Here is a 57,671-nt window from a genome sequence, read left to right as displayed (position 1 = left end):
TATGTAGAAAATTTATCTGCGGAGCTAAAAAAATTAGGCCATGAGATCGAAATAATTACATATGGCCAGCCAAATGCGGTGGAGGGGATGAGAATCCACGGTGTTTCAAGAAAGCCGTGTGTTTATATTAGATATTTCACCTTTTTTATTAATGTCTTGCGACACGGACGAAAGGCGGATCTCATTTATACATTTGATATATTGAGCGCTGGTTTGCCAACCGCAATTGCCAATGTATATTTAAGAAAAAAAATATTTTTGCGTCTCGGTGGAGATTATCTTTGGGAGAAAGCGGCTGAATCCGGCCAAAGGGTTACGCTATCGGAATATTACGGCAGAAACTTATATACGCGTGGCATGGCCTTTCGTCTTATTAAATTGGTTTTAACACGCAGTTCCCATATTATTTTTTCTACCGATTTTCAGAGAAATATTTATTTGAAAGTATTTCCTTTCATTGAGGCCAAGAGCAGCGTTATTTTAAATCCATTCCCTCAGATTTTAAAAGGGCAGTCATTGAGTTACGCTGAACCGGATAAAATATTTTTATTTGCTGGCAGATTGATAAAATTAAAAAATCTGGCTGATTTAATTAAAATTTTTGTCGAGCTTCGTACCGAGGGAAAAAAGATTTTTTTGAGTGTTTATGGCGATGGTCCCGAAAAAGATAATTTAAAACGAATTGTTCGAGAGAGCCGGTCAGATGAATATATAAAAATATTTGACGGCATTCCGCATCAAGGGGTTATTGAAAGGATAAAATTGGCCTATGCCTGCATCCTGCCTTCGTTTTCGGAAATCAGCCCGAATTTTGGCATGGAATGCATGAAACTCGGGAAACCCCTGATTATTACCAGGGATAATGGTATGGAAGAAATTTTTGAAGGTAGATCCACTTTGACTAATCCAATGGATCGCGAAGAAATAAAAAAAGACATTGCTCGTTTGGCCGAGGAATCTGATTATGAAAGAATTTGTCCAGATATAAAAGAAGGTGAATTAAACCGCACGTGGAAAGATACGGCGACCGATACCCTGAATATAATAAAACGATATGTATTGGCTGAAAGATAAAATAAGTAAATCGACTCTGTTCAACAGAGCGCTGTTATTGCTTCCAGATGCCTGGATTCGGAGGGTTAGGCCGCTTAAAGAAATAATTATTGAGGCCTCGAGTTTTTGTAATTTGCGTTGTCCGTTTTGCATTCAGAGAACGTCAACCAAGCCGAGAGGATTTTTAACCTTGAAACAGCTCGAGGAAATAGAAAGTTATTTGCCCAGGAGCATCAAAAAAATTACTTTGCACTTTTCCGGCGAATCATTCGCCAATCCTGAGTTTCCGGCGATGGTGAAGTATCTCAAAGACCACGGTTATATATTGACAGTTAGTACTAATGGGACCATGCCGGTTGAAAGGTATCGCGAGGCGGTCGGCTATGGAATTGATAATTTGATTTTTGCCATGGACGGAGCATCGGCCGAGACGCAGCAGAAATATCGTGTCAATAGCGATTTTAATAAAATAGTTGGAACCCTGCGGCAGATAGCGGGCATCAAAAACCGCAAGACAAGGATTATTATTCAATTCTTGGTAATGAAGTTCAATGAGCGTGAGATGGGAGCGATTGAGGATTTGGGCCGCAAGCTCGGAGTTGACGCCCTGTGGTTTAAAAGCGCTTCTTTCAATATCGGGTCAACGGCCGAACTTCAGGAAAAGCTTCTAGCAAATGCCTTGGAGTTTCTGCCAACGGATTTAAAAAATAGTCGCTATCGCCTGAAGGAGGGTAGACTCGTGAATATAGATAAGCCAAAGACATGCCCCTGGATTTGGCGCAGTGTGATACTTTGGAACGGTGATGTGGGTGTATGCTGCACCGATCTTGAGGGGAGCATCGTGGTTGGTAATGTTTTTGAAGAAAGAAGTTTTAATAAAATTTGGCAGAGCGATAAATACGCAAAAATCAGAAGAGCAGTCATTGAGCAGGAATTGCCGGTATGCAAAAACTGCAGCATTGCCAATAAGCCGATAATTAAAGCAATTAATTTGAAGCTGAAATGAACATTTTGATAATTGGCACCGATGCAAGAATTTTAAAGTCGGGTAGCGAGACACAGGAGAGATTTAAGAGTTACGCCAATTTTATTGGTAATAAATTTTATATTTTGCTGCCGGCTGGTTGTAGCACGAATATACAATTAACCGACAACGTATTCGTACGATCCGTGGGAGTTAATAATAAATTTTTTGGCTGGTTAAAATTGTGGAGGGAAGCAGCCAGCATTATTAAGCGCAGCAATATTAATGTCGTTTCGGTTCAAGACCCGTTTGCCATCGGGTTAATCGGATATTTCGCTAAAAGAAAATTCGGTTTAGGTTTGAATATTCAACTCCATGGCGATTTTTTTAGTAATCCTCATTGGCGCGGAGAAAATTTTTTGAACAATCTACGATGGTATCTTGGCTTGGGAATTATAAAAAAGGCCGATTCTATCAGAGCGGTTAGTCAGAGAATCAAGCGGGACTTAATCAAGAGAGGGATTAATCAAGAAAAGATAACGGTTCTGCCGATTTGCACACCTTGGAAAAGTCTGGAATTAAAGGAGCCGGATTTTAATCTAAAGGAAAAATATTCACAATTTGATTTTATCGCTCTGGTTATGGGGCGATTGGAGAGGGTAAAAAGAATAGACGTTGCCTTAAAAGCATTTTTAATGTTCTTAAAAAAAAGTCCTAAGAGCGGCTTGCTCATTGTTGGCGAGGGGAGTCAGGAAAAAGAATTAAAAAGATTGGTAGGCGAATTGGGCTTGGGTGAATCGGTGATTTTCATTCCCTGGACCCAGGACGTTGTGAGTTTTTTTAAGGGAGCGGATTGTGTTTTATTGACCTCTGAATACGAAGGATGGAGCAGGGTGGCTATTGAATCCCTGGCTTGCAGCTGCGCAGTTATCATGACCGACGTCGGTTGCGCCGGAGAGGTGGTAAAAAACTATGAGAATGGTATCGTGGTCCCGGTAAATAATATAAGTGCGATTTCTGACGCATTGGTCAAAGTAAAGAATAACCCTGAATTAAAAATGAAGTTTAGTCAAAATGCCAAGAACGCGTTAGAGCGACTTCCGGGCAAGGAGGCGACATTAAAACTTTATAACGAAACATGGGACAAGGCGATAAAAAAATAAATCTGCTAATTATTACTCAGAAGGTTGACAGGGACGATAAAGTGCTTGGATTTTTTCATAACTGGATTATGAAGATTAGCCCATCGTTTGATACTGTTAACGTAGTTTGTCTAGAGTCAGGAAAATATAATTTGCCAAACAATGTGCGAGTTATATCCCTGGAAAAGGAAAAAAGGAAGAGTCGGGTTGGCTATATTATCGAATTTTATAAAAATATTATTTTTCTAATTAGGGATTACGACGTTATTTTTGTCCATATGAATCCGGAATATATTGTTATGGCCGGTATATTGTGGAGAATTTTTAATAAAAAAATTTTTCTATGGCACAATCACAAGATTGGTAATATCATAACTAGGTTTGGCGTCTTATTTTCCAATAACGTATTCTACACTTCACCAAATTCGTTTTGCTCGCGGTATAAAAAAGCAAGGATTATGCCCGTTGGGATCGACACAGATATATTTAAAGGTTTCGATCCATCGGCGAAATATGAAAAATCCGTATTGTTTCTGGGGAGAATATCGCCAGTTAAGAAAGTCGAAATGTTTGTTAACGCTTTGTCTGATCTGCATGGCCAAGGAATTGGCTTTACGGCGAGTATCTATGGCGATCCGACCGATTCCGATGCGGAATATTATCAAAGAGTCAGGGGAGCGGGCAAGGAGCTGGAGGGCGCAGGAATGCTTTCTTTTTATCCTGGCGTGCCATATCGTGAGACATCGAACATTTATAACCAACACGCGCTTTATGTTAATTTTACACAGAGCGGGAGCATGGATAAGACAATTTTTGAAGCCATGGCCTGTGAAATGCCGGTGCTGGTATCAAATAGGGCGCTAAAGGATGTTTTGCCTGAGCCGATGGTTTTTGAGGAGGATGACGTGAATGATTTTAAGAATAAATTGATAAATTTATTGACTATGGATGTAGACAGGCGGGTGGCGTTAGGCAAGGGATTGAGAGAAATTATAATCCGCGAGCATAGTTTGGATTTTTTAATTGAGCGTTTGATGGATAATTTTTATCCAGATAAGAATATTTAATAAAGTTATGCGATCTGACGTCTATAAATTAATTTATACAGCTGAAAAAGATAATTGGTGGTATAGGGTGAGGCGAAGAATTGTAGCTGATATAATCAGTAATTTTTTTTCTGACCATAGTGGTGCATTGAAGATGCTCGATGTCGGTTGTGGCACGGGTATGCTGATGAAGGAGCTCAAAAAATTCGGTGTTTGTTATGGCGTTGATAATAGCCCGTTGGCCGTTAATTTTTGTAAACAAAATTTTTTAGAGAATGTCGATTTGGGAGATATTACGAATATTCAATTTCCAGATAATTTTTTTGATGTTGTGATTTGCCTCGATGTATTAGAACACGTGTCTGATGATAATAAAGCTATTAGTGAATTGAAACGTGTAGTAAAAAAAGAAGGAATAATTATTATTTTTGTTCCTGCTTTTAATTTTTTGTGGGGCTGGGCCGATGAGGCGGGACATCATTTTCGCCGTTATACCTACAATCAAATTTTTGTAAAATTACGGAGTTTGGGTTTGCACGTTGTACGTTCTTCGTATTTTAATACCATTTTATTTTTGCCAATATTATTTTTCCGTTTTTTCGAAAAAGCTTTTTTTTCTGTTAAGAAAATCGAATTTGTCGGCAGCGGCGGCCCCTTATCTCGTATATTATTTTGGGTGTTTTCCCTGGAAGCGTTTGTATTGAAGCGTTTTAATTTTCCATTCGGCGTTTCGTTGATGGCGATATGTAGAAAATAATTTTCATAAAATATGTCAGAGCGTAAAAATGTTGGAATCGTCAATTTATGTGTAATATTGATTTTTTTGTTTATTGCCGCTCTGTCGGTTGTTTATAATTTTTCCCTGCCGTTTAGACTCAATGGCGATGAGATTGCCATTATGGCGTCTAACCGGGCTTTAATGGATAGTTCTTATCCAGGAAATGAATTATTGTCCACGATGACGTATCGATACTACGTTTATCCATATATTATTAATGCGTTGAGTTATTTCTTTGATCCATTTACCAGCCGCAATATACTATTATTTTCTATGGTTTTTTTTACTGGTTATTCGGCGTATATTGCGCTTAGAATATTGGGCATACGGCGTTCAATCGCGATCGTTGTAGCTATAGTAGCCCTTGCCCCGCGCTTTTCGGTCGGGAACGAAATATTCGGAGTTCTCACGAATTATGAAGTTTTGGGACGTTCGACGGCGATGCCATTCTTATGGATAATCGGTGCATTAATTATTAAATTTATTTACGACAATAAGAAAATTTGGCCGTTGTTCTTATTGCTCGGTATAGTCTCTTATATTCATCCGGTAAGCATATTATTTTTTACTTTTCTAGCTCTCGTAATATCTTTATTTCTTTTATTTTGGCGCAATAATTTTTTTGGTGTTTTGAAACAGACCGCATCAGCGTCAGCTGCATTTATTCTTGGTTCATCCTTGCTGTTGTATGAAATAATTTTTCGTTTAGATGCAATAAATTCCAAATTTTTATCTAATGTTGAATACTCAAGCTTAGACTTCTTGGAAGCGATAATTTTTAGGACGCCATGGGATTATCCGCCGGAGAGCCTTATGTGGATACGGCATATGATAATTATTCTTGTTTTCTTTGCGCCATTCGTTGCATATGTTTTGTACCTCTTGAAAAAGAGGTTAATCATAAAAGAATCCTTGGATTATCTTATCGCAAAGTGGTCAATTTTATTTATACTGCTCTCAATATTTTTTAGTGTATTTTTTCCAATACTACAAATAGCGATGATCCATTTGGATGGTCCGTTTATTTTTCAGCAAACTAGTCGATTTTTTAAATTTGTTTACTTTGGTATATTTTTATTAGTGGCTGTTTCACTGGAAGAATTATTTAGACGCAATAGATATTTTTTACAAAAAAAAGTTCGAGTAATTTTCTTATCCGCCCTGCTCATTTTGGGCTTTTTGAGCTCCTCCTTTGGCTTCGAATGGTTTCAATTTTTATTAGGTTATGAGAATTATCAGGAGGAATATATACCCAGGGTATTTCAAAATAAGGTGTTTGAAGACCAGGAAAAGATATATAATATAGTTTGCCAGCAACTTAAAAACGGCGGTGTCGGCGACGGGGATACCGTGATTAGTAATGATTTTAATTTGCGTTATTTCTGCAGGGTTAATATAGTTACTTCCTTTGAAGAGGGATCCGCATATTTAATGTCGGGCAAGAATCAATTGGTAGAATGGCGCAGAGTATTTGAAGAACAAAACAATGCCCTACACGGTGACGATATCGTTAAGTTGATAGATTTTGGTCGTAAATATGGGGCAAATTATGCGCTATTGCGTTCGAACTCAGCGTTAGCCGGAGTGGTGAAAGAAGGGGATCAAGGGGATCTTCCCATATCGCAAAATGAATATTTTGTTTTAATTAAATTTTAATGGGAAATATGCATTTATCGATTGTTATACCAGTCTATAATGAGGAAAAAAATTTATTGGAATTGGTCCGAGAGATCGTGTCCGTAATGGAGAGGAATAGTTATGATTATGAAATAATTCTGGTTGACGATGGGTCGAGCGACAATTCTTTGGCCGTGTTAAAATCACTAGCGGGCGATAATAATAAAATTAAGGTTTTAAGTTTTGCGGTAAATCGCGGACAAACCGCCGCGCTTCAAGCCGGGATTGAATATGCGAGCAGTGATATAATCGTGACCATGGATAGTGATTTAGAAAATGACCCGGCCGATATTCCAAGGCTCTTGGAGCGTATTAATAACGGGTATGACGTTGTTTCCGGGTGGCGTCGCGGGCGTTGGCAAAAGAATAAATTAAGTCGTAGACTGCCCTCCCTCATGGCGAACTGGTTGATTTCAAGAATTACTAATGTTAAGTTGCATGACTATGGATGCACATTGAAGGCATATAGAAAAAAAATATTACACGGGTTTTCCCTCTATGGAGAAATGCATCGGTTTATACCGGCTTATGCCGTACGCCAAGGCGCTAATCTGACAGAAGTGGAGGTAAACTATCGTCCAAGAAAAGCCGGTCGGAGCAATTATGGTTTATCTAGAATTTTTAGAGTTTTACTGGATTTGGTAGTTATAAAATTTTTTGAAAAGTATTTGAATAAGCCGATGCATTTTTTTGGAGGGATGGGGTTTATCGCGCTTTTTGTCGGGATTATGGCCGGCCTATCTGCGATTGTGCTTAAAATTTTTGGATTAAGAAGTTTCGTGGAGACTCCATTGCCGATATTGACTGCTTTATTTATCATTGTCGGCATACAGCTTATCGCCATGGGTGTTTTAGCGGAATTGATCATGCGCACTTATTATGAATCGCGAGGGGAGAAACCGTACGTTTTAAAATCTAAAATTAATTTTTAGACATTTTAAATCCAGTTATGAAAAGTACGAACAAATTAAATTTAGGATGCGGTGCGTCAAAAAAGAGCGATTATATCAATGTTGACATCAATCCGTTAGTTTCACCGGATGTTATCCATGACCTGAACAGTTTGCCTTATCCATTTGAATCGAATAGCTTTGATTTGATTGAGGCTTATCATGTTTTGGAGCATCTCGATAAACCGTTCGAGGTGATGAAAGAGATGCACAGAATTTTAAGAGACGGCGGCATTTTAAAATTGAAAGTGCCGCATTTTTCTCGCGGCTTTACGCACGCTCAACATGCACACGGTTTTGATGTTGCTTTCCCCCTTTACTTTAATGAAAAGTATACTTCATCTGGATATATCGGCGTCGAATTTAGGCTGAAAAGAATGGAACTGCGGTGGATGGCTTTTCCGCATTTATTGCAATATTTGGGTTATGGCGAAATTTCCACGCAACTACTGAAAATAGTAGATAAATTTATTAGCGGTTTAGCTAATTTTAACCAGGTTTTTTGCAGCAGAATATGGTGCTTTTGGGTTGGGGGATTTGATGAGATTTCGTTTGAATTCGTTTGTGTAAAATCACACTCCAAGGAGCTGAATGAAGCTATTGCTAGTCCGGATCAGGGTACGGCAGATGCATTTGCCAAATCGTGGAATCATCTGGTCGCTGGTTCAATATATACATTTAAACAGTTCGAGGATTGGATGCATCCACTGACCAAGAATGATTTTTCTGGAAATAAAATATTAGAGCTCGGCTGCGGCAATGGCAGCCTGATGGTGCATTTAGCAAATTGGCAGCCGCGTGAAATGGTTGGGGTTGACTTAGGTGCTTCCGTCGATTCGGCGAGAAAAAATTTAGAAGATATCAAAAATACAAAATATAGGATTATTCAGGATGATATTTTACAATTCAGCGAAGGTGGGTTCGATGTTGTTTATTGTATTGGCGTTCTCCATCATTTAAAGGAGCCGGAGTTGGGTTTTAATTTTGTAATTAAAAATACTATACCCGGCGGTCGTTTTCATTGCTGGGTTTATGCGGAAGAAGGCAATTGGATAATAATAAACGTCATCGATCGACTTCGTCGCATTGTTTGTCATACACCATGGTGGTTAAATAAATATTTTATCGCTGGCCCATTGGCTATTTTATTTTTTCTTTACTCTAAAATAATCAATATACTTAAAAGTATTTCTTTTGTAAAAAAATTACCATTATATCAATATACCGTTTGGATTTCCGAGGAGAACTTTATTTTTTTTCACCACATTGTTTTTGACCAATTGGTAACGCCAACAACTACATATTTATCAAGGGATCTTATCGAACGATGGTTGAGAAGTAATTCAGAAATTGATTTGAATTCAATTTATATTCAGATGAGAAATGGCAATTCATGGAAATTCGGAGGTCGTAAAAAGAAAATTGTTGAAGCGTGACTTTATTAATTTTTTCAAGATGGCTTTGAATATAATAAATATCTTTAGGAGATATCCGATATTTTTCATCATTGGAGTCAGTTCTTTTTTGTTGAATTTATTATTAACTTTCATTTTTACTGAATCACTGCATTTTTGGTACATGTTATCTTTTGTAATCGCAACTTTTATTACCTGGACTTTTAGTTTTATAATGAATTCATTATTTACATTTTCTGGTCATGGAAAATCAGGTTATGTTGCAAGGTACCTTGGTTATCTCGCGATATATGGCGCAATAGGATTAATTACCTTCACTTTGGTCTATTTGCTAACAACTATTTTAGGTTTTTATTACCTTTTATCCGTTGCCCTGGTCGGATTATTAATGTCCTTTTTTACATTTTTAATTAATAAAAGATTCGTTTTTTGCTTTAAAGAGAATTAAGTATCTATGTGCGGAATTATCGGAGAATATTCATCGAAATTTGATAAGGAAATTTTTTTGAAGAGAAGAGATTCAATGCTCCACCGCGGTCCGGATGCGGCAGGTTTTTTTATATCCGAAGATCAGAGGGTCAAATTAGGACACCGGCGTCTTTCTATCATTGATCTTTCTCAAAGGGCGAGCCAACCCATGAGAATTGGCGCCTATGCGATTGTCTACAATGGTGAAGTATATAATTTTAAAAAATTAAAAAAAGATTTGCCCGGTGACTATTTCTCCGATTCCGATACGGAGGTTGTATTAAGGGCCTATATTAAATATGGACCAGAAGCCTTCAAATTATTCGATGGCATGTTCGCCCTGGCAATTTACGATGAAGTTAAAAATCAATTAATTTTGGCCAGAGATCGAATGGGAATAAAACCACTTTACTATAGTTTTCATGACGGGATATTTCAATTCGCCTCTGAGCTGGCATCGCTCCAGATCAACAAAAAAATTAATTTAAGGGCAGTCAGAAGATTTTTTTATCAAAATTACATTTATGGCAATGAGTCCATAATTGAAAACGTTTTTAAATTGCCACCGGCTAGTTTTGCGATTTTTGATTTGCAGAAAGAGCAAATTAATATTCAGGAATATTGGAAACCGACATTTACAAATAATTATCAAGATCTTAATAATTCAATCGATGCCCTACGGTGCGTGCTCGATGAATCAATCGAACAATCCTTGGTCAGCGATGTGCCATTGGGGGTATTCTTATCCTCCGGCGTTGATTCTAGTTTAATCACCGCCATCGCCAAGGAGCATGTAGGAAACCTGAATACATTTACGGTTGGATTTAATTTCGGTGAGAATTCTTATGACGAATCAAAGAACGCCAGTAAAATCGCAAAGATTATTGGCACTAATCATAATTCGATTTATCTAGAGAAGAGGGAGGTCATAAATGCCATTCCGGATATTTTTGATTATTTTCAGGAGCCTTTTGGTGACAGCAGCGCGATTCCCACATATTTCTTGTGCCATTTTGCAAAAGAGCGAGCGACAGTCTGCTTATCCGGCGACGGCGGGGATGAGTTATTTGGGGGTTACCCTATCTATTATTTGCCTAGAATTAGTCAAATTTATCGCCACCTGCCCATAAAAACATTGGTGGAAAAAATGGTTCATTATTTGCCGTCTTCTTACAGAAAAATGAGCTTTGATTATAAGTTAAAAAGGTTTGTTTATGCGGCCAAGTATCCATTTACAAAATCTCATTTTTATTATAGAATAATGCATAATGCGGATATCCTAGTTGAAGATTTTTTTAACAATGTTTGCGACGATTTTGCAGAGTATTTTAAAGTCGTGGAGGGGGAAGATGTGCTGAATCAGCTATTGTATGTTGATCAGAAAACCGTGCTGGAAGGGGAGTATTTAGTCAAGGTCGATCGAATGAGCATGGCTAATTCTTTAGAGGTACGTGTTCCTTTCTTGAACAACGAAGTAATAAAGTTTAGCAATTCCTTGGCGCCGGGATTAAAAATTCGCGGTATCACCACTAAGTATATTTTAAAAAAGCTTCTAGAGAGGTATTTACCGAAAAAGTTAATTTATACAAAGAAGCAGGGATTCAGCTTTCCGATCGCGGATTGGCTGAAGAATGAATTAAAGGATTTCATGATGGATATTTTAGATAAAAAGAATATTGCGGATATAGCATTTTTAAATGGTAAAGCGATTGAAAAAATGGTTGCGGATCATATGGGGAATAAGAAAGATTATAGTAGAGAGTTGTGGGGTTTGATAAGTTTTGTAAAATTTTACCGTAAAAATAAGCTTGAATTATAAATGTATGGGTTCTGAAGAGAGATTCGGATATCAGTGGGGAAAATTTGATTATTTATTGCCAATTTATGAGAAGCAGTTTCCGGTGGATTATAAAAAAATATGGAAATAAGGACCCAAAAAGCTTGTCGTGGTGTATGCGGATCGGATCTGTACAAAGTTTGGGCGCATGGAAAAGATTTTGAATATCACACATCCGATCAGGAATATTGTTACGTAAAGTGTTTAAAGTGCGGTGTGATATACCTAAATCCCAATCCGACCGTCGGAGAAATTGAAAAGATTTATCCAGCAAATTATTTTCCTTATAAATTTGAAGAGGGGTTAAATTTTATTACAAAGATTGCGCGGAATTTTGTGCAAAGATTGAAGGTTCGTCCTTTGCTTGCTAATCTTTCGGATGATGCTAGAATTCTCGACGGTGGGTGCGGCAACGGAGAATTGCTCAGAATTATTAAGAAACACAGGGGTAGCGGATGGAAATTGTATGGCAATGATATTAATTCTGCAACTGGTGATATATTAAATCGGCATGGTATCGAATTCATTGCAGGAAGATTCGAAGAAATGGGGGGTTATTATGATTATTTTGACGCAATCATTTTGAATCAAACGATTGAGCACCTTCATAATCCACGCGAAATTATTTTAAAGGCCAGGAGGATGCTTAAACGGAACGGCTTGCTTATTATCGAAACCCCAAATTACGATTCTCTAGATGCGAGAATTTTTAGAAAGAGATATTGGGGAGGCTATCATATACCACGACATTGGCATATTTTTAATAAAAATATCCTCGTGGGTTTGTTGAATGAGTGCAATTTCGCTGTTATTGGAATTCAATTTTTGCTGAGCCCGACTTTCTGGATTCAGTCATTGCATCATTATTTCGATGACAAACATAAAAAAATTGCCGGTTGGTTTAATATAAATAATTTATTTTTAACACTATTTTTTTCGTTAATTGATTTTGTTCTCGGGGCTCTATATGCCACCTCCAATATTCGAATAATTGCAATAAATAAATAATTATATGAGTGAAATTTCAATTGTTATCCCATGTTATAACGAAGAAGCGACGGTTGCGAATGTTTTGGATGGACTGGCACGAGTTGCCGAAAAGTGTACATCACATACTTTTGAAATAATTGCCATTGATGATAAGAGCGAGGATGGCACTCTGAAAACATTAGAATCACGATCAGATATAAAGATTATTCGCAATCCATATAATTTAGGTTACGGAGCCTCCTTGAAAAGGGGGATTAAAACCGCAGCCGGCAAGTGGATTTTTATTATCGATGCCGATGGCACTTATCCCGTAGAGAAGCTATCGGATTTTTTTCCGTTCATGGATTCTTATGACATGATTGTCGGTGCAAGAGTGACGAAGGTTAACCATACCGAATTTATTAGACGGGTTCCGAAAAAATTTGTAAATTGGTTTGCGGGATGGCTTGTCAATAGAAAAATACCTGACTTGAATTCGGGGATGAGGCTTTTCAAAAAAGATATCTGTTTTGAGTTTTGGGGATTGTATCCCAGCCGATATTCATTTACGTCAACCATTACTATGGCGTTTTTAAAGAATGATTACTTAGTCAAATTCCTGCCAATCGACTATCACAAAAGGGTGGGCGAGTCTGGTATTAGGCCGTGGAATTTTTTTACTTACATAAATTTAATTTTTAAAATTGCCTTCTATTTTCAACCATTAAAATTTTTAATACCGTTTGGAATTGCATTCTTTACAGTCGGTTTCGCCAAGGGTATATATGATCTTGTAGGCGATAATTTTGTTGGTAATTTCAGCATATTCCTCATGTTAAGCGCCGTGCTCATATTTTTCATTTCTCTAATTGCTGATCTTCTATTTAAACAACGTAAATAAAATGTTAAAATTTTTCAATTCTAAACTTTTTTTTACTATCATACTTGTAGTCATAATTTTTTATTATATTTTTACTAATTATGGTAGTAATCTTGGCGATTTGAGCAGCGATCTTTGGTGTTATCAATTATTGATGATACAAAAAAATGATGGAGTATGGACAGACGTGCCGTCGGCTTATAATCAGGAGGAGCTATATGCAGCGTTCCCGGTTTTTTATTATTTCAATCCAGGCTTGAAGTATGATTTAGTGAGCTATCATCTATTTACTATTCTTATAATTGCCATAACCTATCTTGCGAGCGGATTAATTGCTAAAAAAATATTTAAAAGCTGGTCCCTAGCGGCATTGGTGGGACTTTTGTGCGTAGTACCGCGTAATGTATTCTTTACAAGAATTGGCTTGCTCGATCTTGGGAATTTGCGCGGCAATACATTCGCCTTTCCTTTTTATTTTTTGCTTAGCTACTATTGGATAATTTATGGTTTAAAAAATAATAAATATAATATTTTATTGGCAATATCTGCCGGCATTTTGCTTTACTTATATCCGCCCGTCGGAAGCGTAGTTATCGGTTTATTTATCTTGGGCGCTTTGATTTTTTATGCGAAGCAACATAGGGCATATTTCAAGCCGATAATTATTTTTGCTGTCATTTATTTTATAGTAGCTTTGCCATTTTTGATAAACCATTTTACTAATTCGAGTACCGGCATGATTCCGGCCGAGGAGTATTTGAGCGCCGAGGACGTTGCTTTGCATTCTGAAATTGTTCAATATAGGTTTGAAGCGAACGGTTTTCTCGCGACAGTCGACTTGGCCAGAATTAAACGTTCGATGTGGGATAGTTTTACAATGATCTTAATGTTTTTTTTATCGTTTTTTATCATGCGTATCTACGGGTCCTCATTAGATTCGGAGAAACGGGCAGTTCATAAAATCAGCACCATACTGATGATTATAACCATTTTATTCGTTATCGGTGTTGATGTTACTAATTATTTTTTAATGAAAAATGGAGAGCTGCCATTTTTCGTGGAGCACATTCGGCTAATGAGGGTGTTGGGCTTCATTCTAATCATGCAGTTCGCTCTAGTTGTTTATTTGCTTTATTCTAGGATGAATAAAAAATGGCTGTCCGTAGCATTATCTTTGATCGTTGTGGTTACGCCAATTTATTTTTTTGCGCCCGTTATTAGGCCGGTAGTAAGGGCATTGGTGCCCGAAGGCATAAGAATAAAATATAATTTAGCCCCCGTGGTGGATGAATCGAATACAAATAACTTTAACAATCTTTATGAGGCGGCAATTTGGGCAAAAAGCGCGCTTTCCGTTAGTGAGAACCGGATTTTTGTTTTTGATGACTTTCAAAATGAATTTAAATTCAAAGTATTAAGTAGGCAGAATACTAATCTGACTGAAAAAGAAGGTTCTATTTGGGTTACTTCAAATTTCGAAAATGCTAAAAGATGGTATGAGGAGAGACAGGCATATAATCAGATCGTTGAAAAAGCGGCTGACTTCAAAGAGATTGTAAATTTTGCCGTTAGGCTTGATTGTTCATATATTCTTTTGCCGCGCGGTAAATATATGGATTTATACTATAGTTCGAATTCAGCAGACGGACTGGAGGAAGTTTTCAGTAATAAGGATTATAAAATTTTAAAAATTTGAAATCAATGAAATTTTTATTTCTTACCCCGCGATATCATACAAATTTTTTCTACATGATTGAGGCCCTTCAGTCATTTGGACACGAAGTGGCCATGTTTGTTATGTATCGCGGAAAATCAGAATGCTATGATATTCTAGAACCGCGAGTTGTTGGATATTCGAATATTTTTAAGCTATTTAATAGAATATTCAATAAGCGGGGTGGACGCACAATTAAGAATCGGTTCGAGATACGATATAGCTATCCACCCATATTTTCACTATATCATTTGATAAAGGAATATCGGCCGAACGTTGTGCTGATAAAAAATATTGATAGTCTTTATTCAATCCTTGGCGCGCTTCTAAGTCGGTTCCTGGGTGTTAAAAAAATTATTTTTTTAATTCAAATTGAAAAATTTAGAAAAAAAATCAAGAGTTTCTCGATTTGGCTGGTTGGTTTTTTGTGGAAGGCGTCGGTAATTACTCCATTGAGGGGTAACGACGCTTATGCAAGTAAGAATAAGAATCTTTTTTATATTCCATTTGTTCATGAAGCGCTTGACTTCAACAAGGAGTATTTTATTGGCGGATGGGTTAATATTATCTGCGTAGGTAAATTCCAAGAGCGCAAGAATCAGATTTTATTAGTTAAGGCCGTTGAAAAATTAAAAGATAATTTTAATATTAATCTTACATTAGTCGGCGAAAGGGATGAGAATGAATATACAAATGAATTATTAGAGTACATTAAAGTTAATAATTTATCGGAAATTGTGAAGGTGAAATTTGATATTAATTGGAAGGATGTTTATGAAGAATATAAAGTAAATGATGTATTCATTTTACCGAGCTATGGTGAAGCCGCGGCTTTTTCGATAGTTGAAGCAATGAGTTGCAAACTGGCGGTTATTAGTTCGAGCGAAAATGGAACGAAGGAATATATTGAGAATGGCGTGAATGGTTACATCTTTGAAAGTAAAAATTTGGTCGATTTAATAGATAAGATTCGCCTGACTATTTCGGATCAGCACAACTTAATAAAAATGGGAAATGCCGGCTTTGAATTGATAAAGAATCAGTATAACCCCGATCGGTTTTATAATGATTTAATGAAGATTTTAGGATAAATATGAGGATAGGATTTTCGAAAAAACTTATTGCTTGCCTGGTCTGTCAATCTGATAACGCTCGTCTTGAAATTGGTGGCATGGAAAGCGGCAATGACGAGGCAATATTTAATGGTTTTCTAAAATGCGTTCGTTGTGGGAAAGCATATCAAATTAAAAATGGGATTTTGTTTATATTGCCGGAGCAGACGGTCAATGATGAAAAAATAGGTTCTGAGATAGCCGTTAGAGATGCGCAAGCTGGCGGTTATGACGCTAGATTGTCTGCGAGGCATGATAGGGAAATTCCCTCAACGCTTGCGCAAGTCGGCGACGTATCGGGAAAAAAAATAATTGAGTATGGCTGCGGAACAGGTCGTTTTACAGAGGAATTTGTTGATTATAGTTGTTTATTGGGGGTGGATATCTCGTTTAATTCGCTGGAGATACTTTCGTGCAAATTAAAATCCAATAATGTTGGTTTGGTCTGGGCTGACGTAACGTCGTTTAAAACAGCAAAAGGTTTTTTTGATATTGCTTTCTCTGCCCAAGTCTTAGAGCATTTGCCATCCGATGCGTATCGTAATCAGTTTCTCCAAAACATTAATTTCACCCTTGCGCCGGGCAAGCCGTTGATTTTATCGGCGTATCATCTTGATTTAAGGAGGAGATTAAAGAAATTACCAAAAGAGGGAGTTCATCCTTCGGGTATTTATTATTATTATTTTTCCGCGAAAGATATAATAAATTTATTTAACAAAAATTTTTTTATCGACAATGTTAGTTTCATTGACATAGCGCTTCCGTTTGAACAGAGGATGGGTTTTTTAAAAAAAATTTATCCAACGCTTTTTCGCCTCGCTGAACACTTGCCGATAATCAGAGGTTTTTCACATCTTATATTAATAAAGGCGCATAAGCCGGTAATTTCTAGCCGGATTTGCTATGGTTTATTTGACACTAATTTTTTAAAAAAGTGCTGGCGATGGTTTGAGGATCCGCAAGACATTCCAGGCGTTGGAATGATCAATTTTTTTTCCTATCACAATATTGATAAGCCAGATTTTCATAAACGAGCGGGTTTAACCACGGTAATTGATTTAAGACAGAGCATTGAAACGATTTGGAGCAAGATGAGGAAAAATTATATCTGTAAACAGATTCAAAGAGGGGAAAGAAATGGGATTATCGTAAAAAATGACCTAAATCATAAGGAATTTAGAAGAATTTATAGTATTTTTCGCTCAGAAAAAGGTTTGCCCATCGAAAGAGTCAACCATTATCTAGAAAACGGCTTACTTTTTTCCGCTTATTATAAAAACGAAATGATCGCCGGCGGTATTTTTATCAGCGATACTAGGAATATTCGTGCTTGGGCTCTTTCCTCACTGCGTTTTTCCGATAGCCAGCAGTGCGAGATTGTGGGGCAGGCAAATCGGATGATCGTTTGGGAGGCAATTCGATACGCGAAATTAACGGATCATGAAATTTTTGACTTAGGCGGCATAAGTCCGGATTCAAATCAGAGGGGGCTCAGGTCAATCGCTGAATTCAAGGAAGCATTTGGCGGTGAAAGAAAACAATGTTACTATTATTACAAGGTGTATTCAAGCGTTATCAAATATTGGATGCGAATCAGGGGTTTTAAAAATGTATGAAATTAATAATAACCGTTGATGTTGAGGCGGACAACCAGTGGAAAAGATCTGAGGAAATTACACTTGAAAATATTAAATTTCTGCCTCGCTTCCAGGAGCTTTGCCAAAAATATCGCTTTAAACCGACATATTTTATAACTTATGAGGTTGCGGTAGATAGAGAATCGGTAAATATTCTTAAGCCTTTTCAGGATTCCGGGTCAGCGGAAGTTGGGGCTCATTTGCATCCTTGGACAACACCGCCTTGTGTGAAGGACAGGGAATGGGAAATGCTGAAGCATCGTTTTCCTAATGAGCTTGAAGACGAAGAGCTGTACAAAAAATTATCATCTTTAACAAAGGCGATTGCGGAAAATTTTGGCATAAGTCCAAAGACTCATCGAGCCGGACGCTGGGGTTATGATATTCGGATAATGCGATTTTTGAATAAATTGGGCTATATCGCCGACAGCTCGGTAACCCCAAAGATATCATGGAAGAATAATTCTTCCGGCGGCCACGATAGACGGGGACCGGATTTTCGCGGTTCGTCGCTGATGCCCTCGGTAGTGGACGGGGTATTGGAGGTGCCGATGACAGTTGCGTTTACCTCACCTTTCGTTGGAGAGGCCTCATATATTTCTAGGTCATTTGCTTTATTGCCGGATTCGTTATTGAAAAAAGTATTAAATAAATTATTTTTTAAACAGCGGTGGTTGAGGATATTCTCAAACTCAAGTTTTGATGAAATAAGGTCTGTGCTCGAAGCTTTACTCAGACAAAATTTTCCCGTAGCTGTTTTTATGGTGCATTCAAGCGAGCTGATGATCGGCGGAAGCCCTTATGTGAAAAATGAACAGGAATTGGAACATTTTTATGATTTGTTTGAAAAGATGCTGATTTTTTCAAAGAAAAAAAGTATTATTAGTTCCACATTAAAAGAATATGCTAAAGGATTTATTAAAAAGAGCGTTTAAAAATAAAAATTTATCCCTCTGGATCCTGAGGCGATTATTTTATTTGCACGATTGGGCATTGCATAAAATTGTCACGGTCGCTTCATTGCGAGAGGGGGGGATACATCCAAAGCATCGCCTCACTGAATATCACGATTTTTTTCTAAATAATATCGAGCCATCGCACACCGTCCTTGATATTGGCTGCGGTAATGGTATTTTGACCCGCGAGATTGCCAAAAAGGCCAAAAGAGTCGTGGGGATTGATATGAATAAAACCAGTATTGAGTATGCAAAATCGCACTGCGCGTTGCCAAACGTTGAATATATTGTCGCCGATGCGACACAGTATAGTTTTAATGAAAAATTTGATCGCGTCGTAGTATCTAATGTACTGGAGCATATAGATGATAGGACTTCTCTTTTAAAGCAAATAAAAAATATTTGCGATATCGCTTTAATACGCGTGCCGATGATTAATCGGGATTGGTTAGTGCCGTATAAAAAAGAGCTTGGACTTGAATATCGATTGGATCGGAATCATTTTATTGAATATACTTTTAATGACTTTTCCGAAGAGCTGAATTCAGCCGGAATGTCTATATCGGATTACAAAATAAATTGGGGGGAAATATGGGCCGTGGTGCGGTGTAACTGATATGAAAGAATCTGCAACTAAAAATATATTACTTTTGATAAACGGATTGGGTGTCGGCGGCGCCGAAACTTATTTTATAAAACAGGCTAACTATTTATCGGCGCAGGGATTTAATATTTTTTTTGCTACGATTTTTCGCGCCGAACAGACCTTCGTTTCCAAATTACGAATAAAAAATGAAGTAGTGAGTTTTAATTTTAAGTATTTATTTGACGTTAGATCATTTTATCGAACCCTGCTTTTTGTGAAAACTAACAATATAAAATTTGTTTATTCTACCCTAGATGTGGCGAACGTCGTTGCTAGACTTTTGAAAATTTTTAATCCGAGGCTGAGGGTTTTAATTCGAGAATCGGGGATGGCGGATCGAAAGAGTTTGTTTTTAAGGATAATCGATGTTTTTTTAAATTTTTGTTGCTATAGGATAATCGCCGTTTCAGAAGAAGTAATGAACAGCCTAGTCAAGTATCAGCCATTCTATCGAAACCGGATGATTGTTATTAATAATGGAGTCGAAATTGAAATATCCGAAGGAGCATTGGGGGAATTAAGAAAAGGTAAAAAAATTGACCGGGTAACGTTATTGAATGTGGGCTCGATGAAAAATGAGAACAAGGGCCAGGAACAATTAATTTATTTTTTTAAAAAAATGGTGGATCGGGGTCTGCCTATCGCCAGACTTGTTCTCGTCGGCGAGGGTCAATTGCGGCAGCATTTCGAAAAAATTGCGCTTGATTTAGGGCTGGCAGAAAAAGTTATTTTTACCGGTTTATTGGATAGAGAGGAATTAAAAGAACAGTATCTATTGGCCGATATTTTTATTTTATACTCTAAAAATGAGGGTTGTCCAAATGCCGTACTGGAGGCCATGTCATGTGGATTGCCGGTTATTTCAACTGCCGTAGGGGGAATAAATAAGATAGTGCTTGATAATGTGAATGGGTTTATTATTGAGCGTGGCAATGAAGATCAAATCAGTAATGCTATAAAGAAAATGCTGGATAGTGAAACTAGAAATAAAATGGGGATGGCGGCATTTTCCCATGTCCGTGATAATTTTTCCTTATCACAGCAGACGGATAAACTAATTAAATTATTTAAATTTATATGACATTTTCTGAGCTGAGGGATAAATGTTTCTTGGGCAAGCAGGAAAAAATAAAAAAGAGCGGTATTATATACCGCGCAGAACGCTATCTGGCCTTGTATATAACATTTATTTTGTTAAATATTTTTCCAAAAATTTCGCCCAACTTCGTGTCCGTTTTGAATGTGGCGTTATTGATTATCTCCCTTTTTATTAATTTACTGTTATTTGCCGTAGATCCTTTCTGGATATATTTTATCCAGCTTATTTTGATGAGAATATCATCAATGTTGGATAAGGTAGACGGTGGTATTGCCCGATATCGTGAGCATTATACTCAGAGGGGAATATATTACGAGATATTATTTCATTTCTATTATCCGTTTGCCTTGACTTTTTCTACGGGCGTTTTTCTTTATGTTCTTACGCAGAACATGCTGATATTAATTTCGAGCATTGTTTTTTCCATATTGCTCACTAACTATAAAATGCTAGGTAAGTTGAGGCATCATATCAAATATAAAGTTACTCTTGAAAATCATCAGGATGTCCTCAGGGATTATAATAAAAACCTCTTTACGGGTAAAAAGGTTTTTATGAAATTTCTTAACTATTCGGTAAGTATGATCTACGACTTCGTATGGATATGGTATTTATTGATATTATTGGTTTGCTTGTACGATATTAGATATGGAGTATGGATGTATGGTCTATATATCATTTTTTCGATAGTATATTTGCTATTTCAGATCTTGCTGATATATCCCCGCAACAGTCTTTTTTCTAGAGAGATGATTGATAAGTGATTTGCTTGAATGCTTTTTTAAAGTAATAGCCGTAGATTAACATCATGAGCGCATTTGCCGCCATACCCGCGACGAGTACGCCCCAAAGTTGAAAGAATTTTAATCCGACGACCATCAGTATAATTCTTAGTATTGGACTGAGGATTCTTATGGAATAAAGTTCTTTCTTTTTTATTTTTGCGGTCATTGCGGTAGATAAAATTGTTCTTGGGAAAAATATCAACGAGATAAAGTACACTTGGGAATAGAGGACCGAATCCATGTATTTCGGGAGAAATATTTGGAATAGGGTCGGAGCGGCGAAGATGTAGATGATTACCAAGATTGCGATTATGAGCTCCATTTTTAGAATTTTTTTTGGTAAAAATTTTCTTATATCCTCCTCGTTGGACGCGCTAAGTTTGGGGAAAGCGAGGACTTTAATATTTTCGAGGAAACTTTTTGCCTGGCTATGCGGGACAACGGCAAAAGAGTAAATAGCCACCTCTAACGGTCCCATTGCGTTGAATATGAGTATCCTGTCGAGATGTCCGGCGATCGTTTTGATTACATCCATTATGCTCAAATGAATGCCATATTCAACGGTATTATCAGCCTCATTGTTGTTTAGGTATTTTTTTACGTACAAAGAAAATATTAATTGCAGGATCGTATAAGATAAGAAATACGACGTTAAAATTAGCGCTAAACTATCCGTGAAAAATAAAGTTAAGATTATTGACAACGTTGCAATAATATTTGAACTCGCATATAGAATAGTATAGAGTTTAAATCTTTTCTGGCCGTTCAGTACAGACAAATAGAGTTCGGATGATTTATTGAAAGGGATAATGGATGCAATAATAAAGAAACAAAAGGCAATTTCATTATTTTGGCAATAAAAATAATATATTCCGACTATTAAGCAAGCTATAGTGGCAATCAGTGAAAATTTAAACTTTGTCTTAATTGCCTTCAGGTAGGATCCGGAAAAATTATTCGCTATCGATCTTATCAAAGAGGTATTTATTCCCGGAAGAGTAAAGAGCGAAATGATGCCGATTGCGGAAAGAATATATCTATAGGTGCCATAAGATTCTCTTTCCAGCAAATTGGCAAAAGCGATTGCTAAAATTAGAGATGACAGCGAAGTAAGGATTTGCCCGGAAGTAAGCCAAAAGCCGCCCTTAATTAAATAATTAATGTCGGTTTTGAAAAATTTTTCAGCGATTTTTATTAATTTGATTTCCATGGGTCTTTATGAATATTCAATATTTTATCCGAATTAGCCGCCCTTGTCAAAAGATTCAGTCTATGCTACAATAATTTAAATAAATAAAGATCGGTAATATGAATTATAAAAAAGTTTTAGTCACTGGCGGCGCGGGATTTATCGGCCATAATTTGGTAAAAGAATTAATCAGCCGCGGCTACGCCGTGAAGATTATTGATAATTTGTCTACCGGTAAAAAAGAAAATTTGCATCCGGATGCGGAATTTGTGTTTGCCGATATAACTAAACTTGATGAGATAAAGCCGCACTTTACTGGCGTTGAGGGGGTTTTTCACGTCGCGGCTCTTCCGAGGGTGCCGCTTTCAATCGAGAAGCCGCAGGAGACGCACGAAGCAAATGTTGGTGGAACATTGAACGTGTTAATCGCGGCCCGTGATGCGGGTGTCAAGAAGTTAGTTTATTCCGCCTCGTCATCGGCTTATGGCGAGCAGGAGACATTGCCGCTCCACGAAGGACTGCCGGCTCAACCGATGCATCCATATGGCCTTCAGAAATACATTGGTGAGCTGTACGCGAAAATTTTTGCCAATATCTACAAACTACCTACGGTTTCTTTACGTTATTTTAATGTCTATGGCCAGGGCATGGCGGATAAGGGGGCCTATGTGACGGTAATGAGTATTTTTAAGCAGCTCTATGACGCCGGTAAACCCTTGACCATAATCGGCGACGGTGAGCAGACGCGCGATTTTACGCATATAAACGATGTGGTTAACGCCAATATTCTAGCGCTTGAATCCATGAAGGTGGGGAAAGGCGAAGTGATAAATATCGGTGCCGAAGATAACCATTCGGTCAATGAAATCGCGGCCATGTTCGGCGGGGAAAAAGTATTTTTGCCGCCGCGCATTGAGGCCAAGCATACGCGGGCGGACATCCGGCGCGCCAAAGAACTTCTTGGCTGGGAGCCGCAGGTAAAGTTCATCGACGGGATGAAAGATTTGTTTGAACGGTGGGGATTGGAAAATAAATAGTGTAAAAAAATAGGTGTCTGCAAACACCTATTTTTTGTTATTTTTTTATTGCCCCTTCCTGCTTATTACAATCCCGGCGGTCTTTAAAAGTATTTTAAAGTCCAAGAGGAGTGACCGGTTCTTGATATAGTATAAATCGTATTGTAGTTTTTTCAAATTTTCCTCGTAGCTCGCGGCGTATTCATAATTGATTTGCGCCCAACCGGTGAGTCCGGGCCGGGTTAAGTGGCGGAGAGCGTAGAACGGCATCATGCGTTCCAAATCAGCTACAAATTCCGGGCGTTCCGGCCGCGGGCCAATGAAGCTCATGTCGGTCTTGAGGACATTGATAATCTGCGGCAGTTCGTCCAGCCGGGTTTTGCGGAGCAAGCGGCCGACGCGGGTAATGCGTGCATCGTTGCGCTTAGCCCAGAGCGCGCCCTGGAGCTCGGCATCGCGGTACATGGTGCGGTATTTGATGATTTTGAAAATTTTGCCTCGGCGGCCGACGCGGTTCTGGGTGTAAAAAATTGGCCAGCCGCTGTCGATCAGTGTCGCGGCCGCGATAATCGGTAGGGTGGCGAGGAAAAATGCGCCAAAGGCGATTGAGAGGGCGATATCGGCGATGGCCTTTGCCGAGTCGTGGAATTTTTTGTCCATTTCTTTGATATTTTCCAAAAACCAGTATTCTGAAAGCAAATCGGCCGGCAGGCGCTGGGTGACGATTTCATAAAATTTCGGCAAATTCACGACTGCGATTGAATGGGCAAAGATACAGTCGTAGAGTTCTCTTCCGAGACGCGGGTGCTCTTCCGGGGAGAGGCCGAGCACGATGGTGCTGATTTTTTCCTGGTTAATGATTTCGGAAAGCGGGGTGGTGTTTTTATAAAAACTGACGTTGTCGCGGCGGTATTCTTTAATCTCCTGCGGGTCGACAACGGCAACGACCTTCCAGTCGTGATAGGCGCCTCGTGCGAGGTCGGGCATGATGTCTTGAAATTTTTTCTGTGAACCAATAAAGAGCACGCGGTTCGCGAAAATTGAATGTGAAGCCGCGAGGTTGAAAATCGCGCGCCAAAAGTAGGCGAGAATCGCAAAAACTGCGATGTTGATAATAAGGTTGGTTTTTGGCGCAATAGCGACGGCGGGATTGAGGTAGAAGAAGGCGACCGCGATCAGGGCGTTGATTGCCAGAGCCTGGAAGAAGCGTCGGCGGAAATCCACGGTGTTTCGCGCGGTGTTCAGGTTATAAAGGTCGCTTATAAAAAATACCACAATCCAGGCAAGGTAAATTGCGGTGAACGGGACGAGATGGCTCTGCCAGGCTTCAAGATTCAGGCCGTCGCGGTAGCGTAAAAGCAGGGTAAGATAAAGCGAAGAATAGGCGGCCGCGAGGTCGCCGAGCACGAGCAGGGCTTTCTTTACTTTGACAATGGTGTCGGTCATAGGAGATAATATATGTGCTTGTGGGCATATATTAACTAATATTAGATAAAATTTCAAGAGTATGGAAGATAATCTCAAATCTCAAATCTCAAATCTCAAAAATATATCTCAAAAATCAAATCTTTTTCAAACCATCAAACAGCTGTGGCGGTTCACGATCGTGGGGACCGGGGCGACCGGCGTTGATTTTGGGACGTATCTATTGCTCACAAAAATTTTCGGCATACATTATCTTTTGGCGAATTTTGTGAGCATGACGCTCGGCGCGATCGTGGGTTATTGGTTTAACAAGACTTATACTTTCGGCGATACGGATAAGCGCGTGGTCAGGCAGTATGCGGTTTATTGGATTAACGCGCTTGTGGTTTTTTTGATCGGCGAAGGCCTGCTGTTTGTCACGGTGCATTACCTCGGAATCTGGGACGTGGCGGCAAAATTTGTGGTGTATGCCATTCTCTATTTTATTAATTTCTTTTTTCAGAAAATATTCATTTTTAAGAGAACAATAAAACAATAGAACAATGGAACAAAGCGGGCTTTAATCGGCTCGTTTTATTATTATTCTCGCTCCTTGCCAAAAAGCGTGATTTCGTCTAAAATATACATATAAACTTGATAAAATAAATACAAAAATTATGCCAATTTCGCCCATATTTGAGAAGAAAAATGTGCTTGTCACCGGCGGGGCCGGATTTATCGGTTCACACCTCTGCGAGTCGCTTTTGGATGAAGCCAAGGTTATTTGTATTGATAATTTTGTGACGAGCTCGGAATCAAACATTGACCGGTTGATGCAGAATCCGGATTTTGAATTTCTGCGGCTGGATACCAACGAACCGTTTGATCTGGAATCATTTCCCGAGCTTGAGAGGTTCAAATTGCGTTTTCAGGGAATTCAGGAAGTTTATCATCTGGCCTGTCCGACATCGGCGAAACGATTTGATGAATTTAAGCTGCAGACCGCGCTTTCCAACTCGGTCGGAACAAGGCACGCCCTGGATATCGCGGTGAAGTACAAAGCAAAATTTCTCTTTACATCCAGTTCGGTAATTTATGGAGGGCGCAAAGAAGAGCATCTTTCTTTTCGGGAAGATGAAATCGGCGGGGTTTCAACCATTTCGCCTCGCGCCTGTTATGATGAGGGAAAGCGCTTCGCTGAAGCAATGGTCGCGACTTATAGTCAAGTTTTTGGGATCGACGCGAAAATTGCGCGTATCTTCCGCACCTACGGGCCGCGCATGAAACTTTTTGACGGCCAGATGATACCGGATTTTATCACCGACGCGCTTGACGGCAAAGAACTGGTTATTTACGGCGATGAAAGTTTTAAAACAAGCCTGTGTTTTGTCTCGGATATTGTTGACGGGCTGAAGCGCCTGATGCAGGCGCCGGCGGATATCGGGCCCGTGAATCTCGGATCGGACCAGGATTTCCTGCTCGCCGACGTGGCAAAGAAAATAATCGCCATGGTGAATTCATCCTCGGAAATCAAACATGAACCCCCGCTTCTTTTCATGACCGAACTTGGGCTTCCGGATATCACCAAAGCCAAAGAGAGGCTAGACTGGATTCCGCTCGTGCGGCTTGAGGAGGGCCTTCAAAAGACGATTGATTTTTCAAGGGTGCAGAAGGGGTTGGTTGGGATTTAGAACTGTCATTCCCGCGAAGGCGGGAATCCACAACCAATTAATCTCGGGGCTACTTATTTATGCTATGTCCGATTATCGGCAGTTCTATATTTGCATCCTCCAATAAGTGGAAAGGGTCTAAAAGATTAAATTCATTGAAGACTGCAATCCGCTTTGGAGTGATTTGTGTGACAGTTTATAAATCGAATCCGCAAGGTATACTGTTTCTGGATTCCCGCCTTCGCGGGAATGACGATAATATTGATGCGAAAGTAGTTTTATGAAAATAGTAGCAGTAATACCAGCTTACAACGAGGAGGCTTCTATCACGAAAGTCATAGAAGATATAAAGCCGCATATTGATGCCGCCGTAGTTGTTGATGACGGTTCAACCGACGCGACGGCTGAAGTCGCAAGAACGGCCGGAGCGGTGGTACTGCGTCACGTGATTAACCGTGGACAGGGGGCGGCTCTTGCCACGGGTACCGAATTCACTCTCCGGAGCCTGGGCGCGGATATTATCGTGCATTATGATGCTGACGGCCAGCATCTGGCCGAAGAGATTGACGAGATGGTGAAGCCGATTATTCTTGGCGGGGCGGATGTGGCGCTGGGCTCGCGGTTTTTGGGAAAAAAATCCAATGTGCCGGCTTTGCGCCAGCTCGTGCTTATGGGTGGTATAATTTTTACCCGTTTGACTTCCGGGCTTAGGGTCACAGACACGCATAACGGATTCCGCGCATTGAGCCGTGAGGCGGCCGAGAAGATTAAAATTACCCAGGACAGAATGGCTCACGCTTCGGAAATTCTTGACGAAATCGGAAGGAACAAATTAAGATATGTCGAAGTGCCGGTAACGGTTAAATACACGCCGGAAAGCCTGGCGAAAGGACAGAGATCGCTCGGCTCGTTAAAAATAGTCTGGGATTATTTATTAAATAAATTTTTGTGATAATTCAAGCGGTTATTATATTATTTGCGGCGATTGCGGCCTGGAGAGCGTTCCGCAAGTACCGATCAAAAGACATTACCGCCGGATGGCTCGCGGTTTGGCTTTTGTTTTGGATTGCGGTCAGCGCGGCGGCGGTAATCCCAAAGAAAACCGACGTGGCGGCGGCCTGGTTCGGAGTCGAGCGCGGCGCGGATCTTGCGACATATCTTTCAATCGTGCTGTTATTTTATCTCGCGTTCAGAATATTCATTAAAATTCAGTCAATCGAAAAAAATATCACAAAAATTACCCGCGAAATCGCGGTGGGAGAGAAGAGTGAAGATGCAAAAAAGCATGAATAATCAGGATGTAAAACGAGTGGCAATTATCGCCGTGCTCTGGAAGGCGCGGCGTTTTTTAGATGCCTGGATTGAATCGCTCGCGCTCTTGGATTATCCGCGGGAGGCGGTTGAGCTTGTTATTGTTGACAATGCGTCAACCGACGGGTCGCGCGAGCGCATTCTGGAGATAATGCAGTCGCCGCCCCAGGGGCTGCCGAAGATTCACTTTATGCCCATGAACACGAATCTCGGCTTTGCCGGCGGAAACAACCGCGCGATTGAGTATGCAATGGCCCTGCCTACCGGCAGGCAGGTGCAGGGTTTTGATTATGTTTATTTAATAAATTACGATACGCGGGTTGAGCCGGATTTTTTGCGCCATGCCGTCGATGCGGCGGAATCAAATCAGAAAATCGGTTCGGTGCAGTCTCTGCTCGCGCTCTGGCCCGAGCGCGGACTCATTAATTCGTCGGGCAACATGATTCATTATCTGGGATTCGGATTTTGCGGCGGTTCGCGCGCGGCGCGGAGCGAACGCGATTTTATCGGGCTTCCGGAAATTGCTTACGGCTCCGGAGCCGGGGTTTTATACAAGATCGGCGCCTTGCGCGATGCCGGGCTTTTTGATGAAAAACTTTTTGCGTATCACGAAGACCTGGATCTGGGCTGGCGGCTCCGGCTTGGCGGGTTCGTGAACGTGCTCGCGCCGCGGTCGGTTGTGTATCACGAATATGAATTCAGCCGGAGTATTTCAAAATATTACTGGATGGAGCGAAATCGTTTTATTTTATATTTTTGCGATTATAAATTTCTGACCCAGCTCGTGTTTCTGCCGGCCTTTCTCGCGATGGAGCTCGGGCAGTTTATTTTTTCCATCAAGTCCGGCTGGTGGCGCGAGAAGCTTAAGGCATATCTTTGGATGATCGCGCCGTGGCACTGGCCGTATCTCTTCGTCAAGCACGCGAGAATCGCGCGCGCGAGAAGTATCGGGGATAAAGAAGTGCTTCGTCATTTCACAGGGAAGATTGAGTATCAGGAAATTAATAATTGGGCGCTTAAAATCGCTAATCCGTTGTTTAATCTTTATTTTTTAATTGCACGACTAATTATATTTTGGTAGGTTTGTTTTGTAGTTAAAAGTCTAAAGTCTAAAGTTAAAAGTTGAGTTAAAAGTCAAAAAGTTATAGATACATTCAGCTGGAGAGATTGGACTAAAAAATTTTAGACTTGACTTTGGACTTTTGACTTTTAACTTTTGACTAAACCAAACAAGGCATCGAAGCTGATTAATTTATGAGGATAGCGATAATCACATCGACATTTCCTCCTTATCGCGGCGGTATGGGCAACGTGGCATACGCGCACGCGCGCGAGCTCGCGCGTCTCGGCGACGAGGTGACGGTGTTTTGCCCGACGCCCCGGGGAGCCGAGCGGCTGAAGTTTGATTTTAACGTAATTTATCTTAAGCCGGTCATCCGCTACGGCAATGCCGCCTGGGTGCCGCATCTTGCGGACATGCTGGACGGATTTGATGTCGTTCATTTGCACTATCCGTTTTTTGGCGGAGCGGAAGCGGCTCTTTTTTGGAAAAAGAACAAAAGAACAAAAGAACAAAAGAACAAACTGGTTGTTACGTATCATATGGATACGGTAGGAAGGGGAGCAATAGGGTTGTTTTTCAGATTATACCGGCGGTTATTTTTGCGGCGGATTCTCGCGGCCGCGGATAAGGTTTTTGTATCCACGCTTGATTACGCCCAGGCCGGGGATCTGGCGAAATTCGTGGCTCAGGATCCGGAAAAATTCGTGGTTTCAAATCTCGGGGTGGACGAGAAATTTTTTTCGCCCGGCCACCGGCTGGAGACGCTCGCCGTAAAATATAATATTCTAGCCAGCGATTTTGTCCTGCTCTTTGTCGGCGGATTGGACCGCGCGCATTATTTCAAGGGACTGGATAAATTGATTGAGGCAGTAAAGACAGTCAAAGATAAAAAGATTAAATTGCTTGTCGTGGGAGACGGCGACCGCCGGCCGGAGTTTGAGCAGATCGTCGCCTCCGCCGGCCTGGGGGAGCGCGTATTTTTTGCCGGGGGAGTGGATGACCGCGAATTGCCGCAATATTATAATTTGGCCGACGCGCTCACATTTCCTTCGGTTGATAAATCCGAAGCCTACGGGCTCGTGGCGCTCGAAGCCGGCGCCTGCGGAAAACCGGTGATCGCGAGCAGTCTTCCGGGCGTGCGCTATGTGGTGCAGGACGGCAGAACCGGCGCGCTGGTGGCGCCGAAGGATGTTAACGGCCTTGCCAAGGCGATTAACGATATGGCCGCGGATCCGGAGAGTGTAAAAGAAATGGGGGAGCGGGCGCGCGAGAGGATTGAGGCGGAATTTACCTGGCCGGTAATCGTCGGGAAGATGCGTGGGCAATATTTTAAATTATGAAGATTCTGATTGTCTCAAATTTGTATCCGCCCGAGGCGCGGGGCGGAGCCGAGCGGGTGGCTGAACTCCAGGCGCGCGGGTTTCGCGATGCCGGGCACGAGGTGGCGGTGCTCTCGAGCGGTCCGCGCGGTTTTGCCTGCGACAAGGCGGATGGCATTAAAATTTGCCGCTTTTTTCCGCTTAATATTTTTTGGTATAAAAATATCGGAGAGCACGGTTTTGCGGCGCGCGCGATCTGGCACGCGCTGGACGCCATGAGCCTTGCGGGTTTGGGCATGATGCGGCGCGCGATTAGGGAAGAAGTGCCGGATCTTATCGTAAGCCATAATCTTAGGGGCCTGGGCATGCTCGGAGTTTTGGCGCTCAAGGCAGAGAGCGAGCGCTGGGTGCACGTGGCACACGACATTCAGCTTTCTGCGCCGAACGGACTCATGCTCTGGGGGGAAGAAGCAAAGGCGGAGCGTTCGTTCGTGCGGAAGATCTGGGAAGCGTACTCGCGCCGGCTTTTTGGTTCGCCGCGGCTCATTGTTTCGCCGTCGCGCTGGCTCGCGGAATTTTATAAAAATAAGGGATTTTTTAAAGACTCGCGCGTTGAGGTTTTGCCGAATCCCGCGCCCCTGGCAGGGATGGCGGAAAAAATATTGCACCCCGGGCTTAATCTGCTGTATCTCGGCCAGATTGAGAAACACAAGGGCGCGCGGTGGCTGGTTGAAACCCTTAAGGATCTGCCCGGCGATTGGCATCTTGCGGTTGCGGGTGGTGGTTCGGATCTTGGAGAAATAAAAAAAATCGCCGCGGGCGATGCGCGAATAAATATTTTAGGTCCGCGGCCGCGTGAAGAGATTGGACGACTTTTTTCCGGGGCGGATCTCGCCATCGTGCCGTCATTTTGCTACGAGAATTCGCCGGCCGTAATCTCCGAGAGCCTGGCTGCCGGAGTGCCGGTGCTTGTATCGCGCATTGGCGGAGCCGGGGAGCTCGTGCGCCAAGGGGAGAACGGGTGGACTTTTACGCCGGGGGCGAAAGACGAGCTGCTTGCGAAAATTAAGCCGTTCATAGCGGATCCGGCGCGGCTTGCGGGCATGAGCGAGGCCTGTCGGAAGACGGTGGCGGAATATGGACTGGAAAATTATATCAGCAAATTGCTGGAGTTGGTAAAATAAAAAAAGTACGGGTTGCATATAGACGACTCGTACTTTTTTATTTTTTATATTTGAAAATATAAATTTTCCCTTCGTCAATCTCCTGCCACGAGCCGGCCTGGAGTTTAGCATCTTCAATTATTTTTTCCGAATTCCACCAATAATCGTTGATGATAAAATATCCGTAATTTACTCCGACCAAGTCCATTGCCTGGCGCATGGTTACGGCCGAGGGTGATTCATATGACATTTTGAGATAATACTGGTAGAGTTCGCCGCCGGTCGGGATGGGATAGTAGAATTTGTCGCCAAAATATTTTTTAAATCCAAATTCATGCAAAGCGGCGGCGGCCACAGTTTGATTCGCGAGCGCGATGAACTCATCATTCGGTGCGTCGCGTTCAACCCATTGCACGGCGGCCAAATCGCTTTTTGAAACATTAATGCCCTTTGAGATTTCCAGGGCGTCTTGCCGCGGGTAGGAGAGATAGAGGGAGGCGCTAAGGCAGGCGGCGAGAAAGAGAATAATAACCGCGCGTACGGCCCACGGTCCGCGCCAGGCCCGGCCAACCCAGGCGATTACGCCGAGAATGAAAAACGGATATAGAAAAAATTGCGCGAGCGCAAGCACGCGCTCGGCATAGGCGCCGCGCTCGTAGGAAATAAGAAAAGAAAATTCAACCGCATTTTGTAAGAAAAAATAGTTGACCAGCAGTATGGCAAACATCACGAGCGCGAGCCACCAGTACGGAATTTTTTTGCGGGCGATAAAAATAATGGCAAGTATGGCAAGGAGCGGAATAATCCAGGCGAGATTGTATCCGTAGATGTAGATAAAATCCAAAATACTTGAAAAGTGGCTCGCGGTATAAAACGCCGGCAATTGGAGATTACTAAAGAGTACGGCCGGACTTTGGAGGATCGCGGTAGTGGCTTCAACCGCCGTGCCGGAGAGCAGGGAATTCAAAATAAAAAGCAGGGGTAGGGCAATGGCGCCTAAACCCGCGGCCGCGGCAACGAGCGGAATCCGGATTTTTGATTTTTTAATTTTAATTATTACAATCAGGGTGAGATAGATGGCGGTCGGAATGCCGGAAAGCGGATGGATGAACACGGTCGCGGCCGCAAGAACAACGAGAAGTATGAGCGGCGGGGTTTTGGAACGGAGATGGGCGAGCGAAAGAAAAATGATTATCAGGGTAAAAAGATTGGCGAGCCCCTGCGGCGTGGTCGCGATCATTGAGGAGAGGGGAATGAGAAGGATGAGGAGCGCGGCGAGCCGGCTTTTGCTTTCCGCGAGACCGAATCCCCGACGCAGGCCGGTATAGACCGCGGCCGGCAGCGCGGCGGCTGCGAGGATGGGCAGGAGAAGCTTATCGAGCAGATTGATGCCGAGATGGGTAAAGTAATTTAAAAACACAACCCATGAATATTGGCCGATGTAATAGAACGGCTTTGGAGTGATAGTGCCGTGTTCGGCTAGGTATTTTTCCGTGGCCTGATGGATGAACGGGTCAAAGCCGTAGCCGATTTTGTAAATAAAAAGATTGATGCCCAGAAACAGGAACGTCAGAGCGCCGGCAGTAAGCCAGGCGAATTTTGTTGATTTGGATTTCGCGAGAAAGATAAGAGCGGCGGCAGTGGCGAGATAAAAAAGAATAAAAAAGTTTTTCGGAACAACGGTCCATGGCGAGCGGATTGCTTCCAGCGTGCCGGAATCCCAGAGCAGGTCGGCGGTCTTGAGGACGATGGCGGTGATGATAATAAAAAGCGCGGCCAAAAGAATTTTTACAAGAATAGAATTTTTCTTTTCTTCGTCATTGATCATGATCGGCGTTGGCAGAGAAAAGAATCCGGCAACCGCGGGCGGAAGCCAGGCGAGGGAGAGGGCCAAGGGATTCATGGACCAGAAATAATAAAAAATCGCGACCGCGATCGCAATCATTGAAAAAACAAACATTGCGCCCCAAAGCACCTGTTCGGCGCGGCGCCAGTTCGGAAGGAGGCGCGCGCCGATAACCAGCCCGATCAGACCGAGCCCGGCGGCAAATATCAGGAGTCCGAAGAGCGGGCTGGGCCACAATAGCTGGAAGACGGCCTCCAGTACTATCAGGATGGCAATTGTAATGAGATAGGTTGTGCGGGTGACGAGCATATTAGCTTGTAGCTTGTAGCTTGTAGGATCTTAATAGGTCGCGTCCTACAAGCTACAAGCTACTTCCTACAAGCTATTTTAACATATCAACCCCTCTCTTGACAGGGTCGGGGCTTATATATATAATACAGCCACAATTAAATTAATTAATCTCTCATGTTTTGGGCGAGTAAGTTAAGATCCTGCCCCACGGGGCCCCTTAGCGAGTCCGAGACAGCGGTAAAAAGGAATATTTTTTTAATATGCCAAAACTACCAACAATATTGGAGATGCTTGAAGCCGGCGTGCATTTTGGGCACCAGACCGGCCGATGGCATCCCAAAGCCGAACCGTACATTTTCGGCGCGAGAAATAATGTACACATCATCAATCTGGAGGAAACGCAGAAATACCTGGAGAAGGCTCTGGATTTCGTGCGCCAAACCGTGGCGCGCGGCGGAGTCGTGCTATTTCTCGGCACGAAGCGCCAGGCCAAGGATATCGTGAAGCGCTACGCCATTGAATGCGGGGCGCCGTATCTTACCGAGCGGTGGCTCGGCGGAATGCTTACGAATTTTAGTGAGATTCTCATATTGCTCCGGAAGTTCCGTGATCTGCAGAAGCGCCAGGAAAAAGGCGAACTTAAGAAATATACAAAAAAGGAGCAATTGGTTTTCGCGCGCGAGATTGAAACATTGCGCCAGAGAATCGGCGGTATCCAGGAACTCAATAAAATTCCGGATGCGATTTTCGTGGTTGATCTGAAATACGAAAAAACCGCGCGCGCCGAATCCGATAACCGCGGCGTCAAACTGGTTGCGCTCTGTGACACGAATATTGATCCAACCGGCGTTGCTTATTGCATACCGGCAAATGATGACGCGGTTAAATCAATTGAGCTCATGACCCGGTATGTTGCCGAGGCGGTGAAAGAGGGGCGGGAAGAGGCAAAGCGGGGTGCGGCTCCGGAGAGTAAAAAATAAGCACTAATAAAAATAAAAAATATGGAAACACAAGAAGTGGTAAAATTGCGTACAATTACTGGCGCGGGCATGCTTGATTGCAAGAAGGCGCTGGATGAAGCCGCTGGCGATATCGACGAAGCGGTGAAAATTTTAAAGAAAAAAGGCCAGATCAAGGCGGCGAAAAAGAGCGCCGAAAGGGTGACGAAGGAAGGAATAGTGCACGCTTATACACATGCAAACGGCAAGGTCGGAGCCATGATTGAGATTCTTTGCGAAACCGATTTCGTTGCCCGTAACGAAATATTCAAAGAACTGGCGCATGACATTGCCATGCAGGTTGCGGCAACCGAGCCGCTGTATCTCAAGCCCGAAAATATTCCCGCGGAGATTCTGGAAAAACAGAAGGAGATGTACCGCGAAGAACTCGTGGCCGAAGGAAAACCCGAAGCAATCATGGATAAAATTATGGAGGGCAAGCTTGCCAAGTATTACAGCGAGGTTTGCCTTATGAACCAGGTATTTATAAAGGACGAAGATAAGACGATTGCGGACTTGATCAATGACCGGATCGTGACGCTTGGGGAGAAAGTGGAAATTCGTCGATTTTGTCGGATTTCGATATAGATAATAGATAAATACGAAATAAATAAACACCGCCATTGCGTATATGCGATAGCGGTGTTTTATGATAAAATATATGCATTATGAAAGGATCGGAACGAGCCGGAGTGATATTCATCGTCGTCCTGGCTTTGGCCATGGCGCTGGGTCTTTATTTTTTCCAAAAATCACGCCTTGAGCCGGCCATGGAGACGCTGCCGGCCCCCCTGTCCGTCGAGGCGCCGGTTTCGGAACCATCTGAAGAGCTCGAACCGATTGAATTTGTGAGCTATAAAAATCAGAGTATTTCATTTAAGCATCCGTCCAAATGGTTTGAGGGTCAAGAAGAGGATTTTTTGGTATTCACGAGTTGGGATCCAAATACGACCCCGGAACGGGGGGAGAGAGGTTTGCGGCTCGTGGTGGGTAAAGTGACGACCGATTTAGGGCTCGATGAATACGTGAGCGAATATTTAAATCAGAATATATCATCCGATCCGAGCTATGCACTCATCGCGCGCCATCCGGCGGCGCTCGGCGGTTTGCCGTCGGTGATTATCCAAGCCTCAACCGATTTGGAAGGCGGGTCGGTAATCCAGAGCGCATTTGTCCTGAGGAACGGCGAATTGTGGTCGGTTGATTTAATTAGTCGGGTTTTGAACGAAGATTCTCAAGATATTTTCGATAACGTTTTATATAATTTTTCATTTATTAATAATAACTAAAATATTATGATAAAAGTAGCAATAAACGGTTTCGGTCGGATCGGCCGGACAACATTCAAGGCCGGCTGGGACAAAAAGGGGATAGAGTTCGTGGCGATTAATGATCTTACTGATACCGCGACTCTGGCGCATTTGCTTAAATACGACACGGTTTATCGAAAATGGGGGCATAGGATTTCAAGCACTAAGGATTCGCTCGCGGTTGACGGCAAGAAGGTATGGGCATTCATGGAAAAGGACCCGAGTAAATTACCGTGGGGGAAGCTTGGAGTTGATGTGGTGCTTGAATGCACCGGTTTTTTTCGCTCAAAAGAGCAGGCGGCGATGCATCTTAGCGCGGGTGCGAAGAAGGTAATTATTTCGGCGCCGGCCAAGGGCGAGGGAGTGAATACATACATGCAGGGAGTGAACGCGCATCAATATAAGGGTGAAGATATAATTGATAATGCTTCATGCACCACAAACTGCATCGCTCCAATTGCGGCGATTGTTGAGGCGAAGTGGGGCATCAAGAAGGCGTATATGACCACCATCCACGCAATGACTTCGGACCAGGTGCTGGTGGACGGTCCGCATAATGATTTGCGCCGCGCCCGTACCGCTCCGCAGAATATTATTCCGACCACAACCGGCGCGGCGATCGCGACCGGCAAGGTTATAAAATCGCTCGCGGGCAAGTTTGATGGCATGTCCATTCGCGTGCCGGTTCCGGTGGTTTCACTCGCGGATTTTACTTTCGTCTTGAAGAAAAAAGCAACCGCCGAGGCGGTGAATAGTCATTTGAAAAAAATGGCCGGGGCTCCGCACTACCGCGGCATCATTGACGTGACCGACGAGCCGCTGGTGTCGTCGGATTTTATTGGTAACGATCATTCTTCGATCGTTGATTTAAGCCTGACCGAAGTTGTTGACGGAGATCTTTTAAAGATCATTGCCTGGTATGACAATGAATGGGGATATTCTCACCGGCTCGCGGAAATGGCGCTAGTTGTCGGTAAGGCGATCAGGAAATAAATTATGCGTTGGGAAAATCTGCTATTTGACGGAATAATTTTCTTTTTTTTGATCGCCTCGGGCGCCGGTATTCTCGAGCTCCGCGATCGGGCAAAGAAAAACAAAAGAGCGTTATTTCATTTTTTTGTTTTGTCATTAGCAATTGCGTGGCTCACGGTTTTTTATGGCAGTTTCGTTGAACCGCGTTTTATCGTGACGCGCAACTATGATTATCCGATCAGCAGCGGAAGCGGGGAGAATATGATTAAGGCCGTGGTGCTGGGAGACTTTCATCTCGGTCCATATAATGATGAATATTTGATTGACAATGTCGTGCGTCGCGTAAATCGCGTGCGGCCGGACATTATTTTTTTGGTCGGCGATTTTATTTCTTTTGACAATGGGCAGATTGATAAATTTGCCAAACTTGGAGAGCTCCAGGCGCCGCTCGGCGTGTTCGCGGTTACCGGAAACCATGATTATCAGGGCGGGGGCATTGACGGGGTTGTTGAAAAATTGCAAAAATTAAATATTATATTTTTACGCAATCAGGGTTCAACGATAAAGATCAGCGGTCGGGAATTTTACATCGCCGGAGTGGATGATTACTGGTTTGGCAACATGGATTTAACCCGCGCACTGGTCGGTCAGCGGCCGGGCCAAAGCGTGATTTTACTTGCCCATAATCCGGACGTGGTGCGGTATCTGCCGGCGCCGCTCCGAGTTGATTTGCTGATTTCCGGGCATACGCATGGCGGTCAAATCAGGCTGCCTTATATCGGTTCGGTGGTTGAATTGCCGTCCGATTTGCCGCGGACTTATGCCCGGGGGCTCCTGGAGTGGAAGGGCAAAAATATGTTTGTCACACCAGGACTTGGAGAGATTGGGCCGAGAGCCAGGCTTTTTGATCCGCCGGAAATTTCGGTTTTGAATATCTCTTTCTAGTGATATAATAACAGCATGAAACTCAGAAAAATTACGGACATTAAAGAAATTAGGGGCGAGCTTTTTTTAGTTCGCGTTGATTACAACGTGCCGATTGCGCACAGCCGTATTTTGGATGACACTAAGATTCGGCGTTCGCTTAAGACGATTCGTTATCTTACAGCGCGTGGCGGCGGCGTGGTGCTCGTGTCTCATTTTGGGAGGCCCGAAGGAAAGCGGAACCCAAAATATTCGCTCCGGCCGATCGGAGCACGGCTTTCGAAGCTTTTAAAAAAATCAGTTTATTTCTGCGACGCTCCGATTCCGGGGTCAGAATTTTTTGGCAACGCCTGGGAAACCTGGGACGGCCAGGTGACGCTCCTTGAAAATATTCGTTTTTACGCCGGAGAAGAAGCAAATAGCGCGAACTGGGCGCGGGAACTCGCCCGACCGTTTGATTATTTCGTGAATGACGCCTTTGCCTCCTCGCACCGGGCGCACGCGAGTGTGGCCGCGGTGACAAAGTTTTTACCGAGTTATGCCGGGTTTGATTTGGCGGATGAAGTGGAGAATCTTGAGCGCGCGGTACAGGGTTCGAAGCGTCCGCTTGTTGTGGTTCTTGGCGGCGCGAAAATTTCCACAAAAATTAATTTGATAAAAAAATTTGTTAAAAAAGCGGATTGGCTCATACTCGGGGGCGGACTGGCGAACAGTGCGCTCGCGGCACGCGGATTTAAAATCGGCGCGTCTCTTGTTGAGCGGACGCAAAAAAGCGCGGTTTCATCAAAAAAGATTATTCTACCGGTTGATTTTGCGGTTGGGGACAGCCGGACGCGGCGTTTTGTCGGCATTAGAGAAGCGAATCCTAAAACCCGAACGATTTGCAGCGGCAAGGAAGCGATTTTTGATATCGGTCCGAAGACCATGGGGTTATATAAAAAATATCTGGCTAAGGCGGGCACCATCATCTGGAACGGTCCGCTCGGCCTCGCGGAAGACAAAAGGTACGCGCGCGGCACCCAAGAGATTGCGCGGGCAATCGGACGGGCGCGCGGCAAGACTTATGCCGGAGGCGGAGAAACGGTGATGGAAATAAATAAACTGAAACTGGGACGGAGATTCACTTTTGTTTCGGCCGGCGGAGGGGCGATGCTAGAATATCTTGAGGGCAAGAAGATGCCCGGATTAAAACCATTAATTAAAAAATAATAATTAAGCCAAGGAGGGTATGCCGCAAAAAAAATTAACAAAAATTAATAATAATCCAAAGAATATGAATAATACTATTTGGCCAAAGTGGCCCGAGCAAAAGCTTTTTTTCGTGCTGGTCGGAATTTTTATGGCGTATGCCATTATCTGGACGGCGACCGGCATACAGAGCAATCTTGAGGAATTTAATAATATCGGCAAAGCGCCGCGCGAACGTGACGTAATTGTCATTGATGGCCAAGGGGATGTTAGCGGCACGCCGGATATCGCGGTCGTGGATGTGGGTATGGTCTCCGAAGCGGCGGCGGTTATTGATGCCCAGAATTCAAATACTGAAAAAATGAACAAGCTCGTTAGTGAGCTCAAGAAAATGGGTATTGATTCCAAGGATTTGCAGACGGCTAATTATAGCATTTATCCCAAATACAACTATTCCGAGGGGCGTTCGGATATTGTCGGATATACGGTGAATCAGAGCGTTGAGGTGAAGATCCGCGATATGGAAAAAATTAGCCTGGTGCTTGCAGCGGTCGGTAGGTCCGGGGCCAATCAGGTTTCCGGCGTGCAGTTCGGTATTGACGATTCGGATCAGCTGAATGAAGAAGCGCGTATTGAGGCGCTTGCGGATGCAAAAACCAAAGCCATCAATATTGCCAAGGCGCTTGGTGTGAATATCGTGAGGGTGGTTGGCTTTACCGAATCATCGGCAATGCCGAGTTCAATCGCATATTCTAAAATGGCCGAGGACATGGGCGGCGGCGACATGCCGCAGATTGAATCCGGCACGCTGGATGTTGTTTCAAACGTAACGGTGACATTTGAAATTGAATAATTATGAATTTCAAAATTAAAAATGTTAAAGCGCGCGAGATTTTGGATTCGCGCGGCAACCCGACGCTTGAAGCAACGATAGAACTTGTCGGAGGAGCGGTCGGCATTTCCAAGGTGCCGTCCGGCGCTTCAACCGGGTCCCACGAAGCGTGGGAGCTCCGGGATGGCGGCAAGCGGTATTTGGGAAAGGGCGTGTTGCGCGCGGTATCAAATGTTAATAAGATTATCGGCCCGATGCTTCGGGGCATTGATGCGCGGCGGCAGGCGGATATTGATCACGCCATGATTGAGCTTGACGGAACTCTGAACAAAAAAAAGCTGGGCGCGAACGCGATTTTGGGAGTCTCGCTCGCCGCGGCCTCGGCCGCGGCTCGCGAAGCCGGTAAACCGCTTTATCGGTACATCGCCGGCGTTTACGGATTCAAGCCGCGCAAATTACGGCTGCCGTACCCCATGATGAATATCTTAAACGGTGGAGCCCATGCCGGCTGGACCCTGGATTTTCAGGAATTTATGATCGTCCCTCGCGGGGCGCGCTTTCGCGAGCGGGTGCGCGCGGGTTCGGAAATATTCCATCAACTCGGAAAAATTCTGAAAGCGAGCGGTTATCCCACGGCCGTGGGGGATGAGGGCGGATTCGCGCCGCGGCTCGGAAAAAACGAGCAGGCATTCGGCTTGATTATGAAGGCGATCCGCGCGGCAAAATATAAGCCTGGACGGGATGTGGCCATTGCGATTGACGCCGCGGCCACGGAATATTACGACGCCAAGAGCAGGAGATATATTCTCAAGGTTGATAAAAAGAGACTTGATGCCGCGAATCTAGTCCGGCAGTATGAATCATGGATAAAAAAATATCCGCTCATATCCATTGAGGACGGACTTTCGGAAGACGACTGGACAAACTGGCAGGCGATGACCCGTCGGCTTGGCAAAAAGATTCTGCTCGTTGGCGATGATTTATTCGTGACCAACGCGGAAAGGCTGGGCAGTGGAATTGAGCTCGGAGTGGGAAATGCGATTCTCATCAAGGTCAATCAGGTCGGCACGCTGACCGAAACAATTGATGCCATAAAATTGGCGCAGGGTGCGGGATATAAGGTGGTAATATCGCACCGTTCGGGTGAAACCGCGGATACGTTCATTGCCGATCTTGCGGTGGCAATTGGCGCTGAGTATATCAAGACCGGCAGCCTGTCACGGTCCGAGCGGGTTGAGAAATATAACCGGCTGATGGAGATTGAGGCGGAACTGGGAGCGTAGAAGCATTAAAACAAAAACGGCCTTTATTGAGGTCGTTTTTCGTTTCGTATGATGGCGTATACCGTGTTGTCTGACCTGAGCGGAATGTAATGAAGCGAAAGTGCAGCGTGGCTGAACGAAGTGAAGAGTATTGCCCGTTTTTTATTCGGTTAGCTTATCAATAATAGCGGTTGATGAATTTGATCTGTCTTCGCGATCAAGCAGAAACTTTATTTGAAGATTTTTTGCACGTTGCTTTTTAGTTTGCCAATATTTATCAGCCTTTGCTGCTGTAATCAGACAGTCGGGCCTCAGGGCCTTGAGAATTTCAATGTGGATTTTGTCAGCGTTTACATCATCGGCATAATCAAAAACCGCCTTTATCTCAAAAACCATATCAATACATCTTAGTTCTGAAACTAGCTGTATTCTTTGTTTAATTCTATTGACTGGGCGGTTTTTGCCTTTGAAAAGAGAAATAGTTTTGTCATTATCTAAGCCAACAACTAAAAAATCCACATGTTTCTTGGCGAATCTAAAAAGCTGGATATGGCCAAAGTGCAAAACATCGAAACATCCTGTTATGAGGCCTACCTTTTTACCCAGCTTTTTTTGCTGCCTAACCTTATTTGAAACATCATCAAGTGTGAAGATCATAGAGAAAATGGGCAATATTTCAGCTAACGTTTAAGAATATCTGATGTTTTTGCCTGCTTCCATATTGTCATATAAATGGAGAAAAAGGCAAAAATATGGGAGAGAAAATTTTTCCTTCATTATTAAAAGTCTAAAAGTGAAAAATTTTGGAACCAGATATTCTTTGTTGTGCGATGTTTTAAAAAACAAACTTACCTTATAAAAAAGAGCCCTTTTGAAATTTTTTTTTGGCTGTGCTTGACAGACAGGCTGTTTTCTGCCACACTATTTTGAACGCTAATTTGGGCGTTAACTACACACAATGAGGAGAGAGTGAAATGCGTACATTAATTTTGGAATTCCGTAAGCCAGAGGAAGGATCCTTCGACATGGGATACTCTCGAGCCTGGGGGTTCAAAATCTTCCAGGATGGGGAAAGGTTCTTTAGAGAGGATTCGCAAGCGGGTGGTTCTGAGATGGCCACAAGGATGGACGGGAGTACCTTCTTTCTCGATCACGAACCGTGGAAAGGAGAGGCAAAGGAGATTTCCAGGAAGGACGTGGAAGAAATGATAAAGAGAGCGAATAATGACAGCAAATACAAAGTCCTATGCTCTCCATCACCCTCGCGTCGTAAACGGAGAACCCGCTGACAAGCGGTGATCACCCTCGTCACTCATCAGCCTCGGGGCACACCACTCCGAGGCTTTTTCTTTTCCAAAAAAATTTCAAAAGGGCTCTATTAAAAAATAAAAAGTTTGTTTTTTAAAATTTCGCACAACGTTTGCGTGTATGCGATGTCTTTGCCCGCTTCCTTATTATATTCTAAAAGAAGAAAAGGGCAAAAATATGGGTGAAAGAAAAAGTGCAACCTTTGAAAATTATTAACGCACTTTTTCTTGAACCTCATACACGCTGTTAGGCGATGTTAAAATTTATTTTTTATATACTTTTTGAAAACTTTCACCGTTGTAATATTATGCTTCAATACTATATCGTAGATAATCTTACTTGAAATATTTTGAAAAAATTTATTCCTGTAATTTTTAAATTTTAGGATTGCTAATTTTTGTTCTTTGCTAATTTCATCAGGTTTTAAACTGAAGTACGGTAATTTGTGTAAATCTTCGGGGGTTAACAACCAAATGTCAATCTTCCATTTCGTCTTGTTTATCTTTTTTTTAAGCCCAACATAGTATGCCGAGGGGAAATCAGGATGCTTATTTTTCTTCCAATCAAAAAATAAATAACCTTCAAAAGAACAAAAATTAGTAAGTTTATTGAAAATTTCTAAAACTTTTTTCTTAGAATAGCTTTTATTTACTACATAAATATCTATATCACCGCTCATCATTAAATCAGCGGCATAAGCGCCTGTGAAGATTACGTCTCCAAATTCTTTCAAAATATTTTCAACACCACTATCTTGCAATAGGTTAACGGCTTCTCGTTTCCATTTTTTACTTTGTTTCGAAACATCCATCATAAATAATTTAAAAAATAAATTTTTATTTCGCCTAACGTTTAGGGATATACGAAGTTTTGCGGAGTGAAACGGAGCAAAATTTGGGTGAGGGGCGAGCCGAGCCCCGAACCGTATATCCCTTGTTAAGCGAGGGTGAGCGTAACGCAGTGAAGCGAAAGCGCAGCGTCCCCCGAGCGACTGAAAGGAGCGAAGGCGTATGACGCAGGCAAACAACTGTCATTACATCTTCAATTGTTCATCTAAAGGAGGATTTGAAAAATACGCCCGTACATCAAATTTAGAATCCATAAGTTCAATCATATAGAAACCTGGTTTCTTCATCATCTTGAACCCAGGCTTTGATAGGTATTTTTTCTCAAATTCAGGAAAATTGGAAATAGTAAAATCTGCATCACCTCGTTCAGGTCTGGTAGGATCAGGAATACGAATTTTTAACAATTTCAAAACACCGGAAACTGTTTCTAATGGTTCAATATGGAAAAGCAGACCCGTTGGCGTTTCTTGAATCACTTTTCCAATTTTCCGTCCAGCTTCAAGTAGTTCATTGTACTCTTCTTCGGTTTGAGAAAAAATACACGCATAATTTACGGGCGTATTTTTATATTCAATATGCTTATTTTTGAGGGCGGTAGCTCTCTCAACAATGCTTTTTACTAGATTTTTCAAATCCTCCGTCTCCATAATGTTACTAAATTACAATTGACTTAAATAGTTTGCTAAGGTTGTTTGCCGAGTAATATGTCGCTTAACTCGTTATTATGCGTAGTGATTGCTGGATAATGGTAAAATCTTGCGGTAAATGCGGATTAGTTTATGCGGCTTTTTTTGTTTCTTTGGGTTTTTCCGGTTTTTCGATTTTAATTTCCGGAAAATCGGGCCAAATCTCGTCGGCATCCAGGGTGATTTCCGGGAAATCAAGCCATTCGGCCGGCACCTGGAACAATTCTTCCACTGGCGGAAGTTCAACTTTGCGCTGGCCCTTCTTTTCCAATTCAAGCGCCTGATTGATTTTTCCAAGATACACTTCGTTGGTTTTTGCTTTTACTTCCAGATTGTGAATTGCCGCAAGGTAGGCCCAGCGTTCGGTAGAGGCGGTGAAAATAACTCTTTGGCCCAATTCGTTTGCATAATCGCGAGTTTCTTTAATTTCTTTTTCGGCGCGTTCCTGTTCTTCAGTGAGGCCGCTTAAAAGAGCGAGCTGGTCAATCCGTTGAGCGCGGGCTTGGGCGCGGTCTTGGTATTCCCACTCCTGCACCGGCATTTTAACCTCGCCGACCAGAATGTCTTCGTAAATCAATTCGCCGGCTTTTCTGAGGTTGGATCCGGGTTTGCCGATGCGGTAGACGCCGTCCAAGAAATTGAGCAGGAGGGTGCCGCCGCGGGGTTTGATGGATAATTTTTCATAACTGCGGCCAAGCTGGTTAAGGGCTTTTAAAAATTGCTGGTATTCGGGGGTTTGCCGAATTTTTTCGTTACGCTCTTTATATCTCTCGGGGGCGGTTTCCATACTGATTTGCTCGCCGACTTCCTTCCAGCCGGTTTCGGCGGCGGAAAATTGCTCTTTTTGTGATTTGATAAACTTTTCAATAACCGAATTGATTCTGACGGAAGTTTTTTCCTCGGGGATTGCTTCGGGCACGGGCGGAGCGGGCGGCAGAAAATCAACGTCGAGCTCTTCAACCTCAACTATCTCAAGTCCTTTTTTCAGTCCCGGCCACCAAATTTCCGGTTTTTGTTTATTTTTTTTCAATTCGTCGCACACCGTCTGCCAGCTGGATTTTAATTCTTTCAATACCTGATTTGGCACATCGTTCAGTTCTTTAACTATTTTTTGCGTCGGGGTTGTTTTTTTGATTTCATTAAATTTAATAAGCCGGGGCGCTTGCTCCTCGGGTTCTGCGGTTATAATTTCCGGTTCGGCCAGTTCGATCGGTGCCTCGGCTTTTTCTATTTCATCAATTTTTTGCTCGGCGGTGGCGATGGGTTTTTCAATAAAAAGAAGAGCCCTTTCGCGCTCTAGCCACAGATATTCATTTTCTAGTTTTTTATAGGCGTTGGCGCCCAGGGTTTTTTCCATTTTCTCCCGGTCCGAAGCCAGAGCGTCGATTTCATGGAACCGCGATTCAATTTCTTTGGCCCGCTCGGCAATTTCTTCGGGCGACATCCGGCCAATTCTTTCCTTGAGTTTTTCGTTATGCTCCAGGGCCTCAAATTTTTCGGCCTCGGCCCGTTCTTCGAGGGACATGGTTTCTCTTTCTGTTCGCATAGTATTTAGTGTGTTTTATGAAGTGAATCTTATGCTCAGTGTAGCATAAAATTTCAAAATTGTCAATGATTTTTCTTGTTTTTTTAGCCAAAAAAAAGTATAATGCAATAATAATTATGCAGGAAAAAGAAGGCAAATTTAACGCTCGTCGCAAGCCGGTGGTATTTATCATTCTTGACGGCTGGGGCCTGGGTCCGGCGAACCACGGCAATGCCATCGCCGCGGCGCGGACGCCGGTTTTTGACGCGCTTTATAAAAAATATCCCAATACCTCACTCAAGTGCTCCGGCAGCTCTGTCGGCCTGCCGCGCGGCCAGGAGGGGAATTCCGAAGCCGGACATCTTAATATCGGCGCCGGCCGCGTCGTGAAACAGGATATGGTTTATATTTCGGAAAGCATAAAAGACGGCACATTTTTTAAGAATACGGCATTTCTTGAGGCGGTGAAGCATATCAAAAAATATGAGAAACGGCTTCATCTCATGGGCATGCTTTCAAACGGCGCGAGCGGCCATGCCAGTCCGGAACATCTGTACGCGCTTTTGGAGTTTGCGCGGCGCCAGAAAATTAGCCGGGTATTTTTGCATCTTTTTACCGACGGCCGAGATTCGCCGCGTTTTGAAGCGCTGAAACTCTTGGACCGGCTGGAGCGGCACATGAACGGCTCCGAGCGCATCGCGAGCATCTGCGGCAGATTTTATGCCATGGACCGCAATAAGATTTGGGGGAGAACCGAACTTGCGTATAACGCGGTTGCCTGCGGGAAGGGAGTTATTGCCGAGGACGCGCGGTCGGCAGTTATTCAGGCGTATAATCGCGGCATGAGCGATGAGTTCATTCTACCGACCCTCATGCGAAACGGCGACGGTTCGCTTACGCCCCGTATTTTTAATAATGACGCGGTTATTTTTTTCAATCTCCGGTCTGACCGCGCGCGCCAGCTCACCAAGCCGTTTGTCCAACCGGATTTTGAAAAAGAAAATTCGGGTGCGTTTAAACGCGCCTGCGTGCCGAAAAATACGGCATTTGTCACATTGACTGATCTCGGGCCGGATCTGCCGGGTGTTTTTACGGCTTTTCCGAGCCGAGATATTAAGAACGGCCTCGTGGAGGTGATTGGATCGCACGGCTACCGCCAGCTTCATATTGCGGAAAGCGAAAAATTTGCTCACATTACCTATTTTTTGAACGGCGGTTATGCCGCGCCGGTTGCGGGCGAAGACCGTATCCGCATCCCTTCACCGTTCGTGCCGCGCTACGATTCTGTTCCGGAAATGAGCACCTATAAAATAACGAATACGGCGATTGACGCGATCAGAAACAAGGGATACGATTTTGTGGCAATTAATTTCGCCGCGCCGGACATGATCGCGCACACCGGCAATTTTCAAGCCGGAATCAAGACCGCGGAGGTTATTGACGAGTGCGTTGGAAAGATTGTGCGCACGGTTTTTGAAAAAGGCGGGCTTGTAATAATTACTTCGGATCACGGAAATCTTGACGAAATGATTGACGCGAAAACCGGCGCAATCGAGACGAAGCATTCCATGAACAATGTGCCTTTTATTTTAGCGGACAATAAAGAATTCAAGAACGTACGCCTGAAAAACGGCGGCGCACTTGAAAATATCGCGCCGACAATTTTAAAAATAATTAATCTGCCGATCCCGAAAGAGATGGCGGCAAAACCATTGTTTTAATATGACTCAAGCGAGACCAAGACCGGCGGTGCTTGTTATCCTTGATGGCTGGGGAGTCGCTCCGGACTATCCAGGAAACACGATAACGCATGCAAAGACGCCGTTTTTTAATGAACTCATAAAGAAATACCCGACCATGACGATTGCGGCTTCGGGCGAAGCGGCCGGTCTTTCCTGGGGAGAAATGGGAAATTCAGAAGTCGGACACCTGACCCTCGGCGCCGGACGCGTATTTTATCAAAGTCTGCCGCGCATTAGTAAGTCAATAGAAGACGGTACGTTTTTTGATAATGAAGAATTTATTAACGCAATCAGCCATGTTAAAAAAAATAAATCTACGCTGCATCTCATGGGGCTCGTCAGCCCGGGCGGCATCCACAGCCATGAGGAGCATCTGTACGCCCTGATTGAATTAGCGACCAAGAAAAAAATTGACAATGTCGCAATCCACGCTTTTCTGGACGGTCGAGATTCGGATTTTAACAGCGGCGTGATTTTTATTAAAAAGCTTGGGGATATTATAAAAAAATTTAAATGCGGTCAGATTGCGACAATTTCCGGGCGTTACTGGGCAATGGATCGCGATAACCGTTGGGATAGAACCAAAAAGGCCTATGATGCCATTGTGAATGGTGCGGCGGACGAAAATTTTGACGATCCGGTTAAGGCGATTGAGGCGAGCTATGCCAAGGAAGTATATGATGAAGAATTTGCGCCGGTGGTAATAACGCGTCGCGGCAAACCGCGGGCAACGGTGAAGGACGGGGATGCGGTAATATTTTTTAACTTTCGGCCGGATCGCGCGCGCCAACTCACTAAGGCGTTTGTTTCGCCGGATTTTACGCAATTTGAACGAAGAGGGATCGCCAATTTTTTAATGGTGACCATGACCGAGTATGAAAAAGATTTGCCGGTCAAAGTGGCCTTTCCGCCGCAATTAGTGGAGACCTGTCTCGCACGTGCGATTTCAAATGCCGGTTTGACTCAGCTTCATATTGCCGAAACTGAAAAATACGCGCATGTGACTTTTTTCTTGAACGGCACGCGCGAGGAGCCGCTTACCGGAGAGGACAGGGTGATAATTCCTTCACCGCGTGTCGCCTCCTATGATCTTGCGCCCGAGATGTCGGCAAATGAAATTACCAATCGGATTATTAAGGAAATTGGCGCGGACAAATATGATTTTATCGTGACGAATTTTGCCAATGCCGACATGGTTGGCCATACTGGAAATATTGAAGCCACAATACGGGCATGCGAAACAGTTGACCGCTGTTTGGAAAAAATTGTCACCACCGTGCTCGCCAAAGACGGGGCGGTTTTTATTACCGCGGATCACGGAAATGCCGAGCAGAAAATTAATTTACAGACCGGAGAAATGGACAAGCAGCACACCACTAACGCGGTGCCGTTCATTATCGCGAGCAAGCAGTTTGAGGGGTTGGCTTCGCCGGCCGGTGAGGCACCGGGCGGGGATTTGAGCCTCATGACGCCCAATGGTATGCTCGCCGATGTGGCGCCCACGGTACTTAAGGTGATGAACCTTGCGATTCCGGAGGAAATGACCGGACAACCGCTTATATAATCTCAAATGTCAAATGTTAGATGTCAGATCTTATGTTTAATGTTAAAGATAAGTTTTGACATATGACATCTAACATTTTACATTTCTAGTATGCCGGAGCTGCCGGAGGTAGAGACAATTGTTGGGCAATTGAGGCCGAAGATTGTTGGCCGCAGGATTTTCGGGGCTAAGGTGCTTGATCAGAAGATTGTTAATCTGCGATCCGCGGAATTCCAAGAGCAAATTTCCGGTTCAACGATCCGGGAAGTGCGCCGACGCGCGAAAGTCGTGATCTGGGAACTCGCGCCGCTGAAATTTTTAATTTTTCATCTCAAGCTCAACGGGCGGATATTGCTCGTGCCGGACAAGGAGCCGCCGCATCATGAGACGCGCGTGATTTTTGAAGTTTCTGGGCCGGATCGGATATTTTTTGATGATTCGCGGCGGTTTGCCTGGATAAAGCTTTTGAAAGGGGACGAATTTGAAAAATTTATGGCGGATCAGAATTACGGCCCCGAGCCGCTGGATAAAAATTTTTCGCTTGAAGAATTTAAAAAAATATTGACGCGGCGGCCGAACGCAAAGATTAAACAGCTTGTTATGGATCAGGAGATGCTTGCCGGAGTGGGAAATATCTATGCGCAGGAGGCGTGCTTTTTTGCCGGAATCCTGCCGACGCGGGCGGCAAAGACACTCACGGATTCGGAAATTAAGAAATTTTACAATAGCCTGTTGAGCGTTCTTAAGCAAGCGATTGAGGACCGCGGGACTTCGGTTGACGCGTATGTGGATATTAACGGCCGGCAGGGGAGCTATGAACCAAAACTTAGGGTTTACGGTCGAGAAGGCCAAAAATGCCGGAAGTGCGGCTCGGTGATTAAATTCATGAAGCTTGGCGGCCGGGGAACGAGATGGTGTCCGGGCTGTCAGAAATAATATATGAGTTTAGACCAAAAATTATTTTTAATGATCAACGGTTTTGCCGGAGACAGTGAGCTGCTGGATTGGATTGCGATTTTTGGCGCGCGATATTTAATATGGATAATCGTGGGTTTCGCGATTATGGCGGTGGTGCAGTTGCGAAAAGGGGAATTGCGCATTAAGTTCAAGCGAGCGTTCGCGACTGGATTGGCGGCGGCGTTTGGAATCGTAGTAAATTTCATAATTTCTTTTTTTGTCACTCGTCCAAGGCCGTATGAATCCGGATTGGGACAAAATATTTACGATGGGACAATGTCGATGGATTCGTTTCCGTCGGAGCATACGACCGCGGCATTTGCGATTGCGATGGCGGTTTATTTCTGGAATAAAAAAGTCGGGCGTGTGCTTTTGGCTCTGGCGGCGCTGGTCGGACTTTCAAGAATATTCGTCGGAGTGCATTACCCGCTTGATGTTGTAGTTGGTGCAATCGTTGGATGCACTGCAGCTTACGTTGTCGTAAAATTGATTTTGAGAAAAATATGAAAATAGTAATCCGCGCCGGAGGATTAGGCAAAAGATTGTGGCCGATGAGTCGCAAGGACCGGCCAAAACAGTTTTTGAAACTGATTAGCGATAAAACTTTGCTTCACGATACCATTGAACGGGTCGCGCCAAATATTAGTCCGGAGACTGATCTTTTTGTTTCGGGCCGATTTGATTCGCGCGAGGAAATATTGAAAGTCGCACCCGAGGTTTCCGGGAACAATCTGATACTCGAGCCGGCGAGCCGCAATACCGGACCGGCAATTTGTCTGGAATGCGCGTTTCTGGAAAAGCGGTTCGGCCCGGAAACAATCGTGGCGACTTTGCCGTCGGATGATTATATTTCCGACAGCCAGGCGTTCCGTGATCTCTTGCGGCAGGCGGAAGAATTTTTGGAGAATAATCCCGAGTATATTTTGACCCCGGCGGTCCGGCCGGACGAGGTGGACACAGGCTACAGCTATCTCAAAGAAGGACGGAATCTCATGAAGCTGGGCGAGGAAGCGATTTTTGAGGTGTCGGACTGGGTTGAAAAACCAAACGCGGATTTTTGCAAACAGCTTATTGAATCCGGCGTGTATTATTACCACACCGGCATGTATATTTGGCAGCTCGGAAACATCATCAAACTTTGGGAAGAGCATAATCCGGCGATGCTCGAGGCGTGCCGCAATATCATTTCAAAGAATTTACCTCAGAATAATGATGAAACTATTGAGGTTTATAATACATTGGAAAAGGGGACCATTGAATCGGTTTTAACGCATAAGATTTCAAAGATAGCGATGAGCGTTTCGAACCGCATCGGCTGGAGCGATTTGGGTAAGTGGTCAAAAATTAAAAAATATATGCAACTGGACGGGGCGGGCAATGCGACTCGCGGCCGCGTTCTGGCGCACGACACGACTGATTCGCTGATTATTGGATCGGAGGAAAAATTGATTGCCGCGATCGGGCTTGATAATATGATTATCGTGGATACGGAAAAAGCGCTTTTTATCTGTCCGGAAAATCGGCTGGATGAGATCAAAAATGTAGTGGAAGAGATTGAAGAAAAAAAAATGGAGGACTATTTGTAGAATGCAAAGTTACATAAAAAAATTTACATACTGCGGATTGATGTTTGTTTTTATATTGGCGCTCGCGGTGGCGGCTGGGTATTTTATCAATCAATTTTATTTTATATCGCCGCCAGCCGGCGCCGGAATCAGCGAGTTTACCATTGAGTCGGGCGAGAGCGCCGGGCAGATTGCGCAGGAATTGAAAGGCGGGGGTATTATTAAAAATAAATTTGCGTTTGATTTGTATGTACGCATCTCTAAGAACGCGGCTGATTTTAAAACCGGCGAGTTCACGCTTCGGCCGGGCATGAGTATGGCAAAGATTTCAGATATTCTGACCGCGGCCGAGAATGCCGAAGCATGGGTGACTTTGATTGAAGGCTGGACGCTGCGTAATTACGCGGACAAATTTGAATCAAGCGGATTATTTTCAGACATGGAATTCTTTGAACAAACCGGACTGCCGGCGGAGGATTCACGCGCCTTGAGTTTGGAGAATCCGACGGAAAAATGGAAGCAGGAATTTTCCTCTCTCGCCGATAAGCCGGAAAAGGCTTCACTCGAGGGATATCTTTTTCCGGATACGTATAAGTTTTTCCTCAACGCATCAGCTGAAGATACGATACGGCGCATCTTGCAGAATTTTGACAAAAAATTAAGACCCGAATGGCGCGCGGAAATTACGCGGCAGGGAAAATCGATTTTTGAGATAATCACTATGGCGAGCATTATTGAAAAAGAAATGTACGGCCTGGAGGACCGCAAGATGGTTTCGGATATTTTTTGGAAGCGGTTGGAGCTGGGCATGGCGCTCCAGTCAGACGCGTCGGTGAATTACGTGACCGGCAAGGGTCTGACGCGGCCGTCGCTTGAGGATCTTGAGGTTGATTCGCCGTATAATACTTACAAATATCCGGGCCTGCCGTTCGGACCGATCTGTAATCCGGGAGCCGAAGCAATTGAAGCGGCGATATATCCGACGCCAAATGAGTATTATTATTTTCTGACCACGCCGGACGGGGAGATTATTTATTCAAGAACCCATGATGAGCACGTGGCGAATAAGCGACGATTTTTAAACGGGTATTGACAAAAATGCAAAAAAGTGCTATAATTAACTAAATAATACTAATTAATTTAATAAATAATCAATAATTACTATGTCAGAAAGATCAATGGAAATGATGCAGTCTCCCGAGGAACAGATGTATGAATTCATTGACAAAATGAGAATGAATCGTACGTCCATACTCGTCAAGGAGAAAGAAAGGGAGGATTTATCAGCGAAGGTCAACAGCATTCTTGAGAATACTGGCGACACCGCTGAAGAGTGCGTCAAGTCAGTGCTTGCACTTGAAGAGCTTCGTTTAAAAAAAGAAGCCGCTAGCATTGAGATAAGAAAGCTGATTCTTGAAAATTCAGCTTTGCATTCAAGTGTTGAAGATATGAAATCAAAGGTGAAATTGCCTGAGGCTAAGGATTTTTCAAAGCAAGAAGACGAGTGGTTTAGCCAAGGCGATGAAATTGCTGATGATTTTGCGGGAACGGCCGTAAAAGCAATCGGCAAGGCTAAGGGCGGTCAGCTCGAAGCGCTGCCGACCAATGAAGATGAAATAGACAATTGGCTGGAACAAGCTGCGTAAAAATAAAAAATAATTAAAAAAGGAGAGGGATCCAGAGTGGGTCCCTCTTTTGTTTCCAGGTCAATTGGTCGCTTGATCGTCCTTGGCCGGAAGATCTTCGGCGGTGTCCGTAATATCATCGGCCGGATAGAAAAAGCCGTTTTTCGGGCAATGGACGAATATCATCGTTTCGCCCGTAGGTAGTTGTATCTGCAGGTACTCCACATTTGTCGCGTGGAGACGCCCCCTTACCTCATTCTGTTCCAACTTCAACGGCTTCAGAGTTAGAACGTAGAATATTGAGTCGTCGCTGGTAAATCCCTCAGCGTCGCCTTTAATCTCGAATTCGAGCCCCTCGGGATATTCGTCGGTTATGGCGAGTAGGCGTATCTGGCTGAGCAGACCGCACGGTATGTCGCCGCTTAACCACACGATTAGCTCCCGTCGTTTGTCCTGGGTGCGGAAGATGAGATGCAGGATGTTCGCGAGCCAGCTGGTGCTGGCGTTGAAAGAACCTTTATTTTGATTCATGCCCGGCATCATAGTTACCTCCTTAGCAACATACTACCTTACCTTATTTTTGGTTATTTGTCAATAGTGCTCTCATCCGGCTAGAATTTCGTTTGACAGAGTCCGTAAAATTATGATAAAAATCGTCCAGTACATCAAACGACGGAGAGGGCAATGTGGAAGGACATTGAAACAAGCAGTGGAATACATCAGCTTGACGTAGAGGAGATTGGCGGAAGTCGCATGCTGGTCATTATGCCGCGAGTGCGGATTGGCGGCGTGAGCATCGGAGGAAACTCCGAAAGATTTCCGGACGGCGCGGTGCTGATTTCCCGGCGGGAGAAAAACCGGGAATTTTACCAGGTTTACCGGGACGGTGTTTACAGCGCCTTGCGCAGCCGCGCGATAATCCAACGGCAGTACGGCGAGGTGCATACCGCGGGTGAAAGGCATAATGTTGCCATGGGTATTGGCAGCGCCCGCGTATTTCTTGAGCATCTGATTCGCTACGGCCAGCTTTCGGACGAAGAGCGCGAAGACGTGTACTTCTGCTTGGAAGAGCTCGCGAAGACCCTGAAATGCAAACGTAACGAATCGAAGGTGGAAGCGCGCGATTATCTGGAGCTTTCGGCCGATTCCGAAGACTCGCTCGGGCGCGAAAATCCCATGGCCAATTGCGCGGAACTCGCTGCGGGCATGAGCCACCTGACTTTCCGGCTTACGGAGATTCCGGAAATCGCGAAATACATCGGCCTTGACGAAGTCCGTCTCATGGCCGAGCGCGACCGGCATCTTACTTCCTGCCATCAGCTCTATTGGAAGTTGATTGGAGCGCTGGAGAAGCGGCCCTTCAAGCATGCCGGTAAGTACAGCAAGGTTATCTATCCTTTAGTAGAGCGCTGGCTCCAGCAGAGGATACAGGATATTTCCGAATGGCGGGTCGCGCCATTCACGCGGACCCGAAACCACGCCATCGCCGAGCTCAAGGATGCGCTCTCGAAAAGTCAATCTGGCAGCAACGGCCAGGCGGCGATACTGATACGGCGCGTTGCGAATTCACTGAACTTCAAGCGGGCGCAGTACTTTTTGGAGCAGATTCTCATGGGCGTTTCCCTGATTGAGAAGAGTCTGAAAAGCGATGCGAGTACGCGGAATGCCGATTTCTCCATCAGCCGCGCCTCGGATCTCGCGGCCGATCTCGGCGATCTCAGGGTGAAGCTGACGCGCTTTCTCCATGACGGAGGTTTCCAGTTCAAGCCCAAGAATCTGCTCATACACCATGTTGATATGGCCGGGAGGGCGCTCGCGGCGCTGGAGTGGCAACCCGCCAAGAAAGAGCTGAAAGCGGCAACGGCGCTGCTCTAGGAGGATCCTGACTTCGGTTTTCATGAATCGGAGTCATTTTTTTAGGTTTGAATTTATATTGAAAAAATGATAAAGTATTTGGACTATGGGTGCGATCAATTATGAAAAAGAGTTGAATTCCGAGCAGCTTGAAGTGGTGAAATCCGCCGACGGGCCGTGTTTGGTGCTCGCGGGCGCGGGTTCGGGTAAAACGCGGACAATCGTGTACCGCGTGGCTCACTTGATTGAAAAGGGCGTGAAGCCGGAACGAATTTTATTATTGACTTTTACTAACAAGGCGGCCCATGAAATGATGGGGCGGGTTGAAACTTTGCTCGGAAGCGGCGGCGTGGGAATTTGGGGAGGGACATTCCATTCGGTGGCAAACCGGATTTTGCGCCGGCTTGCCGGCCGTATCGGATTTAAAAATAATTTCACCATACTCGATGAAGAGGACGCCAAGGACATGATTAAGGCGTGCGTGCGCGATCTGAATATCGATACCCGGGCAAGGCGGTTTCCGTCGCCCGCGGTGATTAAGAGTATCGTGAGTTACGCGACTAATTCGCGGACCGATATTGAAGCGGTGATTGACGTAAAATATCCGAATTTTTTGGAGCTCGCGGATTCAATCCGTGAAGCGGCCGCGCTTTATGAAAAACGAAAGCGCGAAGCCAACGCCATGGATTTTGACGATATGCTGGTTTATCTTTTGCGGCTTCTGGAAAACGATACCGCCGTTCGCCAGGGTCTTGGTCAAGGGTTTGAATATATTTTAGTTGATGAATATCAAGACACAAATGTGATTCAGGCGCAGATCGTCATGGCGCTTGCCGAGGGCCATCGCAATGTTCTGGTGGTCGGCGATGATGCGCAGAGTATTTATTCTTTCCGCGCGGCGAACCTCCGGAACATTCTTGATTTCCCAACGGTTTATCCGAACGCCCGGACATTTCGTTTAGTCACAAATTACCGTTCAACTCCGGAGATACTGAATTTGGCGAATAATATTATTGAGAATAACCGCGAGCAGTTTCGCAAGGAATTACGAAGTGTGAAGAAAAGTTTTGAAAAACCAAATCTCGCGCCGCTTGCCTCGGCCCACGAAGAGGCGAAATTTATCGTTGAGACTATACTTACTTTGCGCGACGAGGGGGTGCGGCTTGATGATATGGCCGTGCTTTTCCGCGCCACGCATCATTCGCAGGAGCTTGAAGTCGAGCTCGTGAAGCGCGACATTCCTTATGAATACCGCGGCGGCGTGAAATTTTTTGAACGCGCCCACATCAAGGACGCGCTTTCTTTTTTGCGCATCGTCGGCAATATCCAGGACGAAATGGCATGGATGCGCGCCCTCACCATGCAGGCGGGCATCGGTCCCGCCGCTGCGGGACGGATTTTTGAGCGGGCACGCGCGCTTCCGGACGCGGCCGGCATCGCCGGGCTTGAAATAGGCGACATTTTGGAAAGACGGGCGGCGAGCGGCTGGGGGAGTTTTTTGGAAATTTGGCGGGCGGTTGCGGCAAGCGATAATCTGCCCTCGAGCCTGGTGCGGGCAATCTGTGGTTCGCCATATCAAAATCATCTTGAGCAGGAGTATCCCAACTGGCGCGAGCGGCTTGAGGATCTGGAACAGCTCGCGGTGTTTGCCGAGCAGTACGGAGACGTGAGCTCATTTCTTACCGAAATTAGCCTTTACGACAGTTTTGGCGCGCTCCGGAGCGGCCCGGCCGCGTCAGGCGATGATGAAAAAATTGTTTTATCAACCATCCATCAGGCCAAGGGTTTGGAATGGCCGGTGGTTTTCGTGATGCATCTTACGGATCAGGCGTTACCCAACCGCCGGGCGCTCGCCGAACCGGGCGGGGTGGAGGAGGAGAGACGTCTTTTTTACGTGGCCGCGACGCGGGCCGCGGACCGGCTTTATATTACTTATCCGCTCACTTCGGGATATGATAATTTGTCGTTTAATCAGCCTTCAATGTTCATACAGGAAATTGATCCAAGGCTTTTCGAACGGCTGGAGATGGAAGGCGCGCCGGCAGTACATCGGGGCGAGTATGCGGACCACGAGCCGGTGATTATTTGGGACCAGGACGGAGAAGAAAAGAAATCTTTGCCGAGGAGAAATTTATTGAGAGAAATTGATGAATTGTGATTGCAGGTGATATAATATTATGCGCATGAAAAAAATAATAATCGCGGGCTTATTTTTATTTTTTGCCGCTATCCCGGCACAGGCCGAGACCGTGGTTGATTTGCATTTGTTTTACGGGGATGGATGCCCGCATTGCGCCAAGGAAAGAATTTTTGTCGAGGGGTTAGGGCAGGAGTACGAATATCTCCGAATTCACGAATATGAGATCTGGCACGATGAAGACTCGCAGAAAATAATCAATTTGCTTGCCCAAGAATCAAATATTCAGTCGTCGGGCGTGCCGATTACCATTGTCGGAAATCAGGTGGCGTATGGATACAATGACGACACAACAACCGGCGCGAAGATACGCGAAATGGTGGAATTGTGTTTTCGCGATCAGTGTCCGGATCAGCTTGGCGAAATAATCGTTAAGATGCGCGAAAGCGGCGACTTGCCGCTCGATCCGGCGGTGAATTCGGAAGTTACGCCAATCGAAAATGCAAGCGGCACCGATGAAGTCGGGGCGGCGATCGACGGTTCAGCCGAGGTCCCGGATAAAATTAAGCTCCCATTTGTCGGTGAAATACAAATTCGCGATTTTTCTCTGCCGATGCTGACGCTTGCGATAAGCCTGGTTGACGGGTTTAACCCCTGCGCCATGTGGGTCCTCGTGTTTTTAATCAGCCTGCTTCTCGGAATCCCGAGCATAAAGCGGAGATGGCTCATTGGCGCAATTTTTGTCTTGGTCTCGGGTTTTGTATATTTTTTGTTTCTGACGGCGTGGCTTAATATATTTTTATTTATCGGTTTCCTTTTTTGGGTGCGAATTGCGATTGGCATTATTGCAATTGCGGCAGGTATTCATTTTCTGCACGAATAATGGACCAATCCGGAGGGAGTATGCAAGGTGACAGCATCACCCGGCCGCAAGCGTATTCTTGAATATCTTAAATTAGTGGCGCAGGGTGAAAATCTGTTCATTGCTCTGGGCG

The 57,671-nt window shown here is 43.9% G+C and carries 51 protein-coding genes (1 of these 51 running past the window's edge); 43 read left to right on the top strand and 8 right to left on the bottom strand.

All coding sequences use genetic code 11. The features are described from left to right. From PHW53_00255 to PHW53_00175, 17 genes are all read left to right on the top strand, one after another. Window positions 1–1,074: the 3' portion of a glycosyltransferase family 4 protein gene (locus PHW53_00255; protein ID MDD4994898.1), read on the top strand. 57 nt of this gene lie to the left of the window's left edge; only the last 1,074 of its 1,131 coding nucleotides appear in the window; its start codon lies beyond the left edge, outside the window; the stop codon is at window positions 1,072–1,074. Next, window positions 1,055–2,059, top strand: coding sequence for a radical SAM/SPASM domain-containing protein (locus PHW53_00250; protein ID MDD4994897.1), 1,005 nt, complete (start codon window positions 1,055–1,057; stop codon window positions 2,057–2,059). The genes PHW53_00255 and PHW53_00250 overlap by 20 nt, the downstream gene beginning before the upstream one ends. A gap of 5 nt (window positions 2,060–2,064) precedes the next feature. Beyond that, window positions 2,065–3,180 (top strand): glycosyltransferase family 4 protein, encoded by a 1,116-nt coding sequence (locus PHW53_00245; GenBank protein MDD4994896.1) that lies wholly within the window; start codon window positions 2,065–2,067, stop codon window positions 3,178–3,180. Between the two features lie 437 nt (window positions 3,181–3,617). Continuing rightward, window positions 3,618–4,226: a glycosyltransferase family 4 protein gene (locus tag PHW53_00240; GenBank protein ID MDD4994895.1), complete on the top strand. Its 609-nt coding sequence runs from the start codon at window positions 3,618–3,620 to the stop codon at window positions 4,224–4,226. A gap of 7 nt (window positions 4,227–4,233) precedes the next feature. Next, window positions 4,234–4,962, top strand: a complete 729-nt coding sequence (locus tag PHW53_00235; GenBank protein ID MDD4994894.1) for a class I SAM-dependent methyltransferase — start codon at window positions 4,234–4,236, stop codon at window positions 4,960–4,962. A gap of 12 nt (window positions 4,963–4,974) precedes the next feature. Continuing rightward, window positions 4,975–6,639 carry a hypothetical protein gene (locus PHW53_00230; GenBank protein ID MDD4994893.1) on the top strand — a complete coding sequence of 555 codons (1,665 nt, stop codon included), beginning with the start codon at window positions 4,975–4,977 and terminating at the stop codon, window positions 6,637–6,639. Window positions 6,640–6,647: 8 nt separating this feature from the next. Beyond that, window positions 6,648–7,592, top strand: coding sequence for a glycosyltransferase family 2 protein (locus PHW53_00225; GenBank protein ID MDD4994892.1), 945 nt, complete (start codon window positions 6,648–6,650; stop codon window positions 7,590–7,592). Between the two features lie 17 nt (window positions 7,593–7,609). Further along, complete coding sequence (locus tag PHW53_00220; protein MDD4994891.1) at window positions 7,610–9,046, top strand: methyltransferase domain-containing protein; 1,437 nt, start codon at window positions 7,610–7,612, stop codon at window positions 9,044–9,046. Between the two features lie 433 nt (window positions 9,047–9,479). Next, window positions 9,480–11,312, top strand: a complete 1,833-nt coding sequence (asnB, locus tag PHW53_00215; protein ID MDD4994890.1) for an asparagine synthase (glutamine-hydrolyzing) — start codon at window positions 9,480–9,482, stop codon at window positions 11,310–11,312. A gap of 99 nt (window positions 11,313–11,411) precedes the next feature. Further along, window positions 11,412–12,338, top strand: a complete 927-nt coding sequence (locus PHW53_00210; GenBank protein MDD4994889.1) for a class I SAM-dependent methyltransferase — start codon at window positions 11,412–11,414, stop codon at window positions 12,336–12,338. Between the two features lie 4 nt (window positions 12,339–12,342). Then, window positions 12,343–13,200, top strand: a complete 858-nt coding sequence (locus PHW53_00205) for a glycosyltransferase family 2 protein (protein ID MDD4994888.1) — start codon at window positions 12,343–12,345, stop codon at window positions 13,198–13,200. Window positions 13,201–13,936: 736 nt separating this feature from the next. Then, window positions 13,937–14,875, top strand: a complete 939-nt coding sequence (locus tag PHW53_00200) for a hypothetical protein (GenBank protein MDD4994887.1) — start codon at window positions 13,937–13,939, stop codon at window positions 14,873–14,875. A gap of 269 nt (window positions 14,876–15,144) precedes the next feature. Then, window positions 15,145–15,984 (top strand): glycosyltransferase, encoded by an 840-nt coding sequence (locus PHW53_00195; protein MDD4994886.1) that lies wholly within the window; start codon window positions 15,145–15,147, stop codon window positions 15,982–15,984. Window positions 15,985–15,986: 2 nt separating this feature from the next. After that, window positions 15,987–17,621, top strand: coding sequence for a class I SAM-dependent methyltransferase (locus PHW53_00190; protein MDD4994885.1), 1,635 nt, complete (start codon window positions 15,987–15,989; stop codon window positions 17,619–17,621). After that, window positions 17,618–18,577 (top strand): hypothetical protein, encoded by a 960-nt coding sequence (locus PHW53_00185; GenBank protein ID MDD4994884.1) that lies wholly within the window; start codon window positions 17,618–17,620, stop codon window positions 18,575–18,577. Before PHW53_00190 ends, PHW53_00185 begins: the two co-directional genes overlap by 4 nt. Continuing rightward, entirely contained in the window at window positions 18,546–19,214 is a 669-nt protein-coding gene (locus PHW53_00180) for a class I SAM-dependent methyltransferase (protein MDD4994883.1), read from the top strand. The genes PHW53_00185 and PHW53_00180 overlap by 32 nt, the downstream gene beginning before the upstream one ends. A gap of 1 nt (window position 19,215) precedes the next feature. Continuing rightward, window positions 19,216–20,325 (top strand): glycosyltransferase family 4 protein, encoded by a 1,110-nt coding sequence (locus PHW53_00175; GenBank protein MDD4994882.1) that lies wholly within the window; start codon window positions 19,216–19,218, stop codon window positions 20,323–20,325. 759 nt (window positions 20,326–21,084) lie between these two features. On the opposite strand, the gene PHW53_00170 is transcribed toward PHW53_00175, so the two are convergent. Continuing rightward, window positions 21,085–22,338 (bottom strand): oligosaccharide flippase family protein, encoded by a 1,254-nt coding sequence (locus tag PHW53_00170; protein ID MDD4994881.1) that lies wholly within the window; start codon window positions 22,336–22,338, stop codon window positions 21,085–21,087. Window positions 22,339–22,436: 98 nt separating this feature from the next. On the opposite strand from PHW53_00170, the gene PHW53_00165 reads away from it, so the two are divergent. After that, window positions 22,437–23,354, top strand: coding sequence for an NAD-dependent epimerase/dehydratase family protein (locus tag PHW53_00165; protein ID MDD4994880.1), 918 nt, complete (start codon window positions 22,437–22,439; stop codon window positions 23,352–23,354). A 45-nt stretch (window positions 23,355–23,399) separates the two neighbouring features. Here the strand turns inward: PHW53_00165 and PHW53_00160 are convergent, their stop codons facing one another. Then, on the bottom strand, window positions 23,400–24,779 hold the full coding sequence (locus PHW53_00160; protein ID MDD4994879.1) for a sugar transferase: 1,380 nt from the start codon (window positions 24,777–24,779) through the stop codon (window positions 23,400–23,402). Window positions 24,780–24,840: 61 nt separating this feature from the next. Between PHW53_00160 and PHW53_00155 the strand changes: the two genes are divergently transcribed. The 7 genes from PHW53_00155 (at window position 24,841) to PHW53_00125 (ending at window position 31,284) form a co-directional block, all read left to right on the top strand. Beyond that, window positions 24,841–25,296, top strand: coding sequence for a GtrA family protein (locus PHW53_00155; protein ID MDD4994878.1), 456 nt, complete (start codon window positions 24,841–24,843; stop codon window positions 25,294–25,296). Between the two features lie 118 nt (window positions 25,297–25,414). Further along, window positions 25,415–26,428, top strand: a complete 1,014-nt coding sequence (locus PHW53_00150; GenBank protein ID MDD4994877.1) for a GDP-mannose 4,6-dehydratase — start codon at window positions 25,415–25,417, stop codon at window positions 26,426–26,428. Between the two features lie 259 nt (window positions 26,429–26,687). Then, complete coding sequence (locus tag PHW53_00145) at window positions 26,688–27,359, top strand: glycosyltransferase family 2 protein (GenBank protein ID MDD4994876.1); 672 nt, start codon at window positions 26,688–26,690, stop codon at window positions 27,357–27,359. Continuing rightward, window positions 27,356–27,700 carry a DUF2304 domain-containing protein gene (locus tag PHW53_00140; GenBank protein MDD4994875.1) on the top strand — a complete coding sequence of 115 codons (345 nt, stop codon included), beginning with the start codon at window positions 27,356–27,358 and terminating at the stop codon, window positions 27,698–27,700. The genes PHW53_00145 and PHW53_00140 overlap by 4 nt, the downstream gene beginning before the upstream one ends. Continuing rightward, window positions 27,693–28,799 carry a glycosyltransferase family 2 protein gene (locus tag PHW53_00135; GenBank protein ID MDD4994874.1) on the top strand — a complete coding sequence of 369 codons (1,107 nt, stop codon included), beginning with the start codon at window positions 27,693–27,695 and terminating at the stop codon, window positions 28,797–28,799. Before PHW53_00140 ends, PHW53_00135 begins: the two co-directional genes overlap by 8 nt. 173 nt (window positions 28,800–28,972) lie before the next feature. Then, window positions 28,973–30,121, top strand: a complete 1,149-nt coding sequence (locus PHW53_00130) for a glycosyltransferase family 4 protein (protein ID MDD4994873.1) — start codon at window positions 28,973–28,975, stop codon at window positions 30,119–30,121. After that, a complete protein-coding gene (locus PHW53_00125; protein MDD4994872.1) occupies window positions 30,118–31,284 on the top strand; it encodes a glycosyltransferase family 4 protein in 1,167 nt (388 codons plus the stop codon). The genes PHW53_00130 and PHW53_00125 overlap by 4 nt, the downstream gene beginning before the upstream one ends. Window positions 31,285–31,321: 37 nt before the next feature. Here the strand turns inward: PHW53_00125 and PHW53_00120 are convergent, their stop codons facing one another. Next, window positions 31,322–33,418 (bottom strand): hypothetical protein, encoded by a 2,097-nt coding sequence (locus tag PHW53_00120; protein MDD4994871.1) that lies wholly within the window; start codon window positions 33,416–33,418, stop codon window positions 31,322–31,324. A 242-nt stretch (window positions 33,419–33,660) separates the two neighbouring features. On the opposite strand from PHW53_00120, the gene rpsB reads away from it, so the two are divergent. From rpsB to eno, 8 genes are all read left to right on the top strand, one after another. After that, the gene (gene rpsB / locus PHW53_00115; GenBank protein ID MDD4994870.1) at window positions 33,661–34,380 is read left to right on the top strand and encodes a 30S ribosomal protein S2; all 720 of its coding nucleotides are present in this window, start codon (window positions 33,661–33,663) and stop codon (window positions 34,378–34,380) included. Window positions 34,381–34,401: 21 nt separating this feature from the next. Then, entirely contained in the window at window positions 34,402–34,986 is a 585-nt protein-coding gene (locus PHW53_00110) for a translation elongation factor Ts (GenBank protein ID MDD4994869.1), read from the top strand. 80 nt (window positions 34,987–35,066) lie between these two features. After that, a complete protein-coding gene (locus PHW53_00105) occupies window positions 35,067–35,687 on the top strand; it encodes a PsbP-related protein (GenBank protein MDD4994868.1) in 621 nt (206 codons plus the stop codon). A gap of 3 nt (window positions 35,688–35,690) precedes the next feature. Beyond that, window positions 35,691–36,701 carry a type I glyceraldehyde-3-phosphate dehydrogenase gene (gap, locus tag PHW53_00100; protein ID MDD4994867.1) on the top strand — a complete coding sequence of 337 codons (1,011 nt, stop codon included), beginning with the start codon at window positions 35,691–35,693 and terminating at the stop codon, window positions 36,699–36,701. Window positions 36,702–36,704: 3 nt separating this feature from the next. Then, window positions 36,705–37,625: a metallophosphoesterase gene (locus PHW53_00095; protein MDD4994866.1), complete on the top strand. Its 921-nt coding sequence runs from the start codon at window positions 36,705–36,707 to the stop codon at window positions 37,623–37,625. A gap of 15 nt (window positions 37,626–37,640) precedes the next feature. Continuing rightward, window positions 37,641–38,813 (top strand): phosphoglycerate kinase, encoded by a 1,173-nt coding sequence (locus PHW53_00090; GenBank protein MDD4994865.1) that lies wholly within the window; start codon window positions 37,641–37,643, stop codon window positions 38,811–38,813. Window positions 38,814–38,877: 64 nt separating this feature from the next. Beyond that, window positions 38,878–39,645, top strand: coding sequence for an SIMPL domain-containing protein (locus tag PHW53_00085; protein ID MDD4994864.1), 768 nt, complete (start codon window positions 38,878–38,880; stop codon window positions 39,643–39,645). 2 nt (window positions 39,646–39,647) lie between these two features. Then, a complete protein-coding gene (eno, locus tag PHW53_00080; GenBank protein ID MDD4994863.1) occupies window positions 39,648–40,907 on the top strand; it encodes a phosphopyruvate hydratase in 1,260 nt (419 codons plus the stop codon). Between the two features lie 141 nt (window positions 40,908–41,048). On the opposite strand, the gene PHW53_00075 is transcribed toward eno, so the two are convergent. The 4 genes from PHW53_00075 to PHW53_00060 all read right to left on the bottom strand — a co-directional run bounded on the left by PHW53_00075 (window position 41,049) and on the right by PHW53_00060 (window position 45,274). Beyond that, a complete protein-coding gene (locus tag PHW53_00075) occupies window positions 41,049–41,543 on the bottom strand; it encodes an adenylyltransferase/cytidyltransferase family protein (GenBank protein ID MDD4994862.1) in 495 nt (164 codons plus the stop codon). A gap of 907 nt (window positions 41,544–42,450) precedes the next feature. Beyond that, window positions 42,451–43,008, bottom strand: coding sequence for a hypothetical protein (locus PHW53_00070; protein MDD4994861.1), 558 nt, complete (start codon window positions 43,006–43,008; stop codon window positions 42,451–42,453). Between the two features lie 219 nt (window positions 43,009–43,227). After that, a complete protein-coding gene (locus PHW53_00065) occupies window positions 43,228–43,689 on the bottom strand; it encodes a hypothetical protein (GenBank protein MDD4994860.1) in 462 nt (153 codons plus the stop codon). Between the two features lie 130 nt (window positions 43,690–43,819). Beyond that, window positions 43,820–45,274, bottom strand: a complete 1,455-nt coding sequence (locus tag PHW53_00060; protein ID MDD4994859.1) for a hypothetical protein — start codon at window positions 45,272–45,274, stop codon at window positions 43,820–43,822. A gap of 116 nt (window positions 45,275–45,390) precedes the next feature. On the opposite strand from PHW53_00060, the gene gpmI (PHW53_00055) reads away from it, so the two are divergent. From gpmI (PHW53_00055) to PHW53_00025, 7 genes are all read left to right on the top strand, one after another. Further along, window positions 45,391–46,974: a 2,3-bisphosphoglycerate-independent phosphoglycerate mutase gene (gene gpmI / locus PHW53_00055; protein ID MDD4994858.1), complete on the top strand. Its 1,584-nt coding sequence runs from the start codon at window positions 45,391–45,393 to the stop codon at window positions 46,972–46,974. Window position 46,975: 1 nt separating this feature from the next. Next, window positions 46,976–48,559 carry a 2,3-bisphosphoglycerate-independent phosphoglycerate mutase gene (gene gpmI / locus PHW53_00050; protein MDD4994857.1) on the top strand — a complete coding sequence of 528 codons (1,584 nt, stop codon included), beginning with the start codon at window positions 46,976–46,978 and terminating at the stop codon, window positions 48,557–48,559. A 90-nt stretch (window positions 48,560–48,649) separates the two neighbouring features. Then, window positions 48,650–49,474 (top strand): bifunctional DNA-formamidopyrimidine glycosylase/DNA-(apurinic or apyrimidinic site) lyase, encoded by an 825-nt coding sequence (gene mutM / locus PHW53_00045; protein MDD4994856.1) that lies wholly within the window; start codon window positions 48,650–48,652, stop codon window positions 49,472–49,474. Window positions 49,475–49,477: 3 nt separating this feature from the next. Beyond that, complete coding sequence (locus tag PHW53_00040) at window positions 49,478–50,002, top strand: phosphatase PAP2 family protein (GenBank protein MDD4994855.1); 525 nt, start codon at window positions 49,478–49,480, stop codon at window positions 50,000–50,002. Next, entirely contained in the window at window positions 49,999–51,081 is a 1,083-nt protein-coding gene (locus tag PHW53_00035) for a sugar phosphate nucleotidyltransferase (GenBank protein MDD4994854.1), read from the top strand. The genes PHW53_00040 and PHW53_00035 overlap by 4 nt, the downstream gene beginning before the upstream one ends. 1 nt (window position 51,082) lies before the next feature. Then, window positions 51,083–52,153 (top strand): endolytic transglycosylase MltG, encoded by a 1,071-nt coding sequence (gene mltG, locus PHW53_00030; GenBank protein ID MDD4994853.1) that lies wholly within the window; start codon window positions 51,083–51,085, stop codon window positions 52,151–52,153. 70 nt (window positions 52,154–52,223) lie between these two features. Further along, complete coding sequence (locus PHW53_00025; protein ID MDD4994852.1) at window positions 52,224–52,706, top strand: hypothetical protein; 483 nt, start codon at window positions 52,224–52,226, stop codon at window positions 52,704–52,706. A gap of 60 nt (window positions 52,707–52,766) precedes the next feature. On the opposite strand, the gene PHW53_00020 is transcribed toward PHW53_00025, so the two are convergent. Beyond that, window positions 52,767–53,228, bottom strand: coding sequence for a hypothetical protein (locus PHW53_00020; protein ID MDD4994851.1), 462 nt, complete (start codon window positions 53,226–53,228; stop codon window positions 52,767–52,769). A 141-nt stretch (window positions 53,229–53,369) separates the two neighbouring features. Here PHW53_00020 and PHW53_00015 point away from each other — a divergent pair, with 141 nt between their 5' ends. The 3 genes from PHW53_00015 to PHW53_00005 all read left to right on the top strand — a co-directional run bounded on the left by PHW53_00015 (window position 53,370) and on the right by PHW53_00005 (window position 57,559). Next, window positions 53,370–54,560 (top strand): hypothetical protein, encoded by a 1,191-nt coding sequence (locus PHW53_00015; GenBank protein ID MDD4994850.1) that lies wholly within the window; start codon window positions 53,370–53,372, stop codon window positions 54,558–54,560. A gap of 85 nt (window positions 54,561–54,645) precedes the next feature. Next, window positions 54,646–56,697, top strand: coding sequence for a UvrD-helicase domain-containing protein (locus tag PHW53_00010; protein MDD4994849.1), 2,052 nt, complete (start codon window positions 54,646–54,648; stop codon window positions 56,695–56,697). Window positions 56,698–56,722: 25 nt separating this feature from the next. Then, window positions 56,723–57,559: a hypothetical protein gene (locus PHW53_00005; protein ID MDD4994848.1), complete on the top strand. Its 837-nt coding sequence runs from the start codon at window positions 56,723–56,725 to the stop codon at window positions 57,557–57,559. Window positions 57,560–57,671: the final 112 nt, after the last annotated feature.

The sequence above is a fragment of the Patescibacteria group bacterium genome, assembly GCA_028710985.1.
GTDB lineage: Bacteria > Patescibacteriota > Patescibacteriia > JAHJFT01 > JAHJFT01 > JAQTTB01.
The sequence above is the reverse complement of the archived record's forward strand: the minus strand, read 5'-3'. Positions and strand labels throughout refer to the sequence as shown.

Coding starts and splice junctions, on each gene's coding strand:
- PHW53_00025 (MDD4994852.1), top strand. CDS start 52,224: ATGTCAGAAAGATCAATGGAAATGATGCAGTCTCCCGAGGAACAGATG.
- PHW53_00145 (MDD4994876.1), top strand. CDS start 26,688: ATGAAAATAGTAGCAGTAATACCAGCTTACAACGAGGAGGCTTCTATC.
- PHW53_00040 (MDD4994855.1), top strand. CDS start 49,478: ATGAGTTTAGACCAAAAATTATTTTTAATGATCAACGGTTTTGCCGGA.
- PHW53_00205 (MDD4994888.1), top strand. CDS start 12,343: ATGAGTGAAATTTCAATTGTTATCCCATGTTATAACGAAGAAGCGACG.
- asnB (MDD4994890.1), top strand. CDS start 9,480: ATGTGCGGAATTATCGGAGAATATTCATCGAAATTTGATAAGGAAATT.
- PHW53_00190 (MDD4994885.1), top strand. CDS start 15,987: ATGAGGATAGGATTTTCGAAAAAACTTATTGCTTGCCTGGTCTGTCAA.
- PHW53_00150 (MDD4994877.1), top strand. CDS start 25,415: ATGCCAATTTCGCCCATATTTGAGAAGAAAAATGTGCTTGTCACCGGC.
- PHW53_00090 (MDD4994865.1), top strand. CDS start 37,641: ATGAAACTCAGAAAAATTACGGACATTAAAGAAATTAGGGGCGAGCTT.
- PHW53_00225 (MDD4994892.1), top strand. CDS start 6,648: ATGCATTTATCGATTGTTATACCAGTCTATAATGAGGAAAAAAATTTA.
- PHW53_00120 (MDD4994871.1), bottom strand. CDS start 33,418: ATGCTCGTCACCCGCACAACCTATCTCATTACAATTGCCATCCTGATA.
- PHW53_00095 (MDD4994866.1), top strand. CDS start 36,705: ATGCGTTGGGAAAATCTGCTATTTGACGGAATAATTTTCTTTTTTTTG.
- PHW53_00130 (MDD4994873.1), top strand. CDS start 28,973: ATGAGGATAGCGATAATCACATCGACATTTCCTCCTTATCGCGGCGGT.
- PHW53_00010 (MDD4994849.1), top strand. CDS start 54,646: ATGGGTGCGATCAATTATGAAAAAGAGTTGAATTCCGAGCAGCTTGAA.
- gpmI (MDD4994858.1), top strand. CDS start 45,391: ATGCAGGAAAAAGAAGGCAAATTTAACGCTCGTCGCAAGCCGGTGGTA.
- PHW53_00110 (MDD4994869.1), top strand. CDS start 34,402: ATGGAAACACAAGAAGTGGTAAAATTGCGTACAATTACTGGCGCGGGC.
- PHW53_00175 (MDD4994882.1), top strand. CDS start 19,216: ATGAAAGAATCTGCAACTAAAAATATATTACTTTTGATAAACGGATTG.
- PHW53_00180 (MDD4994883.1), top strand. CDS start 18,546: ATGCTAAAGGATTTATTAAAAAGAGCGTTTAAAAATAAAAATTTATCC.
- PHW53_00135 (MDD4994874.1), top strand. CDS start 27,693: ATGAATAATCAGGATGTAAAACGAGTGGCAATTATCGCCGTGCTCTGG.
- PHW53_00060 (MDD4994859.1), bottom strand. CDS start 45,274: ATGCGAACAGAAAGAGAAACCATGTCCCTCGAAGAACGGGCCGAGGCC.
- PHW53_00250 (MDD4994897.1), top strand. CDS start 1,055: ATGTATTGGCTGAAAGATAAAATAAGTAAATCGACTCTGTTCAACAGA.
- mutM (MDD4994856.1), top strand. CDS start 48,650: ATGCCGGAGCTGCCGGAGGTAGAGACAATTGTTGGGCAATTGAGGCCG.
- PHW53_00005 (MDD4994848.1), top strand. CDS start 56,723: ATGAAAAAAATAATAATCGCGGGCTTATTTTTATTTTTTGCCGCTATC.
- PHW53_00015 (MDD4994850.1), top strand. CDS start 53,370: ATGTGGAAGGACATTGAAACAAGCAGTGGAATACATCAGCTTGACGTA.
- rpsB (MDD4994870.1), top strand. CDS start 33,661: ATGCCAAAACTACCAACAATATTGGAGATGCTTGAAGCCGGCGTGCAT.
- PHW53_00105 (MDD4994868.1), top strand. CDS start 35,067: ATGAAAGGATCGGAACGAGCCGGAGTGATATTCATCGTCGTCCTGGCT.
- PHW53_00235 (MDD4994894.1), top strand. CDS start 4,234: ATGCGATCTGACGTCTATAAATTAATTTATACAGCTGAAAAAGATAAT.
- PHW53_00185 (MDD4994884.1), top strand. CDS start 17,618: ATGAAATTAATAATAACCGTTGATGTTGAGGCGGACAACCAGTGGAAA.
- PHW53_00155 (MDD4994878.1), top strand. CDS start 24,841: ATGGAAGATAATCTCAAATCTCAAATCTCAAATCTCAAAAATATATCT.
- PHW53_00085 (MDD4994864.1), top strand. CDS start 38,878: ATGAATAATACTATTTGGCCAAAGTGGCCCGAGCAAAAGCTTTTTTTC.
- PHW53_00170 (MDD4994881.1), bottom strand. CDS start 22,338: ATGGAAATCAAATTAATAAAAATCGCTGAAAAATTTTTCAAAACCGAC.
- PHW53_00035 (MDD4994854.1), top strand. CDS start 49,999: ATGAAAATAGTAATCCGCGCCGGAGGATTAGGCAAAAGATTGTGGCCG.
- PHW53_00230 (MDD4994893.1), top strand. CDS start 4,975: ATGTCAGAGCGTAAAAATGTTGGAATCGTCAATTTATGTGTAATATTG.
- eno (MDD4994863.1), top strand. CDS start 39,648: ATGAATTTCAAAATTAAAAATGTTAAAGCGCGCGAGATTTTGGATTCG.
- mltG (MDD4994853.1), top strand. CDS start 51,083: ATGCAAAGTTACATAAAAAAATTTACATACTGCGGATTGATGTTTGTT.
- PHW53_00240 (MDD4994895.1), top strand. CDS start 3,618: ATGCCCGTTGGGATCGACACAGATATATTTAAAGGTTTCGATCCATCG.
- gpmI (MDD4994857.1), top strand. CDS start 46,976: ATGACTCAAGCGAGACCAAGACCGGCGGTGCTTGTTATCCTTGATGGC.
- PHW53_00165 (MDD4994880.1), top strand. CDS start 22,437: ATGAATTATAAAAAAGTTTTAGTCACTGGCGGCGCGGGATTTATCGGC.
- PHW53_00210 (MDD4994889.1), top strand. CDS start 11,412: ATGGAAATAAGGACCCAAAAAGCTTGTCGTGGTGTATGCGGATCGGAT.
- PHW53_00065 (MDD4994860.1), bottom strand. CDS start 43,689: ATGGAGACGGAGGATTTGAAAAATCTAGTAAAAAGCATTGTTGAGAGA.
- PHW53_00070 (MDD4994861.1), bottom strand. CDS start 43,008: ATGATGGATGTTTCGAAACAAAGTAAAAAATGGAAACGAGAAGCCGTT.
- PHW53_00125 (MDD4994872.1), top strand. CDS start 30,118: ATGAAGATTCTGATTGTCTCAAATTTGTATCCGCCCGAGGCGCGGGGC.
- PHW53_00220 (MDD4994891.1), top strand. CDS start 7,610: ATGAAAAGTACGAACAAATTAAATTTAGGATGCGGTGCGTCAAAAAAG.
- PHW53_00160 (MDD4994879.1), bottom strand. CDS start 24,779: ATGACCGACACCATTGTCAAAGTAAAGAAAGCCCTGCTCGTGCTCGGC.
- PHW53_00020 (MDD4994851.1), bottom strand. CDS start 53,228: ATGATGCCGGGCATGAATCAAAATAAAGGTTCTTTCAACGCCAGCACC.
- PHW53_00075 (MDD4994862.1), bottom strand. CDS start 41,543: ATGATCTTCACACTTGATGATGTTTCAAATAAGGTTAGGCAGCAAAAA.